Source organism: Dokdonella sp. (assembly GCF_035511235.1).
Lineage (GTDB): Bacteria > Pseudomonadota > Gammaproteobacteria > Xanthomonadales > Rhodanobacteraceae > Dokdonella.
Genome location: NZ_DATKFQ010000022.1, coordinates 1 through 54243, shown reverse-complemented (window position 1 = coordinate 54243; position 54243 = coordinate 1). Strand labels below are relative to the sequence as shown.

Here is a 54243-nt window from a genome sequence, read left to right as displayed (position 1 = left end):
AGCAGGCGACGACCAGGGCCAGGTTGACCGGCGTGGCGATCAGCGCGACCACGGCGGTCGCGCGGAAATCCTCGAAGCCCTTGCAGACGCCGATGTTGAACATGTACTGCGAACGCAGCGTCACCGCGAGCACGAGAAAGCCGAACAGCACCGCATGGTTGAAGCCGGGCGCCAGCTTGCCGCCGGCGAACGCGAACACCGCGGCGCCGGCCAGCAGCACGACCAGCAGGAACAGGCGCTGTGCGCGGCGCAGGAAGCGCAGCACCGGCACGATCAGCTCGGGCTGGCCGCCGCCGCGCATCTGCGCGACGAAGCGGATCGCCGCGCTGGCGGTGCCGGAATTGGTGATCGCCACGCCCATCGCGACCAGCCAGACCACCATGCTGTAGGCGCCGAAGTCGTCGGGCCCGAGGTAGCGGGCGATGACGATCGAGGTCAGCATGCCGAGCACGTACTCGGTGTAGATGCCCACCGACGAGAACAGCGTGTTGCGCAGCGTGCCCGATCGCGCGTTCATGCCGTCGCCAGCAGGACTTTGACCAGCACGTACAGGAACACGATCGAGGCCACCGAGAACAGCGGCCACAGGATCAGGTCCTTGCGCAGGTCGAACACCGGCAGGTCCGGATAGCGCTGCCGCGCGCCGGCGTAGTAGCCCACGACCAGGGCCGCCAGCAGGTACAGCAGGATGATGTAGCTGCGGCTCAGGAAGAACGCCGCCGCGAAGAAGCCGCACAGGCTCAGGAACAGCGTCGAGGCCATGCGCCGCTCCGCGGCCCAGGCCGCGTCGGTGGCCGGATCGACCGGCGCGCGGCGCATCCGGAGCACCGCCAGCGGCATGCGGAAGCAGTAGCCGACGAAGGCCAGCCAGATCGTGTAGCCGATGATGCCGGTCTCGGCCAGCACCAGCACGAACGAGTTGTGCGCGGTCAGGTAGTGCAGGTCCGAGAAGCCGTCCGCGCCGATGCCGAACAGCGGATCGGACAGGAACATCTGGATGCCCTCGTACCACGAGTCGACGCGGCCCATCGCCGAGGACTCGTCGATGTCCAGCTCGGACAGGCGCGAGGGCATCAGCATCAGGCCGACCAGGCCGGCACCGCCGAACAGCGCCGCGCTGACCAAACCGCGACGCTGCCAGACGTGAATGCCGACCAGGGCGACCAGCGCGAGCAGGGCGCCGCGCGAATTGGTCAGATAGATGCCGAACAGCAGCACCGCGGCCGCCGCCCACCAGAACAGCCGGCGCAGGCCGAGCGCGCCGCCGCGGCTGGACAGGTACAGCGCCATCGGCAGGCACATGACGAACAGCAGGCCCAGGTCGTTGGGATCGTTGAAGATGCCCACGTACTGGATGCGCGTGCCCTGCGACAGGCCCTCGCCGGTCCAGCCGATGCCGGTCTGCGCCTGCTCGATGCCATGGATCGCCAGCACCGTCGCGCAGACCACGAATACCCACATCGTCGTGCGCACGCGCTGCGGCGTGGTCGCCGCGTTGGCGAGGATCGTGAACGCCGCGACGATCGGACCGAATTTCAGCAGCTGCACCAGCGCGCCGCCGGGCCAGCCGTTGACGATCTTGGACACCATCAGCACCAGCAGGAACACGCCGAGCAGCAGATACTGCGGCGCCGCGAACGACTTGGCGCGCGAGGCCAGCCAGCCGATCAGCGCCAGGCCGAGCACCACCTGCAGGATCGGCACGCCGATCGCATCGGCCAGCGCCGGATAGTCCTGGGGCCGGATCAGCACCAGCACCAGGTACAGCATCATGAGCAGAAACATGAAGGCGGGCGGGCGTCAGCCTGAGCGTAGGCGTGAAGGGTAGCCGAAGACCTCGGGCCAGGTGACCATCGCCGAGAACCACGGCGCGTCCATCTCGCGCTCGACCGGCAGCCGGCGCAGCGCATGGCGCGGCGGCGCCGGCAACGGATTGGTGCCGGCCACGTAGCTGCAGGCGATGCGGTAGCCGCTGTGCCGGACCGCGGCGATCACGGCCGCGTCGTAGGCGTCCGGGCCGCCGACCGGATAGGAGATCACGCTGACCGGCAGCGGCAGATGGTGATCGAGCGCCTGTTTGGACTCGGCCACCTCGCGTTCCATCTGCTCCGGCGGCAGCTTGGCCAGCATGCGGTGATGCACGCCGTGCGATCCGATCTCCATGCCGTCGGCCTGCATCTGGCGCAGCTGGTCCCAGCTCATCGGCCGGCAGTCCGGATGCGGCCTGCGCGGCAGGTTCCATTCCGCTTCGAGGCCGGCGATCAGCGCGGTCTGGGCATCGTCGTCGAGCGTCTTGAGGCGGTCGAGCAGGGCGCTGGCGAGCGCGCGCCGCTCGGCCAGCGCGGGCGGCAGCGCGCGGTCGACGCCGAGCGCCGGCAGCGCGATCCGCCGTGCCGGCGTGCTGCAGATCATGTGCACCAGCCAGTCGTAGGCATACGGCAAGCCGTCGTCGATATGGCCGGTCGAGACGAAGAACGTCGCCGGCACGCCGAGCTCGCGCAGGATCGGGAACGCGACGCGGTAGTTGTCCTCGTAGCCGTCGTCGAACGTCACGACGACCGGATCGCGCGGCAGCGGCGGGCCGCCGTCGAGCGCCGCGGCGACGTCCTCGAAGCTCACCGGGCTGAAGCGCCTGCGCACCAGCTCCATCTGGCGCCGGAACTGCGCCGCCGAGGCGCTGACCAGGGCCAGATCGAACGAGAAGCGGTCCGGATCGGGCAGGTCGAGCACGCGGTGGTAGGCCAGCACGCGCAGGTCGCGCCGCAGCAGGCCGCGCATGCGCTGCAGCCCCGGCAGCAGGCCGCCGGCGTGGAACCAGCGGGCGAGCCGCTGACGCTTGCCGCCGCCGTCGCCGAGTGCCACCGTCGCTGCCATGTCCATGTCCGTGCGCGCGGGCCGTCGCCCGGGAGAGGAAAGAGCGATGCGGCGGCCCGATCCGCCACGCCGCGAACGCCGCGTCCGCCCGTCGGGTCGACTCCCGGCCGATCCGTCCCCGGATACTGCGCGGACGAGCGCGCAAGCATGCACTCGGCCCGCCCGCCGTGTCCATCGCGCGCCGCGGAAAGCGGGCGGCGGCGCGTTAGAATCGGCGCCAAGGGGATTCTCAGAAGATGGCGCGCGATACCGACTTTCTCGAGCTCTACGAGGCGCTGGGCCTGGCCCCGGACTGCTCGCCCGAGGCGTTCCGCCAGGCCTACCGGCGGCGCGTGGCCGAGCTGCATCCGGATCGCGGCGACGCCGGCGCCGCCGATCTGGAGCGGTTGCAGCGGCTCAACGCGACCTATGCCAGCGCGCTCGATTTCCAGCGCCGCCACGGCCGGCTGCCGGGTGCGCCGGCGCCGGGCTTCGCGCGCACGGCACCGGCTGCCGAGACCAGCGCACCGGCACCGCCGCCCGCCGCGGTCGCGCCGCCGGCGGCGGCTGCGCCGCGCTCGGGCGCGCTGTTCGGCGCGCTCGGCCTGGCCGTCGTGCTGGCGGCGATCGCGCTCGGCGCATTCGACGATGCGCCGGCGCCGGCGCCGCAACCCCCGGCCGAGGCGCATCGCACCGCGGTGCCGCCGCCGGCCGCCGGACGGCGCATCGAGCTCGGCACCTCCAAGGCCGTCGTGCGCGCCGTGCTCGGCGCGCCGCTGCTCGAGACCGAAAACCGCTGGGACTACGGGCCGTCCTGGGTCACGTTCCGCTGCGAAGTCGTCAATGGCTGGTACAGTTCGCCCCTGCGGCCGCTGGGGACGTCCAGTTCGCATCCGGGAGAAAGCACGCTGCCGCCGCCGCGCTGCTGAGCATCCGGCCGCCCCGGCGGCACGGCGCCGGCACGGACGGCGGCACCAACGGGAGGACACCAGCGATGATCGGCCGGGCCAAGGCGCTGTTGCAGAAAATCAGTCGGCGCTCGTGGATGAAGTACGCGATGCGCGGCGTCGGCGGCGCCGACAACTACGAGCGGCTCGATCTCGCCTACACGGTCAGCGACCCGTGGAACCTCGATTCGCCGATGGAGCGCGCGCGCTTCGACGGCACCGACCGCATCGTCGAGAGCGCATTCGGCCGGCTCGGCTCGATCCTCGAGCTCGGCTGCGGCGAGGGCCACCAGACCGAGCACTTCGCCGCGCTGGCCGACCAGGTCTACGGCCTGGACGTCAGCGACAACGCGATCGCGCGGGCGCGATCGCGTCTGCCGCAGGCGCAGTTCGCGGTAGCCGACGTCACCACCCAGCCCTGGGGCGACGAGAAGGGCCGCTTCGACCTGGTCACCGCCTGCGAGATGCTCTACTACGTGCGCGACATCGACGCCACGCTCGAGCGCATGAGCCATCTCGGCCGCGCCTGCCTGGTCACGGTGTTCTCGCCGGCGCTGCGCCGGGTCGGGCCGCATCTGGCGCGCATGCCGAATCTGCACAAGGACTGGATCTGGCACGGCGGTACCGTCTGGCTGGTCGCCTGGTGGCGCAATGACTGATCCGCAGGCGGCGCTGGCCGGACGCGGCGTGGTCTATTTCGGCAACGACTGGCACGCCGAGAACCGCACCAGCAGCCATCACGTCGCACGCCGCCTGGCACGCACGATGCCGGTGCTGTACGTGTCCTCGCCGGGCATGCGCGCGCCGCAGGCCAGCGGCCGCGACCTGCGCCGCGCACTGCGCAAGCTGGCCGCCGCGCTGCGGCCGCCGGAGCGCATCGACGACCGGCTCTGGCACTGCACGATCCCGCAGCTGCCGTTCCGGCGCATCCCCGGCGTCGAGGCGTTCAATCGCGCATTCGGCGCCTGGGCCGTGCGGCGCGCGCTCGCCGCCGCCGGCATCGGCCGCCGCATCGCCTGGTTCGTCGTGCCGCATCCGGGCTTCCTGGCCGGGCGGCTCGGCGAGGATCTGTGCGTGTACTACTGCATCGACGACTACGCCGCGCATCCGGGCGTCGATGCCGAGCGCATCGCCGCCTGCGATCTGGCGCTGACGCAGGCGGCCGATCGCGTCTTCGTCGCGCCGCCGGCCCTGGTCGCGATCAAGACCGCGCAGAACCCGCATACGGTGTTCTCGCCGCACGGCGTGGACGTGGACCTGTTCGCGCAGGCGGCGGACCCGGCCACGCCGCTGGCCGAGGGCGCGCGCGATCTGGCCCATCCGGTGATCGGTTACTTCGGCTCGATCCACGAGTGGATCGACCTGGAGCTGATCGAATGGCTGGCGCGGCAGCGGCCGGCCTGGACGTTCCTGCTGGTCGGCCACGCCGCGGTCGACGTCGCCCGTCTGGCCGCGCTGCCGAACGTGCGCCTGGCCGGCGCGCAGCCGTACGCGACGCTGCCGCAGTGGGCCAAGGCCTTCGACGCGGCGATCATCCCGTACCGGCTGAACCGCCAGGTCGCCAACGCCAATCCGCTGAAGCTGCGCGAGTACCTGGCGACCGGCAAGCCGGTCGTCAGCGTGCGCAATCCGGAGATCGAGAAGTTCGCCGGCGTCGTGCGCCTGGCCGACGACCGCGCCGGCTTCCTCGCCGCGCTCGACGCGGTGGTGCGCGACGGCCCGGAGGCCGGCGCCGCCGAGCGCCGTGCGGCGGTCGCCGACCAGACCTGGGACCGCCGCGTCGAGGCGGTGCTGGCCGAGGTCGCCGCCGCATTGGCGGCGCGTGCGCGGCTGCCGGACAATCCCCCCCTTAGACGATGACCCAAGGATTTTCTCGATGAGTGCGGAAGCCTCCCGGCTGCGCGTCGCCCTGATCGGCGCCGGCTACGTCGCCAGCCACCATCTCGCCGCGCTCAAGCGGCTCGATTTCGTCGACGTCGTCGGCCTGTGCGATCCCAACCTCGAGGCCGCGCACGCGCTGGCGCAGCGCTACGGCATCGAGCGCGTCGTCGCCGACCTGGACGAGCTCGCATCGGCGCGGCCGCAGGTCGTCTACATCCTGACGCCGCCGGCCTCGCACGCGGCGCTGGCGATCCGCGCGATGGACCGGCTCGGCTGCGGCGTGCTGGTCGAGAAGCCGATGGCCGATACCGTCGCCGAATGCGAGGCGATGATCGCCAAGGCCGAGGAGAAGGGCCTGATCCTCGGCGTCAATCATTCGGACCTGCTCGATCCGGTCGTGATCAAGACGCTCCAGACCGTGCGCGCCGGCAAGATCGGTGACGTGGTCTCGGTCGACGTGCTGCGCAGCTCCGAGTACCCGGCCTATGCCGGCGGTCCGCTGCCGGGCCAGGTCGCGCAGGGTTCCTATCCGTTCCGCGATCTGGGCGTGCACGGCCTGTACACGCTCGAGGCGTTCCTCGGTCCGCTGCGCGACATCGACGTGCGCTACCAGTCCTCCGGCCGCGATCCGAACCTGCGCTTCGACGAGTGGCAGCTCGCCGCCGCCGGCGACGGCGCGGTCGGCCGTCTGCTGCTGTCGTGGAACGCGCGGCCGATGGAGAGCCGGCTGGTCGTGCGCGGCACGCGCGGCACGATCGAGGCCGACCGCTTCCTGCAGGTGTGCCGCATCCACCGCGTGCTGCCGGGACCCAAGTTCATCGGCATCGTCGTCAACACCTGGCTCAGCGCGATCGCCGACGTCGTGCGCGTGCCGTGGAACGTGGTCCGTTTCGCGACCGGCCTGCTGCGGCCCTCGCCGGGCATCCAGAAGGGCGCCGCCGATTTCGCGTACGCCGCGCGCGACAACGCGCGCCCGCCGTTCACCGGCGAGGACGCGCTGCGCGTGATCCGCCTGCTCGAGCCGATCTGCGCCGAGCCGGACCGGCTGCGCCGCGACGAGCTGCAGGCGCGCCTGGACACGCCGCCGGCGCCGGCCGATGCGCTGGTCACCGGCGCCGCCGGCTTCCTCGGCCGCGCCGTCGTCAAGGCGCTGCGAGCGCGCGGCCAGCGCGTGCGCGTGCTGGTGCGCCGCCCGGTCGCGGCCTACCGCGACGACGCCGGCATCGAGCAGATCGTCGGCGACCTCGGCGATCCGCGCATCGTCGACCACGCCGTCGCCGGCGTGCCGCTGGTCTACCACGTCGGCGCCGCGATGCGCGGCAGCGCGCGCGACTTCGAGGCCGGTACGGTCTGGGGCACGCGCAACGTCGTCGACGCCTGTCTGCGTCACGGCACCGGCCGGCTGGTCTACGTCAGCTCGATGAGCGTGTTCGACCACGCCGGCCGCGACCCGGCCGTGCCGATGACCGAAACCTCGGCACTGGAACCGGCGCCGCAGGCGCGCGGCGCCTATACCCAGACCAAGCTGGTCGCGGAGCGCTACGTCGCCGAGGCGATCGACCATCGCGGCCTGCCGGCGGTGATCGTGCGGCCCGGCCAGATCTTCGGACCCGGCGCCGAGACGGTCACGCCGAACGCGGTCGTCGCGCTGGCCGGCCGCTGGCTCGCGATCGGCGAGGGCGAGCAGACGATTCCGCTGGTCTACCTCGACGACGTCGTCGACGCGCTGCTGCTGGCCGGCGAGCGGCCCGAGGCGGCCGGCCGTACGTTCAACGTCGTCGATCCCGAGCCGGTCACGCAGGCGGCCTACCTGGCGCGCGCGCAGCGCAAGCTCGGCGCCGAGCTGCGTGTCACGCGCGTGCCGGTCAAGGTCTTCATGGGCCTGGCCTGGGGCGTCGAGCTGCTCGGCAAGCTGCTGCGCCGCGACGTGCCGCTGACGCGCTATCGCGTGCGCTCGCTGCGGCCGCTGGCGAACTTCGATACCGCCGCCGCGCGCGACGCGCTCGGCTGGACGCCGCGCACCGGCGTGCGCCAGGGCCTGGACGAGACGTTCGGACCGGGCTGAGCGGGCTGGTTCGGCGGTGGCGGGCGGGGCGAGCCGGCCCAGCCGCAGCGCCCGCGCCGGCGCATCGCGGAGTCTTGCGACTGCGCGGCGTGCGGCGCAGCGCGGTGTGCTCGGCCGGGCGGGCCGATCGTCCGGACGGTCTCCTCGCGGCTCTGAGGACCGACGGCCGGGCCTGCAATCGCGCCGCCGCGGCGCGCCTCAGGCGATCGCGCGCCGGCGCTTCCAGGTCTGACGGATCAGCCGCATCGCCGGCCGTTCGACCAGGAAGGTCAGGCCGGTCGCCAGTGCGGTGACCAGGGCCGCCGCGATCAGCGCGGCGCGGCCGGCCGGCAGGCCGGCCTGCTCGAAGTGCCAGATCAGGCTGAAGCCGATCGCCTGATGCAGCAGGTACAGCGAATAGGAGATCGTGCCGAAGAACGCGAACGGCGCCGCGCGCAGCCAGCGCAGGCGGCCGGTCACGAACAGCGTGAAGATCGCGGTGCAGACCAGCGCCGTGACCGCGAACACCGGCGGATAGGCGATCGCGATCGCGATCAGGCACAGCGCGATCAGCGCGGCGTCCAGGCGCCATTCCGCCGGCTGCGTGCGCAGGCGGTAGAACAGGATGCCGATCGCGAAGAACGGGATGTGATGGGCGATCGTCAGTTCGCGCAGCGTATAGGACAGGTGCACGCCGTGCCGCTCGGCGACGCCGTAGACGACCGCCAGCACCAGCCAGCCGACGATGATCCAGCGGATCCGTCCGAGCAGGCCGAGCACGAACCAGCCGAGCATCTGCGCGTAGAAGAACAGCTCCACCTCCAGCGTCCAGTACGAGCCGTCCAGGTGCTCGGCGCCGAGCACCTGCTGGATCATCGTGAAGTCGATCACCACGTCGCGCCACGGCAGCCGCTGCGACGGCATGCCGATCGTGTAGACGACCAGCGCGCTCAGCACGATCGCGGTCCAGTACGCCGGAAACAACCGCGAGAAGCGCGAGACCACGAAGTCCATCGCCGAGCGCGTGCGCTCGAGCGTCATGAAGATCACGAAGCCGCTGATCAGGAAGAACAGCTGCACGCCGTAGTTGCCGAACGCGAACGACGGCGGCGGCGTGCCGAGATGGCCGTAGAGCTCGCCGTACTGGGTCGTGTAGTGGTAGGCCACGACCGCGAGCGCAGCCAGGCCGCGCAGCGCATCGAGTTCGACGACGCGGGATTCGGGCGGCGAAGCGGTCGGCACGGTGCCACTCCGGGCGCCCGGGGGGCGCGGCTCGCGCGCATCATACGCGCGTGCCGGCGATGCGCCAGGAGCCGCCGCGCGCCGGGCGGCTGGGCCCGGCCGGGCAGCACACTCGCTACAATCGCCGGCCGTGCCCCCGCCGCCGCCGACCGCATGCGCCTACTCGTCGTGACCTCGCAGTTTCCGCTGGCCGGCGAGCCGACACGCGGACGGCCGGTCCACCAGACCCTGCGCGAGCTGGCCCGGCTGGCGACGGTGCGCGTGCTCAGTCCGGTCGCGCGCTATCCGCGCTGGGCGCAGCCGGGCAGCTATCTGTACCGCGCGCCGGACCCGCGCCAGCCGGTCACCGAGCTCGACGCCGCCTGGCCGACCTATCCGGCCCTGCCGGCGCTGACGCGGCCGTTCAACGGCTGGCTCTGCGCGCGCGCGATCGCCGCCGAGGCGCGCGCGTTCGCACCGGACCTGATCCTGTCGTACTGGCTGTATCCCGACGCGTTCGGCGCGCAGCGCGTCGCGCGCCGGCTCGGCGTGCCGTTCGTGGCCGGCGCGCGCGGCTCGGACATCCGCGTGCGCGACGCGATCAGCCGCCGGCTGACCGTGCCGGTCGTGCGCGGCGCCGAGCGCCTGCTCGTGGTCAGCGCCGATCTGGGCCGCCTCGCGGTCGCCGACTACGGCGCCGACCCGGCCCGCATCCGCGTCGTCGCCAACGGCTGCGACGCGGCGATCTTCCACCGTCGCGACCGCGGCGAGGCGCGCCGGGCGCTCGGTGTCGCCGCCGATGCCGAGCTGGTGCTCTACGTCGGCCGCCTGGTCGCCGAGAAGGGCCTGCGCGAGCTGGCCGAGGCGATGCGCGAGCTGCGCCGTTCGCGGCCGCGCGCCGAGTGGGTGCTGGTCGGCGACGGCCCGCTGCAGGCCGAGTTCGCGGCGCTCGCGGCCGACCCGTCCAGCGGCCTGCGTCTGGCCGGCGTGCAGGCCGCGCCGCAGGTCGCCGAATGGATGGCGGCCTGCGACCTGCTCGCGCTGCCGAGCTATTCGGAAGGCCATCCGAACGTGCTGGTCGAGGCGCTGGCCTGCGGCCGCCCGGTGGTCTCGACGCCGGTCGGCGGCGTGCCCGAGGTCGTCGATGCGAGCTGCGCGGTACTGGTGCCGCCGCGCGACGCCGCCGCGCTGGCCGGGGCGCTCGCCGCCGTGCTCGACCGCGACTGGGACGAGGGCGCCTTGTCGCAGCGGTTCTCGCGCGGCTGGGACGAGGTCGCCGCCGATACCTTTGCCGCCTGCCGCGAAGCGCTCGACGCGCGCGGCCTCACCGCCCGATCGAAGGAGTAAGCGCCCGTGTGCGGAATCGCCGGATTCGTCGGGAACCCGCAGCGCGCCGAGCCGGCGCGCGCGACGCTGGAGACGATGATCCACACGCTGCATCATCGCGGCCCGGACGGCTACGGCTTCCACGTCGGCGACGGCGTCGGCCTGGCTCATGCGCGGCTGTCGATCATCGACCTGACCACCGGCGATCAGCCGATCCACAATCCGTCGCGCACGGTCTGGACCGTGTTCAACGGCGAGATCTTCAACTACGTCGAGCTGCGCGCCGACCTGGAGGCGCGCGGCCACCGCTTCTACACGCAGTCGGACACCGAAGTGATCGTGCATCTGTACGATCGCTACGGCGACGCCTTCGTCGATCACCTGAACGGCCAGTTCGCGATCGCGCTGTGGGATCAGGCACGGCGCCGCCTGGTGCTGGCGCGCGATCGCGCCGGCATCCGTCCGCTGTACTACACGCAGGCGCGCGGCGCGATCTGGTTCGCGTCCGAGGTCAAGGCGCTGCGCGCCGCATTGCCCGAACGCGCGCGGCTCGATCCGGCCGGCCTCGTGCAGGCCTTCAGCTTCTGGGCGCCGCTCGATCCGGACACCGTGCACGCCGGCGTCGCCAGCCTGCCGCCGGGCCATCGGCTGGCGATCGAGGACGACGGCCGGCAGACGCTGACGCAGTACTGGGACTGGACGTTCCCCGACGCCGCCGACACCGCGCCGTCGCGCTTCGCCGGCGTCGACGCGGCCGCCGCCGAGCTGCGCGAACGCCTGGTCGACGCGGTGCGCCTGCAGCTGCGCGCCGACGTGCCGGTCGGCGCGTACCTGAGCGGCGGGCTCGACTCCTCCGGCATCGTCGCGCTGATCCGCAGCTTCACCTCGACGCCGGTGCGCACGTTCTCGGTCGCGTTCGAGGAGCCGGAGTTCGACGAGAGCGCGCATCAGCTGGCGATGGTGCGCCACCTCGGCACCGAGCACACGATGCTGAAGATCGACCGGCGCCGCATCGGCGAGGCGTTTCCGCGGCTGATCACACACACCGAGACGCCGGTGCTGCGCACCGCCGCGGTGCCGCTGATGCTGCTGGCCGGCGCGGTCCGCGCGGCCGGCTACACGGTCGTGCTGACCGGCGAGGGCGCCGACGAGGTGTTCGCCGGCTACGACCTGTTCAAGGAGGCCAAGGTGCGCCGGTTCTGGGCGCGCCAGCCCGAGTCGCGCTGGCGGCCGGCCCTGCTCGGCCGTCTCTACGGCTATCTGGAGCATTCGCCGGTCGGCAATCCGGCCTTCGCGGCCGCGTTCTTCAGCCAGGGCCGCGAGTACCTCGGCCGGCCGGTGTTCGCGCATCTGCCGCGCTGGACCACCTCGCGCCGCGCGCTGACGTTCCTGTCGCCGGACCTGCGTGCCGCGGCCGCCGAGCGCGATCCGCTGGCCCTGGTCGAGTCGCGGCTGCCGGCCGGCATCGGCCGCTGGTCGCCGCTCGCGCAGGACCAGTACGTCGAGGCCAAGACGCTGCTGGCCGGCTATCTGCTGTCCTCGCAGGGCGATCGCGTCGCGATGGCGGCCTCGATCGAGGGCCGCTTCCCGTATCTGGACCACACGCTGATCGAGTTCGCGAACCGGCTGCCGCCCTCGTACAAGATCCGCGGCCTCACCGAGAAATACCTGCTGCGCAAGGCGCTGGCCGACCTGCTGCCGGCCGACATCGCGCAGCGCACCAAGCAGCCGTATCGCGCGCCGGACAGCGCCAGTTTCGTCGTCGACGGCCGCCCGCTCGACTACGTCGAGGCGCTGCTCGACGAGGCCAGCCTGCGCGCCAGCGGCCTGTTCGACGCCGATGCGGTGGGCCGCCTCTACGCCAAGGTCCGTGCCGGCCGTGCGACCGGCTTCGCCGACAACCAGGCCTTCGTCGGCATTGTGTCGACGCTGCTGCTCGAGCGCGAGCTGCGCGGCGGCTGAGCGGGCGGCCCGGTCGCGCCGGAGCGGCGCCGATGCGGGATCGCGGGCCTGCGTTCTTGCGCCGTGCCGGGACCGGTCGCCGCGTGAGGTATCGGCGACCGCTCCGTCTGGCCGGCTGTGCCGCCGGCCGGTCCGCGCGATTCGGGCAGGGCCGGTCCGGCGGATGCCGTCGGGCCTGCCGGTATCGGGCATAATCGCGCCCGTTCGCAACGATACGTGGGGAAGGCATGGATCACCGGCAGCAGGTCAGGCAGTTTGTGCTGAAGAACTTCCTGTTCACGGATGACGCGAGCGCGCTGGCCGACGGCGATTCGCTGATCGGCAACGGCATCGTCGACTCGACCGGCATCCTCGAGCTGATCGGCTTCCTCGAAGAGACCCACGGCATCCGCATCGCGCCGGAGGAGATGGTGCCGGCGAACTTCGATTCGATCGACGCGATCAGCGCGTTCCTGGCGCGCCGGCTCGGCGCCTGAGCCGCCGGCGATGATCGCGCTCGCCGATCGGGTCGCGGCGATCGCCCTGTCCGAGCCGCAGCGCATCGCGCTCGTGCAGGGCGCGCAGCGCGTCGATTACGGCAGCTTCATCGACGCGGCGCGGCGCTTCGCCGGTTTCCTGCGCGCGGCCGGCTGCCGGCGCGGCGATCGCGTCGCGCTGATCGTGCCCAATCGCATCGAGGCCGCGATCGCCTGGTATGGCGCCTGGATCGCCGGCGCCGCCGTGGTGCCGCTCAACGCACAGGCGCGTGCGCGCGACTTCGCGCCGTGGCTGCGCCACGCCGGCGTGCGCGTGCTCGTGCACGAGGCGGCCGGACGCGAGGCGATCGCGGCCGCCGCCGAACTCGCCGCGGCGCCGCTGCGCATCGTGCTCGACGCGGCGAGCGCCGGCGCCGATGCGACCGGCTGGACCCAGGCGCTCGCGTCCGAACCGCTCGCGTCCGAGCCGGTCGAGCCGTCCGCGCTGGCCGCGATCCTCTACACCTCCGGCACCACCGGCGCGCCGAAAGGCGTGATGCTGAGCCACGCCAATTTCGCCGCCAACGTCGAGGCGATCGTCGCGTATCTGGGTTTGACGGCCGAGGACAGCATCGTCTCGATCCTGCCGTTCTACTACTCCTACGGCGCCTCGGTGCTGCATACGCATCTGGCGTTCGGCGCGCGCCTGGTGATCGAGCCGAACCTGGTGTTTCCGCATCTGATCGTCGAGACGCTCGCGCGCGAGCGCGCCAGCGGCTTCTCCGGCGTGCCGTCGACCTACGCCCTGCTGCTCGACCGCGTGCCGCTGGCCGACTACGACCTCGGCGCGCTGCGCTATCTGACCCAGGCCGGCGGCGCGATGGCGCCGGCGCTGGCTGCGCGGCTGCGCGCCGCGCTGCCCGGCACGGCGCTGTACGTGATGTACGGCCAGACCGAGGCGACCGCGCGCCTGACCTATCTGCCGCCCGACCGGCTCGACGACAAGCCCGGCTCGGCCGGCATCGCGATTCCCGGCGTGCGCCTTACGATCCGCGACGAGGCCGGCCGCGACCTGCCGCCCGGCGCCGACGGCGAGGTCTGGGCGCAGGGCCCCGGCGTCATGAGCGGCTACTGGAACGATCCCGAGGCCAGCGCCGCGGTATTGCACGAGGGCTGGCTGCGCACCGGCGATCTGGGCCGGCTCGACGAGGACGGCTTCCTGTTCCTCGCCGGCCGCCGCAGCGACATGATCAAGACCGGCGCCCATCGCGTGCATCCGCTCGACGTCGAGGAAGCGATCGCCGAGCTGGCCGAGGTCGCCGAGGTCGCCGTCGTCGGCATCGACGACGCCACGCTCGGCCAGGCGATCAAGGCGGTGATCGTGCCGGCCGCCGGTGCCGCGCCCGACGCCGATCGCATCAAGGCGCATTGCCGCGCGCGCCTGGCCGCCTACAAGATTCCCAAGCAGGTCCAGTTCGTCGCGGCCCTGCCCAAAACCGCGTCCGGCAAGATCCGGCGTGCCCTGTTGACCGAACCCGCCGCCGCGCAGGAGGCCTCGTGAGCGCTTTGAGCTTCGACGTACTGGATCTGGACTACGGCCAAGAGGCCGATCGCATCGCCGCGCGCCTGCGCGAGGTCACCGCGCGCGTGCTGCACAAGCGCGGCCTGGTCGTGGCGATCTCCGGCGGCATCGACTCCTCGTGCAGCATCGCGCTGGCGGTGCGCGCGCTCGGGTCCGAGCGCGTGTTCGCGCTGATCCTGCCCGAGCGCGATTCGTCCGACGACAGCGCGGTGCGCGCGCGCATCCTGGCCGAGCACCTGGGCGTGCGCGTGGAGACCGTCGACATCGCGCCGGCGCTGGCCGCGATCGGCTGCTACGAGGCGCGCGACGCCGCGGTGCGCCGTGCGCTGCCCGAGTACGGCGAGGGCTGGCGCTTCAAGATCGTCATCGACGGCGGCATCGAAGGCCGCATCAACGTCTTCAAGCTGATCGCCGAAGCGCCCGACGGCACGCCGCACGAGCGCGTGCTCGGCCTCTCGGAGTATCTGCAGATCGTCGCCGCGACCAATTTCAAGCAGCGCATCCGCAAGACGCTCGAGTACTACCATGCCGATCGCCTCAACTACGGCGTGGTCGGCACGCCGAACCGGCTCGAGTACGACCAGGGCTTCTTCGTCAAGAACGGCGACGGCTCGGCCGACGTCAAGCCGATCGCGCATCTGTACAAGACCCAGGTCTACGCGATGGCGCGCCACCTCGGCCTGCCCGAGCGCGTCTGCGCGGCGATCCCGACCACCGACACCTACAGCCTCGCGCAGGGCCAGGACGAGTTCTACTTCGCGCTGCCGTACCGGTCGATGGATCTCGCGCTGTGGGCGCTCAATCACGGCCGTCCGGCCGCCGAGCTCGCAGCCGCGCTCGGCATCGGCGTCGACCAGGCCGAGGCCGTCTACGCCGACATCCGCAACAAGCGGCGCACCACGCAGTACCTGCATCGTCCGCCGGTGCTGGTCGGCGAGGTCGCGGAGCTGGACCTGCACGCGTGAACGCGCCGGCCTATGCCGGCAGCGCCGGCGACGTCGCGCGCGACCGCGACGTCGTGCTCGGCATCTGGCGCGGCAATCTCGGCCAGGACGCGCGCATGCAGGCCAAGTACGACTGGTTCTATGCCCAGTGTCCGTTCGGCGCGCCGCTGCTGCGGCTGCTGCGGCACGGCGCCGACGCGGCACCGGTCGGCGCGGCCGCGGCCGGTCCGCGCCGCATGCTGCGCGACGGCCGGCCGATCGAGGCCGGCGTGCTGGTCGATCTGGCCGTGCTGCCCGAGCACCGCTCGCTCGGCCCGGCGCTGATGCTGCAGGGCGAGCTCGCACGCGCCGGCGCCGAACGCTTCAATCTGCTCTACGGCTTCCCGAATCCGAAGGCCGCCGCGGTGTTCAAGCGCGTCGGCTACGACCGCCTCGGCGACATCGTGCGGCGCGCGCGCGTGCTGCGCCATGCCGGCTACCTCGCGCGGCGGATGCCGCGGCCGCTGGCCGCGCTCGCCGGCTTCGTGCTCGACCGTGCGCGCGCAATCGCCGACGCCGTGCGGTCACCGCATGAACGCCTCGTCGCGAACTGGACCGATCGCGCCGATACGCGCTTCGACGCGCTGTGGTCGGCCTCGCCGAAAGGCGAGGGCGTGGTCGGCGTGCGCGACGCCGCGTTCGCGCGCTGGCGCTTCGATGCCTCGCCGCTGGCCAGTACGCGCTACCTGCTGCTGGTCGGCGCCGACGGCGCCCTGCGCGCCTGGTTCGCCTGCCAGATCGAGGACGCCGTGCTGCACGTGCGCGACTTCTGGTCCGACGACGCCGCCACCGGCATCGGCCAGGCCCGCATCGCCGCGCTGCTGCGCGCTGCGCGCAAGGCCGGCCACGCCGCCGTCTCGGTCGAATACGCCGGCCCCGACGCGCGACTCGCCGGCTGGGCCGCCGCCGGTTTCGTCGAGCGCGGCCGGCGGCCGGTGTTCGGCCGCTGGTCCGAAGGCAGCGCGGCTGAGGCGGTGCCGATCCATCTGACTTCGGCGGACGAGGACGAGTAGCGGCAGCCGTCTCGCGAGGTTCCGTCAACCGGCCGCGAGCGTGCGAATCGGCCGCCGGAACAGATGCAGCGCGAGCTTGTCGGGCCGGAAGCGTCCTTCGCGGTCGACGATGCCGGATTGCTCGAAGCCGAGCCGGCCGAGCAGCCAGCCGGGGCGGTCGCCGATCGGGTTGATCGTCGGATCGCTGGTGAAGACCAGCTCGAAGCCGGCCTGGTGCGCGCGTTCGGCGATCGCCGCGTCGTAGCGGCCGTGCGGGAACGACATCGTCGCCGGCGCCCGGCCGCCGTCGAGATGGGCGGCGACCTCGCGCCGCGCGCCGGAGAGCTCGGCATCGAGGTCGGCGGCACGCGGCATCGGCGTATGCGTCTTGCCGTGGGTGCCGATCGCGATGCCGCCGCGTTCGAGCGCGGCGACTTCGCCGGCCGTGACCATGTGGCGCAGGCCGTCGTCGAGTGCGTCGTCGAGTGCGTCGGCGAACGGCGCGAGCGCGCGCTCGCGCTCGGCCTCGTCGAGCCGCTCGATCGCCGCGATCACGCGGCGCAGGCTGTCGATGCTCTCGTCGCCGGCGGTGCAGCCGGCCGCGGCGGCGAGGTCGGCGACGCGCAGCCGGCCGAGCCGCCAGCCGCCGACGATGCGCTCTTGATAGAACGCCAGGCGCCGGCCGATCACGTCGGCGACGACGAACAGCAGGCCCGGCACGCCGGCGCGCGCGAGCCGCGGCAGCGCGTAGTCGTGGTTGTCGGACCAGCCGTCGTCGAACGTGATCAGCAGGGCGTGCGGCGGCAGCGGCGTGCCGCCGCGGCGCGCGGCGAGCACGTCCTCGACCGAGACGATGCGGTAGTGGCGGCGGAAGAACGCGATGCAGGCGTCGAGCAGGTCGGCTTCCAGCGTGTAGTCCGGGTCGCAGGAGCGCCAGCGCGGATCGGTCCGCTCGAGCACGCGGTGGAACATGATCACCGTCAGCGTGCGGCGGTTGCGCAGGCGGTGGTAGAGGCCGAGCAGGCCGCTACCATAGAGCCACTTCTTGGCGAGGTCGGACAGCATGGAAACGGGCCCGGTGGTTTCGGCCATCATACCGACATACAACCGGCGCGAACTCGTCGTGCACGCGGTCGGCACGGTGCTCGCGCAGACGATGCCGGTCGATGAGATCATCGTCGTCGACGACGGCTCGAGCGACGGCACCGAGGCCGCCCTGCGCAGCGCGTTCGGCGATCGCATCGTCTACGTGCGGCAGGCCAATGCCGGCGTATCGGCCGCGCGCAATCGCGGGCTTGCGCTGGCACGCGGCCGCTATCTGGCGCTGCTCGACAGCGACGACGAATGGCTGCCCGAGAAGACCGCACGCCAGGTCGAATGGCTGGACGCGCATCCGGATTTCGGCATGGTGCTGTGCGACGTCGCGCGCACCGATGCCGAGCGGCGTCCGGTCGATCGCCTCGAGCGGCGCCGGCTGACGCCCGAAGACGGCTGGGTACTGAAGTGGGTGCTGCTCGAGCCGGCGCTGGCGCCGGTCTCGGCCCTGTTCCGCCGCGAGGTGTTCGAGCGGACCGGCGGCTTCGACGAGTCGCTGCGCACGGCCGAGGATCTGGACTTCCATCTGCGCGTCGCGCGCGACTGGCAGATCGGCGTCGTCGACGCGGTGCTGGCGACCGCGATGCGCGGCCACGACGGCCTGTCGGCGCTGGCGCAGACCTATCGGGACTATGCGACCGTCATCGAGCGCGCGGCCGAGGCGGCCGGCGATCGCGTCCCGTCCGACATCCGCGGGCGCGCGCTCGCCGCGGCCTACCTGCGCAGCGCACGCGGCACGCTCTATGCGGGACGCTGGGGCGAGACCTGGGACTACGCGCGGCGCGCCTGGCGGGCCAGCGACGATCCGCTGCTGCGCCGGCAGGCGCTGGCCCTGCTGCCGCTGGCGGCGCGGCGGCAGGCCGCACGGCTGCTCGGACGCGCGCGCTGACGGCGGCCGGGCCGGCATTCGTGGAGGGCGCCGCAGCGCCCGCGCGGATCGCCGCGCTCAGCCGCCGATCGGCGCAGGCGAGAATTGCGGTGCGGCGCGGAGATGCGCCTGGAGGCGGGCCGTGTGGCCCGCCCCGGCCTGCGATCAGTAGCCGTACAGACCGGCCGCCTTGGCATGCTCGGCGATGCGGTCGATCGACAGCGCCTGGCCGTAGAACAGCGCGACGTGGCCGAGCGTCGAATAGACGAACGGCCGATCGGCGTTCGGCTCGGACGCGACGTAGATGTTCGGCGCGGTCAGCGTGCCGGCGTAGCCGAACAGCGTCTGGATCTGCAGCAGATGGCCGTTGATGTAGATGCGCACCTGCGCGGTGGTCGCGTCGAGCACGGCGGCCAGATGGTAGGTGCGGCCGGCGTTGAGGCCGGACAGGTCCACGCGCGCGCCGCTGCCGACCTGGATGCGCGGCTGCAGGCCGATCACGCCGAAGCTCAGGAACGGATCGACGCCGGCGTCGCCGATGTAGAGGATCGGCTGATGGCCCGAGCCCATCGTGTGGACGCTGACCACGGCCTCGACCGTCAGCGAGCCGCTCGGCGTCGGCGTGCCGGTCGGATTGCCGCTGGCGATCGCCTTGCCGTTGCCTTCGCCGAGGCGCACGTGGCTGGCGTCGCTGGTCGGCATCAGCCGGCTCCAGCCCGGCGCGATCGTGATCGCGGCGCCGGAGATCGTCGCATCGTGATGGCCCGGGCCGTGGTCGGCGAACGACGTGCTGCCGGCGGCCTCGTCGAGCGGGTAGTACAGCGTCGGCGTGTCGGCCATGATCGCGTCGTACAGGCTCGGCACGCCGCCGCCGGTCACGGCGGCCCAGGCGTTGTTGCGGCGCGCGTAGAGCGTGCCGTCGGCCGGCGCATCGGCGAAGCTGCCGCCGGCCGGACCGGCGGGGCCGGCCGGACCCTGTGCGCCAGTCGCGCCGGCCGGGCCTGCGGGACCTTCCGGACCTTGTGCGCCGGCCGGACCAGCCGGGCCTTGCGGGCCGGCATCGCCGGTGGCACCCGTCGCGCCGGTGGCGCCGGCCGGTCCCTGCGGACCTTGCGGGCCGGTCGCACCCGCCGGACCTGCGGGTCCTTGCGCGCCCGTGGCACCGGTGGCGCCAGCCGGCCCGGTGGGGCCGGCCGGACCTTGCGGACCCTGCGGACCAGCCGGGCCGGGATTGCCGCTCAGCGCGTACTGCGCGACCGGCGTCGTCGCGACGGCCTGGCGCGGCAGCAGCGGCTGGCCGTTGACACGCACCTCCAGCCACAGCTGGGTGCCGGTGAACGCGCCCGGGAACGCCAGGCTCACCGTGAAGACGCCGTTGGCGACCGGGAACTGCGGCTCGGTCTGCGTCGTGCCGATCTGCTGGCCGCCGGTCTGCGCGTCGTACAGCGCGAACGCAAGGTCGTAGGGGCCGTTGGCCGGCTGGCCTTCGCGCATCAGCAGGCCCTGGTACGTGAAGTCGGGGAGCTGGGCGACCTGGGCCGCGGCCGAGCCGGCGACGAGCAGCAGCAGGCCGATCAGGAAATGCCGGAAGATCTTCATGGATCGCAGTCCTCGAAACTGGTGCGTAGGATGGAATCGTCGAGACGCACGCCGGTCCAGAAGCCCGACGTCACGATGAAGTCGCCGCCGCTCGAGACGCCGGTGACCGGCTGACCGATCGTGCCGGCCAGATCGAAGCAGGCGCTGTGCGCGCGGGCGGTGCCGCCGCCGGCGATCGCGTGGCGCGTCACCTGGTAGGTGTCGGCGCCGGCCGGCGCGGCATGACCGGCATCGTCGGCCGCCAGCGCCAGCGCGGCCGCCAGCGCGAGGCCGGTCGCGCCAGCCAGGCGCAGCGCGCGGCCCGCCACCGGTGCGCGCCGCCGCGCCGCGGGTCCGCCGGACCGCCCGGGCATCGGTAGGATGTGCATGGACTACCCCTTGCGATGAAATCGAATCGAGCCGTCGCCGGCCGCCGTCTCGCGGCCGGAACGGGTTCCCTTCACATACCGGCTCAGCGCGCCCCGCGGCCGAACAGCACCACCTCCAGCGTCTGCAGCAGGATTGCCGCATCGAGCAGGAGGTTGTGATTCTTGACGTAGAACAGGTCGTACTTGAGCTTCTCGGCAGCGTCCTCTTCGGTCGCGCCGTACGGAAAGTTCAGCTGCGCCCAGCCGGCCAGGCCGGGCTTCACGCAATGGCGCAGCTGGTAGTAGCGGATCTTCTTGGCCAGCTCGTCGACGAACTGCGGCCGTTCCGGCCGCGGACCGATCAGGCTCATGTCGCCGCGCAGGATGTTCCACAGCTGCGGCAGCTCGTCCAGGCGCGTCTTGCGGATGAAACGGCCGACCCGGGTCACGCGGTCGTCGTTCTTGGCGGCCCATACCGCCACGCCGTTCTTCTCGGCGTCCGGACGCATGCTGCGGAATTTGGCCAGCGAGAACACCTGGCCGCGCTCGCCGACGCGCTCCTGCCGGTACAGCACCGGCGCGCGCCAGCCCGACTCGATGCGGATCGCCAGCGCCGTCAGCAGCATGAACGGCGACATCGGGATCAGCACCATCAGCGCTGCGACGACGTCGAACACGCGCTTGGAGAAGCGGCGCAGCGGCGAGGCGTTGAAGCCGTCGGAGAACACCAGCCAGGACGGGTCGACCAGGTCGAGCTGGACCTTGCCCAGTTCGCGCTCGAAGAAGGTCGGCAGGTCGGTGATCATGATGCCGTTCTGCTTGCACTCGAGCAGCTCGGCCATCGGCAGCGAGCCGCGGCGGTCGTCCGAGCCGACGACGATCTCGGCGATCTGGCGCTGCCGCACGAAGTCCGACAGCGGCGTGCCGGGACGCAGCAGGGTGTCGGCCGGCACGCTCGGCGTCTCGCCTTCCATCGGCAGGAAGCCGACCACCGCGAAGCCGCGCCGGTCGACGCGGCGGCGCATGCGCGAGGAAATCATCGAGGCGCGCCGGCCGCTGCCGAGGACCAGCACGCGGCGCTTGAGCGCCTCCACGTCGATCAGGCGCATGAACGCGGCGCGGAACGTGGCGACCGCGACGAAGCCGATCAGCATGCCGATACCGGCGACGCCGCGGCCGATGTACAGGTGCGGCACCACGTAGTAGAGCAGGGCCAGCCCGATGCCGCCGAGCAGGAAGCCGATCGCCTGGCGCGCGAGCACGCCGAACAGGCGTTCGCGCATGCGCGGCTGGTACAGGCCGAGCGCCGCCATCGCTAGCACGATCACGGCGCCGAACACCAGCGAGCGCAGCATGAAGCCGCCCGAGTACTCGCTGAGCCATTCGTGGTCGTACCAGTAGCGGATCCGCATCGCCAGCCACAGCGAGCCGGCCAGCAGCAGGCCCTCGCCGGTGGCGAGCGCGATCAGCCAGCGATTGGCCTGGTCACGCAGGAAGCGCAGCATCCAGCGTCCTCTGCCGGATTCGGCGTACGGGGCATCCTGCCCCGCCGGCAGGCCGACCGGGTGCGGAAACCGCGGGTTGTCGATGTGCATCTGCGAGCACCGGTAGGGGGCCGGGCTCGGTGCCTAGCGAATCGCGTGCCATATCCGCTGAATGATACCTATCCCGCGCCGTTGCTGCGCGATCGGGCAGGTGGCCGGCTAGCATTTCCCGATCGGCGGATGTCGTGAACCTGATCACATTGTCAGAACGCGACGCTCCGCGCGCAAACCCGCCATCGCGCGGAACCGCCCGATCACGGCGCCGGACCGGCCGGATGCGCGCTCGGCATCTGCCAGGCGGTAACGGTCGGGATCGGGATTGGCTGGGGAGACCGGCCGCGACTCGGCCGGGTGAAGGCCGGCTTCCGCTGCCGGAAGCCGAGCGGCCGGCAATCGCCGCCGGCGGGGCCGCTTGCGCGCGGCCGCTCAGGACTTGCGCGTGGTTTCGTGCAGGACCCGGAACTCGCCCTCGATCACGCCGGGCTTGGCTGCGGCGGGACGTGCCGCGCGGGCCACCGGGCGCGACCGGAACGCGTTGACCGCGAGCATGATCACCGCGCCGACCGCCAGCACCGCGATCACCGCCAGGCCCAGCGTCAGCAGCGCCGCCATGATCACCAGGCCCGCCGCCATCGCCAGGATGCGCAGCAGCGGATTGTGCATGCGCGGGAGTTTCCAGTAGAACATCGTGCCGTTCGCCTGTGACAGAATGGACGCGCCTGCCGAGGCAGGCGTTCCTGGCGATTTTGGGACACCCGGCGGCCCGCGCAAGTGCCGGCCGTCCCGGTCGGCGCGTTCGGACGCGCGCGGCCGCGCCGAATGCGCACTCCCGGACGCCCCATGCCGACGCCACCGCCCCGCCGCCTCTGCGCGATCGACGACGTTCCCGACGGCGGCGCGATCGGCGCGGCGACGCGCCCCGATGCCCCGTTCTTCGACCTGATCGTGCTGCGCCGTGGCCGCGAGGTGTACGCGTACTACAACGAATGCCCGCATGCCGGCCGCAACCTCGACTGGTCGCCGGGCCGTTTCCTGGTCAAGGACGGCCTGCTGGTCTGCGCGGCCCACGGCGCGACGTTCGCGGTCGAGGACGGACGCTGCCGCGCCGGCCCCGGCGGCGGTGGCCTGGTCGCTGCGCCGATCCGCGTCGACGGCGAGGACGTGCTGCTGCTGGCCGAGACCGGCGACGCGGCCTGATCCGCGCCGCGCATGCGGCAACGCGACACGCTTGGCCGTCCAAATCGATGCCGACATATGCTGCGGCGCAGCAGGGTTTGCCGTATCCTTGCGCGCCCGCCGACGACGGCGGTGCATCGACGAAAACGCAGCACGAGGAGAGTCCCGCATGGCGCTCGAACTGGTCCCGGCCGGTCGCGACGTACCGAATGAAATCAACGTGGTCATCGAAATCCCGAAGGATTCCGAGCCGGTCAAGTACGAGGTCGACAAGTCCACCGGCGCGATCTTCGTCGATCGCGTGCTGTCCACGCCGATGCGCTATCCGTGCAACTACGGCTACATCCCGGGCACGCTCGGCGGCGACGGCGATCCGCTCGACGTGCTGGTGATCCTGCCGCTGCCGCTGGTGCCGGGCTCGGTGATCCGCTGCAAGCCGGTCGGCATGCTGAAGATGACCGACGAGGCCGGCGGCGACGAGAAGCTGATCGCGGTGCCGGTGTCGAAGGTCTTCGCCGGCTATGCCCACGTCGACACGATCGACCAGGTCTCGGGCCACTGGCTGGAGCGGATCGGCCACTTCTTCGAGCACTACAAGGATCTGGAGAAGGGCAAGTGGGTCAAGGTCGAGGGCTGGGTCGGCGCCGAGGAAGCGCGCCGCGAGATCCTGGCCGGCGTCGAGCGCGCACGCGCCGACGCCTGATCGCAGGCCGGCGGTAGCGGGCGGCCCGGCGCGATCGCGGCGGGATCGTGCGAAGACGCCGGCCGCTCGCCGAGGGCATCGAGCTGCGCGCTTGGTGCGGCCGGGCCGAAGCAGGGGGCGCTTCGCTTGCACATGCGCTGGACATCCCCGAACCTTGCCGGTCGACGAGCGACCGGCGAGCCTGCGTATGTCCACTCATGATCTGATCGTGCTCGGCGCCGGTTCCGGCGGCCTCGCCTCGGCGATACGCGCCGCGCGCTACGGTGCGCGCGTGGCCCTGGTCGAGCCGGGCGTGCTCGGCGGCACCTGCGTCAACGTCGGCTGCGTGCCGAAGAAGGCGATGTGGCTGGCGTCCAATCTCGCCGAGTCCGGCCGCATCGCCGCGCGCCTCGGCTTCGAGCGCTGCGCGGTCGGCTTCGACTGGGCCGCCTTCGTCGCTCATCGCCAGCGCTACATCGAGGCGATCCATGCCGGCTACCGTGAGCGCATCGACGCGCTCGGCATCGACTGGGTGCCGGCTGCCGGCCGCTTCGTCGATGCCGGCCGCATCGCCGCCGGCGATCGCACGCTGGAGGCGCCGCAGATCGTCGTCGCGACCGGTTCTCGGCCGCTGCGGCCCGCGTTCGCGGACGGCGTCGGCATCGACTCCGACGGTTTCTTCGCGCTGCGGCAGCAGCCGCGCCGCGTCGCGATCGTCGGCAACGGCTACGTCGCCGTCGAACTCGCCGGCGTCCTGCATGCGCTCGGTTCCGAGGTCCATCTGCTGATCCGCGGCAATCGCCTGCTCGGATCGTTCGACGAGGAGGTCGCGCGCCGGCTGGCCGGTCTGTACCAGGCCGACGGCATCGCCATCGAGGCCGGCTTCGATACGGTCGGCGCGTCGATGCAGGAAGGCGAGGCGCGCATCGCCGCCGCCGACGGCCGCGAGCTGCGCACGGACACGCTGATCTGGGCGATCGGCCGGCGTCCCGATACGCGATCGTTGAATCTCGCCACCGCCGGCGTCGCCTGCGACGCGCAAGGCCGCATCATCGTCGACGATCGCCAGCGCACCGGCGTGCCGGGCATCCATGCGGTCGGCGACGTCACCACCGCACCGGCGCTGACGCCAGTCGCGATCGCGGCCGGCCGCGCGCTGGCCGACCGCCTGTTCGGGGGGCGGCCCGAATGCCGGCTCGACGCAGCCGACGTGCCGACCGTGATCTTCTCGCACCCGCCGCTCGGCTCGGTCGGCCTGACCGAGGCCGCCGCGCGCGAGCGCCACGGCGACGCGGCCGTGAAGGTCTACAGCACCGCGTTCCGCCCGATGCTGACGGCGCTGGCCGGCGACGAGGCGCGCAGCTTCGTCAAGCTGGTTTGCGTCGGCGAGGACGAGCGCATCGTCGGCCTGCACGTGCTCGGCCTCGGTGCCGACGAGCTGCTGCAAGGCTTCGCCGTCGCCGTGAAGATGGGCGCGCGCAAGGCCGACTTCGACGCGACGATCGCGATCCATCCGACCTCGGCCGAAGAGGTCGTGCTGATCGAGTGACCGGCGTGTCGCCGGTCTTTCTAGTCCGGATTTCGCCTGGTGTTTTGGGCTGTCGTTGCTCCAACCCCGCTCTTGCCGTCGCTTTCAGCTTTTGACGTTGTGCGCCTAAAGCGAGCCGAGCATCGCAGGTCGGCCAGGCCGAAGAGCTGCCCCGTGTCTGAGCGCCAGCGAGTTGGGGCAGCGTGCCTGGGCGACCGAGAAGCGCAGGGCACCGATGCGGCGCAGCCGCATCGGCTCGCGTCAGCGCAGGCGGTTTTGGTGACTTTTTCCAAGAAAGAATGTCCGGGAGAACATTCTTGACGTCGCGATAGCGACGGCCCGGAGGGCGGACGCCAGGGATGGCGGTCCGCAAAAAAGTCACCCGCTCGCGCAGCGAGCGGAAGCTCTTGATCTAGTTTTTCTTGTACTTCAGATGCCTCTTTGATCGCAGTTCAGATCGGCGCAGGCACGAATGGACGCCGAAGTAGCACAACATTGAGTCGAAGTGAAAACGAAAAACGCCGGGGCCCGAAGGCCCCGGCGTCGTTTGGTGGTCGGACGTCCGTGTCCTGCTGCAAGACGTAACGCGGACCGAGCAGCCGGTGCCGCGATCGGGTTCGATCAGTCGGCGCCGCCGACCGCGATCTGGCCGATCTTGAAGAACACGTCGGTGTTGTCGAACACGCCGTTGAAGTGGTGCGCGCCGCGGCCATAGGCCGACAGCGGAATGTCGGTCGCGGTGTGCGCGGCCTGGTCGCCCGGGACCTGGCCGGTGACCAGATAGCCGGCGCCTTCGTTGCGGACGCTGGGGTTGGCCGGCGACTGCGACGGCGGGAACGGCTGCTGCGTGTCGCGCGTCGGGAAGCGGCTCGGCAGCCAGGTCTCGTAGCGGTCGGCGTTGGCGCCGTAGCCGATCAGCATCTTGCCGTCGACGTGCGTGGTTTCCGGATAGCCGTCCTCTGCCATCGTGTACTTCGGGAACCTGGCCGCCTCGTAGATGCCGACCACGCCCTTGCCGGCGTCCGGATCGGCCTCGAGCGTGGCCGCGCTGACCGTCGCCGCGCCGATGATCGCGGCGCCCGAGCACTCATGGTCGGCCGTGACCAGGACCAGGGTGTCGGGGTTGCGCTCGGCGAAGCGCTTGGCGACCGCGATCGCGCGGTCCAGCTCGATGACCTCGAGCGTCCAGCGGTCGGTGTCCATCAGATGCGCCTGCTTGTCGATCGAGGCGCCTTCGATCAGCGCGACGAAGCCGTTCGGGTTCTTCGAGAGCACCTTCAGCGCGGCGTCGGTCATTTCGTCGAGCATCGGCTGGTCCGGAAACCCGAACGCGTCGACCACGGCGGTGTCGCCGCGGCGGCCGGCGATCTTGTCGTAGGCCACGTTCATGTTCGAGTACGAGAACAGGCCGAGCAGCTTGTCCGGCGTGCCGGCGTTGAATGCGGCATCCAGCCCGGACTTGTCGGCCGCGTAGCGGAAGCCGGCGTCGCGGAACTCGGCGATCAGGTCGCGCTCCGGATCGAGCGCACCGCGCGCGACGCCCCAGCCGTTGACGATGTCGTCGCCGAGCACGTAGTCGTTGGACTTGCGGCGCTGCGAGCCGTTGACCGGCTGCGGGCTGGTGCTGTCGGACGGGTTCGGCAGGAACCACTTGCGGCCGCCGCCGAGCAGCACGGCCAGGCCGCTCTGGTCGCGGTCGTCGAAGAACTGGTCGACGATGCCGGTGCCGTTGCCGCGCGCCGAGGTGTGGATCGCCATCGAGGCCGGCGTCGCGTCGAACACGTCGGCGGTGGTGACCACGCCGAGCGACTTGCCCTGCAGGTTGTGCAGGTACTCGGACAGGTATTCGTAGCGCGGATTGTCGAACGCGTCGCGGGTGTCGTCCGGCCAGACGCCTTCCTCGTTGTTGTTGGCCTTGTTGCCGGTCACGTAGTTCTGCATGCCGGGCGCCGAGTCGGTGACGATCGAGTTCAGCGATGCGGTCATGACCATGCCGGTGTTCGGGAACGTGTCCATCGCGAGCAGGCCCTTGGCCTTGCCCTGCGCATAGCCGCGCGACACGATGCGGGCGGCGGTGCGGTGCGCGGCGCCCATGCCGTCGCCGAGGAAGATCACGATGTTCTTGGCGACCTGGCCCGATTCGGCGTCGATGCCGACGATCTCGAAGTTGCCGGTCGCGGTGATCGTGGTGCCGTCGTCCTGACGTGCGATCGCACGCAGCGTGTGCACGCCGGCGCGGCTGTTGGAGTAGGCGCGGCGCGAGATCACGGTCGCATTGCCGGCCAGGCCGGCGACCAGCGTGCAGCCCGAGGCGCCGGTCGTGCGGCCCGAGGCGGCGATGCAGGTCGCGGCCGGGCCGGTCTCGGTGATCGTGCTGGTCAGCGTCGCGCGCGGATCGTGGATCAGCTCGCCGTCGACCCAGAACGGGCGCAGCGTGCTCTGGTCGTCGACGATGAAGTCGAACGAGACGATCGTGCGGCCCGGATCGGGCTCGATCGTCATCTGCAGGTCGAAGCGCTGGCCGGGCAGGAAGCGCGCGATGACCGGACTTTCTTCGCCGCTCGCGAACAGCTCGCTCGGCGGCGTCAGCCGCGAAATGCGCGCGGCGAACGCGTCGCCGGCGAGAAGGCCGAGAACCGCGGCGGTCAGCAGCGGCAGGCCGCGACCGGATCGGGACACGAAGGACATGGGGCTACTCCTGGGTGGGAAGAGGGCAGGCGGCCGCGCTCCGTCGCAGCCGGTTCGTCAGTGGCGATGAGGCGGCGTCTGCGCGCTGCGTGCCGCTTCGCGGCTGAGGCGGCGCAGGGCGCGCGTGACCGGCGCGTCGAGCGTCAGTTGCACCGAGGACACCCGGCCGCTGGCCGCGTCCTCGCGGCTGCCGACGCTGAGCGTGCCGGTGAGCTGGACCAGGCCGGGAATGCGCGGAATCGTCGCGCCGGCCGATTCGGGCAGACGGACCATGACCGCCGACGGCGGAATATTGTCGGCCAGGCTCTCGTCCTCGTGGCCGATGTCGACGGCCAGCGGCGACAGCAGGAAACGATCCTCGGCCGGCGGATACAGCGGCACGACGTAGCCGACCATGCGCACGCGCCGGCCGTCGAGCGCGGCGAGCTTGTCGCTCGGCTCGAGTCCGAGCGGGCCGACCGGCATGCGGAACAGCTCGCCGAACTTGAGCTCGACTACGCCGCGCGGCGGTGCGCCGAGCTCGCCGCGCACGGCCAGCGCGCGCGGCACGTCGCGCGCGGCGACGCTGGGGATCGAGACGGCTTCGCCGTGGGCATGGACGAATACGGGCAGTGCGGCCAGGATCAGGCCCGGCAGCAGGCGGCGGAGAAGGGACAAGGCGGGCATCCTCGGCTGGGTGCCGCGACGCGAAGCGGCGTCGCGTTGGCGATGCGCGCAGCCTAGGTCGCGCCGATGAAGAAGCCGTGACGGCGCGGTGACCGAGCGATGTCGGCCGGCGCTGTGGCGCATACGGCCGATCGCGCGGACCTGTGCCCCGCGCTGCGATCGCTGCGCAGCAGGCAATCGGCGCCTGCCCGCCAGCCGCGGCCGGCGGCACGGCCGTCGGGCCGCGCCGCGCAGGGTCTACATCCGGAACACGCCGAAGCGGCCGCGCTCGACCGGCGCATTGAACGCGGCCGACAGCGCCAGGCCGAGCACGCGGCGGGTGTCGGCGGGGTCGATGATGCCGTCGTCCCAGAGCCGTGCGCTGGCGTAGTACGGATGGCCCTGGCGCTCGTACTGGGCGCGGATCGGCGCCTTGAACGCGTCTTCCTCTTCCTGCGGCCAGGTCTTGCCGGCCGCCTCGAGGCCGTCGCGGCGCACGGTCGCCAGCACCGAGGCGGCCTGTTCGCCGCCCATCACGCTGATGCGCGCGTTCGGCCACATCCACAGGAAGCGCGCCCCGTAGGCGCGGCCGCACATCGCGTAGTTGCCGGCGCCGAAGCTGCCGCCGGTGACGACGGTGAACTTGGGCACGTGCGAACAGGCCACCGCGGTGACCATCTTCGCGCCGTCCTTGGCGATGCCGGCGTTCTCGTACTTGCGGCCGACCATGAAGCCGGTGATGTTCTGCAGGAACACCAGCGGGATGTCGCGCTGGTTGCACAGCTCGATGAAGTGCGCACCCTTCAGCGCACACTCGGAGAACAGGATGCCGTTGTTGGCGACGATGCCGACCGGATAGCCGTGGATGTGCGCGAAGCCGGTGACCAGGGTCTTGCCGTAGCGTGCCTTGAACTCGTCGAGCACCGAGCCGTCGACGACGCGCGCGATGATCTCGCGGATGTCGAACGGGATGCGCACGTCGCGCGGCACGACGCCGTAGAGCTCCTCGGACGCGTACAGCGGCTCAAGCGGCGTAGCGAGCGCGGCCGGCACGCGCTTGACGCGGTTGAGATGGCGCAGGATGTCGCGGGTGATCGCCAGCGCGTGCGCGTCGTTCTCGGCGTAGTGGTCGGCGACGCCGGAGACCGCGGTGTGCACGTCGGCGCCGCCGAGCGATTCGGCGTCGACGATCTCGCCGGTGGCGGCCTTCACCAGTGGCGGACCGCCGAGGAAGATCGTGCCCTGCTCGCGCACGATCACGGTCTCGTCGCTCATCGCCGGCACGTAGGCGCCGCCGGCCGTGCACGAGCCCATCACGACCGCGATCTGCGCGATGCCGAGGCTGCTCATGCGCGCCTGGTTGTAGAAGATCCGGCCGAAGTGCTCGCGGTCCGGGAAGACCTCATCCTGCAGCGGCAGGAACGCGCCGCCGGAATCGACCAGATACACGCAGGGCAGGCGGTTCTCGAGCGCGATCTCCTGCGCGCGCAGATGCTTCTTGACCGTCATCGGGAAGTAGGTGCCGCCCTTGACGGTCGCGTCGTTGGCGACGACCAGCACTTCCTGGCCGTGCACCCGGCCGATGCCGGTGACCAGGCCGGCGCCGGGCGCGGCGTCCTCGTACAGGCCGTGGCCGGCCAGTGCCGAGAGCTCGAGGAACGGCGAGCCCGGATCGAGCAGGGCGCGGATGCGCTCGCGCGGCAGCAGCTTGCCGCGCGCGGTGTGCTTGGCGCGGGCGGCCTCGCCGCCGCCGAGCGCGATGCGCGCGGTGGTCGCCTCCAGATCCTCGACCAGGCCGCGCATCTGCGCGGCGTTGGCGAGGAAGTCCTCGCTGCGCGTGTCGATCTGGCTCTTGATGGCCGGCATGGCGAGACCCGTGCGTGAAGTGGTGCGCATGAAAGCACAGCCATCCGGCGGTGCCAACGGCGCGGCGCGTATCGCGAGGCCCCTGAACGCGAACGGCCCGGCAAGGCCGGGCCGTCGCGGGCGATCGCAGCGGTGACGCGCGGCGCGCGGCCGCCGCGCCGCGCATCCGATCAGTCGTGACCGTCCTTCTTGACGGCGTCGGAGGCGGCGTCCTTGGCGTCCTTGGCGGTGTCCTTGATGTCATGGCCGACTTCCTTGGCGCCGGCCTTGACCTCGCGTCCGGCGGCCTTGGTCGCGTCCCAGGCTTCCTTGGCGCCTTCCTTCACGGCTTCGCCGGTGGCCGATGCGGCCTCCTTGGTCGCGTCGGCGGCATGGCCCGCGGCGTCCTTGGTGGCATCGGCGGCGGCCGCGGCGGCCTCCTTGGTCTTGTCCCAGGCGCTGTCGGCCTTCTCGCCGGCCTTGTCGGCGGCGTCGGACATGGCGGCACCGGCCGAGGCGGCGGCCTCGCGGGTGGCGACGGCGGCCTTGTCAGCGGCTTCCTTGGTCGCCTGCGCGGCTTCGTGGGCGGCCTTCTTGGCGTCCTCGGCGGCCTGCTGGGCCTGCTTCTGGGCGTCGTCGCCACAGGCGGCGAGCGTCAGCATCAACAGCGAAACGGACAACAGCTTGGTCAGCGACATGATCGAATCCTCCCTCGGATGATGGATGCAACGGGGCTTGCCGCACGCGACGCCGGCCACGCCGGCGTCGCGCCTACAACCGGTCTTCACACCAGTTCGATCGCGATGGCGGTCGCTTCGCCGCCGCCAATGCACAGCGAGGCGATGCCGCGCTTGCCGCCGCGCGCGCGCAGCGCGTGCAGCAGCGTGACGATCAGACGCGCGCCGGACGCGCCGATCGGGTGGCCGAGGGCGCAGGCGCCGCCGTTGACGTTGAGCTTCTCGTGCGCAATGCCGAACTCGCGCATCGGCGCCATCGCGACCACCGCGAACGCTTCGTTGACCTCGAACAGGTCGACGTCGGCGACGCTCCAGCCGGTCTGGTCGAGCAGCTTCTTGATCGCGCCGATCGGCGCGGTCGTGAACCATTCGGGCTGCTGCGAAGAGGTCGCGTGACCGACGATGCGCGCCAGCGGCGTGGCGCCGGCGGCCTGCGCCGCCTCGGCACCGGCCACGATCAGCGCCGCGGCGCCGTCGGAGATGCTCGAGGAACTGGCGGCGGTCACCGTGCCGTCCTTGCGGAACGCCGGCTTGAGGGTCGGGATCTTGGCGATGTCGGACTTGCCGGGCTGCTCGTCGGTATCGACCGAGACCTCGCCCTTGCGCGTGGCGACCTTGACCGGAACGATCTCGTCGCCGAACGCGCCGCCGGCGATCGCCGCCTGCGCGCGCCTGACCGACTCGATCGCGTAGGCGTCCTGCTCCTCGCGCGTGAAGCCGTACTTGTCGGCGGTGGCCTCGGCGAACACGCCCATCGCCTGACCGTCGTAGGGATTGGTCAGGCCGTCCCAGGCCATGTGGTCGACCAGCTTGGCGTCGCCGTAGCGCAGGCCGCCGCGCGCGCCGACCATGTGCGGCGCATTGGTCATCGACTCCATGCCGCCGGCGACGACGATGCTGGCCGAGCCGGCCTTGATCAGGTCGTGGGCGAGCATCACCGCCTTCATGCCCGAGCCGCAGACCTTGTTGATCGTGGTGCAGCCGGTGGCGGTCGGCAGGCCGGCGGCCAGGGCGGCCTGGCGGGCCGGCGCCTGGCCGAGGTTGGCCGGCAGCACGCAGCCCATGATGACCTCGGAGACCTGGTCGGCGGCGACGCCGGACTGCTCGAGCGCGGCGCGGATCGCGGCGGCGCCCAGGGTCGGCGTCGGCACGCCGGTGAACTGGCCGAGCATGGAACCGATGGCGGTGCGCTTGGCGCCGACGATGAAGACATCAGACATGGGATCTACTCCTGGTGCGGGCGGGCCGGACGTGGGGCGCCGGCCGGGCGCGCATTCTAGCAGGCCCTCGCCACCCGGCCGGATTCGGGACGAGTCGACGCCGCACCGTCGCGGCCGGCAGCGCGGACGTCGTCGCCGACCAGATGGGGTGCCGCCCCGGCCTGCGCAAGCGCCGGTGCGCCGCGCGGCGCGGCCGGCTTCAGCTCTTGCCGTGGAACAGCTCGCGGCCGATCAGCATGCGGCGGATCTCGTTGGTGCCGGCGCCGATCTCGTAGAGCTTGGCGTCGCGCAGCAGGCGACCGGTCGGGAACTCGTTGATGTAGCCGTTGCCGCCGAGCGCCTGGATCGCCTCCAAGGCGACGCTGACCGCGTTGCGCGAGGCGTTGAGCAGGCAGGCGGCCGGATCGATGCGCGACTTGACGCCGCGGTCGAAGTCGGCGGCGACCTGGTAGGCGAACGCGCGCGAGGACTGCAGCGCGGTGTACATGTCGGCGATCTTGGCCTGCATGATGCCGAAGGTGCCGATCGGCGCATTGAACTGCTTGCGCTCGCGCACGTACGGCAGCGCGATGTCGAGCGCGGCCTGCATCAGGCCGATCGGACCGCCCGACAGCACCAGGCGTTCGGTGTCCAGGCCGCTCATCAGCACGCGCACGCCCTCGTTGACCTCGCCGACGCGGTTCTCGTCGGGGATCTCGCAGTCCTCGAACACCAGCTCGCAGGTGTTGGAGCCGCGCATGCCGAGCTTGTCGAGCTTCTGCGCGGTCGAGAAGCCCTTCATGCCCTTCTCGACGATGAAGGCGGTCATGCAGCGCGAGCCGGCCGGCTTCGGCGCGGTGCGCATGTAGACCAGCAGCACGTCGGCGTCCGGGCCGTTGGTGATCCACATCTTGCTGCCGTTGGCGATCCAGACCTCGCCGCGCTGCTCGGCGCGGCAGGTCATCGAGCCGACCACGTCCGAGCCCGCCCCCGGCTCGCTCATCGCCAGCGCGCCGACCCATTCGCCGCTGCACAGCTTCGGCAGGTACTTGCGGCGCTGCGCCTCGCTGCCGTTGTGGTTGAGGTTCTGCACGCACAGGTTCGAATGCGCGCCGTAGGACAGGCCGACCGAGCCGGACGCGCGCGAGATCTCCTCCAGCGCGACCACGTGCGCGAGATAGCCGAGTTCCGAGCCGCCGTACTCGCCCGGCACGGTGACGCCGAGCAGGCCGAGTTCGCCGAACTTGCGCCACAGGTCGGCCGGGAACTGGTTCTCCTGGTCGATGCGGTCGGCGCGCGGCGCGATTTCCTTCTCGGCGAAGGCATGCACGGTCTCGCGCAGCAGATCGAGGTCTTCACCGAGTTGGAAAGGGCGCATGGCGGACGGCTCCGTTGGGATCGAAGGGCAGACGCATGCGACGGCGACCGGCGGTCCGTCGCGACGAAGCGCGCACTCTGCCACATTCGGCGCCTAGGCGACCACGCGGCGGATCTTGGTCCGATCGCTCGCGCCGCGGGCGTTGCGCGGCGGCAGGCTGCGGCCCGGGAATGCGCGGGTCGGGTCTGCTGCGGCGCGACACGCATCGGCCTGCCGGCGCGCGGATGCGTCGGCGACGGCGGATGGCATCGGCAGACCTCCGGCGCGCGCTCGATCGCTGGCGTCGGAGGCGCGGGCGGCGTGACCGCCGTCGCGAGCGATGGCGCCGGCCGCACATGCGCGGCCGGCGCGAGGGTCGAATGGAGCGTGGCGCAGCCGGCGGCGGGATGCGGCTGCGCCGGGCGTCACTGGCCGCGCATGCGCCCTTCGAAACGCGGCGCGTTGCTGCCCATGTGCGGCAGGCGCAGCTTGCCGATCGTCTGGATGCGCTCCTCGGCCATGCGGTCGGCGGCGCGGAACGTCGGGATGCCGTCCTGCGCGGCGATCTGGAAGATGCGCGTGAGGTTGTGATAGATCGTGCGCATCATGCGCATCGCACGCTCGCGGTTGTAGCCGTCGATCTCCAGCGAGATGTTCATGACGCCGCCGGCGTTGACCGCGTAGTCCGGTGCATAGAGAATGCCGCGGCGCTCGACTTCCTCGCCGATCGCGTCGGTCGCCAGCTGGTTGTTGGCGGCGCCGCAGATGACCTTGCACTTGAGCCGCGGCAGGGTCTGCTCGTTGATCGTGCCGCCGAGCGCGCACGGGCTGAACACGTCGGCGTCGACGTCGTAGATCTCGTCGATGCCGACCGCCTCGCAGCCGAACTCGTCGACGCAGCGCTGCACCGCTTCGCGGTTGATGTCGGTCACGAACACCTTGGCATCGTGCTCGCGCAGCAGCTTGACGAATTCGAGGCCGACGTGGCCCACGCCCTGCACGGCGTAGACGTGGCGGCCGACCTCCTCGCTGCCGAACTTGGCGTTGAGCGAGGCGAGCAGGCCCTGCAGCGTGCCGTAGGCGGTGAACGGCGACGGGTCGCCCGAGCCGCCGTGCACCTGGTGCACGCCGGTCACGAACTGCGTCTCGCGGAACACCCATTCCATGTCGTTGACGTCGATGCCGACGTCCTCGGCGGTGATGTAGCGGCCGTTGAGCGAGTTGACGAAGCGGCCGAACGCGCGGAACAGCGCCTCGGACTTGTCCTTGGACGGATCGCCGATGATGACGGCCTTGCCGCCGCCGAGGTTGAGTCCGGCGACCGCGTTCTTGTAGGTCATGCCGCGCGACAGCCGCAGCACGTCGTTGACCGCTTCCTGCTCGCTCTTGTACGGCCACATGCGCAGGCCGCCGAGGGCGGGGCCGAGCACGCTGTTGTGGACCGCGATGATGGCCTTCAGACCCACGTCCGGGTTGTGGCAGAACACCACTTCCTCGTGGCCGGTGCGGGCGATCGTTTCGAAAATCATCAAGGACTCCGGGCGTGACGGTCCGGGCTCGCGAACGTGCGGGCGCTGGGGCTGCGGCACGGCGCGGGCGACGGACGGCTGGGTGGGATTCGGGCGGGCGGTGCCGCGTCGGGATGGTCGGAAAAGCGACATTGTAGCCCGCCCCGGCGGAGGCGGGTATCGGGCCGGCCGAGGGTTACGTGCCGCGGCGGCGTCGCGCACAATGCGCCCCACCTTCCGCGGGAGCGCTGCCCGATGAGTCCGACGATCCGCTGTGCGCTGTCGTTCCTGGCCCTGGCGGCCGTCGCGTTCGCCGCGCCGGCGCGTGCCGACGCCCGCGATGCGGTGCTCGCCGCGCATCGCGCGACGATGGACGCGCGCGTGCGCGTGGAGACCGTCTCGAGCGCCGGCGGCCAGCAGGCGCGCTCGACCGTGCGCTACGACACCAGCCGGCGCGTGCACCTCAAGACCGACCGGATGGAGATGATCGTGCTGCCCGAAGGGATCTGGATGCGCAATGGCGACGGCGGCTGGACGAAGCCGCCGTTCGACGCCAGCGCGCTGGTCCGCCAGCTGGTGCCCGAGACCGTCGAACAGATGCAGAAGGGCCTGTCCAACGTCGTCGACGAAGGCCCGGCGACGTTCGGCGGCCAGCCGGCGCGGGCCTACTCGTTCGACGTGGCGATGACGATGATGGGCATCTCGGTGAACTCGCGCAGCCGCATCCTGGTCGGCGCCGACGGGCGGATCGTGCAGGCGGTCACCGACGGCGAGGCGCTCGGCAAGAAGAGCCGCAGCGAGCAGACCTATCACTACGACGACGCGATCCGCGTCGTCGCGCCGAACTGAGCGTCGCGATCCGGCGCGGCCTCAGCCGCGCTTGATGACCGGCAGCAGCTTCCACCAGTTGGAGTGGTACTGCGGCCACTTGCCGGCGAACGAGGCGTGCTCGGGGTAGTTGAGCTTGAGCACGCGCTCGGCGTCGGCGGCGAGCTGTTCCTGGCCGAGCGCGCGGTACGAATCGACCATGATCGCCAGGCCGTCGCCGACCTGCACGGTCTGCGGATAGGTCTCCACGACGTACTTGGCGCGGTTCGCCGCGGCGACGTAGGCGCCCTTGCGCAGATAGAACAGCGCGATGTTGATCTCGGCCTTGGCCATCGAGTCGCGCAGGTAGATCAGGCGCTGGCGGCCGTCCGGCGCGTAGCGGCTCTGCGGATAGCGCTTGAGCAGCTCGGAGAAGTCCTCGAAGGACTGGTTCAGGAACGCCTGGTCGCGCCGCGTCGTGTCGAGGCCGACCATGCGGCTCAGGAAGTCGGTCTGGCGGTCGAAGTTGATCAGGCCGCGCAGGTAGTACGCGTAGTCGATGTTCTTGTGCGTGGGATAGGTGCGGATGAAGCGATTGATCGTCGAGTACGCGTCGTCGTTCTTGTAGCTCTTGTACTGCGCGTAGGCCAGGTTGATCTGCGACTGCTCCGAGTACGCGCCGAACGGGAAGCGTCCGATCAGCCGCGAGAAGGTCTCGGCCGCTTGGCCGTAGTTGCCGGCGTCGATCGCCGTCACGCCGCGCTGGTAGAGCTGCTCGACCGGCAGCGTCTCCAGCTCGTTGCCGCGCTTGCCGAAGGTCTTGCAGCCGGCCATCGCCACGGCCAGCACGAGCAGCAGGAGAACGCGCCAGGCGACGCGGAAGGACGGAAGGATTGGCATGCGCGGGTGGGGGTTTGCGATGATTGACGGCCGATCATAACCCGAACGTCCCGACGGTCGGAAACTCGCGAAGGACCATGAACGACACCGAATCGACGCTGAACGTACGCATTCCCGAGGCGCTGGCCGGCCGCCGCCTGGACCAGGCCCTGGCCGAACTGCTGCCCGACTACTCGCGCTCGCGTCTGACCGGGTGGATCAAGGAAGGCGCGGTGCGCGTCGACGGCGCGGCCGCGGTGCCGCGCCAGATCGTCGTCGGCGGCGAAACGGTCGCGCTGCAGGTCCGGCTCGAGCGCGAGATCGACGCCGAGGCCGAGCCGATCGACCTGGACATCCGCTACGAGGACGCCGACATCCTGGTGGTCAACAAGCCGGCGGGCCTGGTCGTGCATCCCGGTGCCGGCAATCCGGCCGGCACGCTGCAGAACGCGCTGCTGCATCACGATCCGGCGCTGGCGGCGATCCCGCGAGGCGGCATCGTGCACCGGCTCGACAAGGACACCTCGGGCCTGATGGTCGTGGCGCGCACGCTGCGCGCGCATACGGCGCTGGTCGCGCAGCTGTCCGACCGCGACGTGCACCGCCAGTACGAGGCCATCGTCTACGGGCCGATGATCGCCGGCGGCACCGTCGACGCGCCGATCGACCGCCACCCGCGCGACCGCATCAAGCAGGCCGTGCGCGAGGACGGCCGCGAGGCGGTCACCCACTACCGCGTGCGCGAGCGCTACCGCGCGATGACGCGCATCGAATGCCGCCTGGAGACCGGCCGCACCCACCAGATCCGCGTGCACATGGCGCATATCCGCCATCCGCTGGTCGGCGACGCCACCTACGGCAACGGCCTGAAGTTTCCGAAAGGCGCCACGCCGGAGCTGGTCGAGGCGCTGCGCAGCTTCCGCCGCCAGGCGCTGCACGCCGAACAGCTGGCATTCGTGCATCCGGCCAGCGGCGAGACCGTGACCGTCAAGGCCGAGCGTCCGGCCGACCTGGAGCGGCTGATCGCCGCGCTGCGCGCCGATACGGCCGAAGCCGGCCTCGATGACTGAGGCGGCCGCGGGCGCGTTGCGGCCGGACTGGCCGGCGCCGCCGGGCGTGCACGCGATCGTCACGACGCGCGATCTGCCGGGCCGCTCGGCCGCGCCGTTCGATCGCTGCAATCTCGGCGACCGCTGCGGCGACGCGCCCGAGGCGGTCGCCGCCAACCGCGCGGACCTGATCGAACGGCTCGCGCTGCCGGCGCCGCCGCACTGGCTGCGCCAGGTGCACGGCACCGCGGTCGCGATGTTCGATGCACCGGCCGCCGTGCAGCACGCGCCGCGCGAGGCCGATGCCGCACTGACGCGGCAGCGCGGGGTCGTGCTCGCGGTGCTGACCGCCGACTGCCTGCCGGTCCTGCTGTGCCGCGACGACGGCGCCGCGGTCGCGGCCGTCCACGCCGGCTGGCGCGGCCTGGCCGCCGGCGTCGTCGAGGCCGCGCTCGCGGCGCTCGGCGAGCCGCCGCGCCTGCTCGCGTGGATCGGTCCGGCGATCGGCGCGGCGTCCTACGAGGTCGGCGCCGAGGTCCGCGACGCGTTCGTCGGCGCCGATGCGGGCGCCGCCGCGGCGTTCACGCCGACGCGCCCGGGCCATTGGCGCTGCGATCTGGCGGCACTGGCGCGGCGGCGGCTGCACACAGCCGGCGTATCGCGCGTCCACGGCGGCGGCTTCGACACCTATGCCGATCCGCGTTTCTATTCGTATCGGCGCCAGGCGCAGACCGGCCGCTTCGCGAGCCTGATCTGGCGCAGCTGAGGTCGCGCGCTCGTCAGTGCGGCGCGGACGGCCGTGCCGCGGACCGCGTGAGCGGCGGCGCCGCGCCGGGCGCCTGGGAGGCGAGCCGGCCGTCGGCCGTGCCGCAGTCGGGCGCGAGCAGGCGCGAGCCGGCCAGCCAGGCCGGGTCCGGGTAGTACGCGAACACGAAGGCGCCGTCGCGGATCGTGTCGATCAATGCGCGTGCGATCGCCGGGCGCACCGCCGGGCAGCCGAGGCTGCGGCCGAGCCGGCCCTGGCTGCGGATCAGGTCCTGGCTCACGTACGGCGCGCCGTGGATCACGATCGCGCGCTCGCGGGCGCGGTCGTTGAAGCCCGGCTCCAGGCCGCGCAGGCGCAGCGAGTAGCCGTTGTGGCCGACGTAGGGTTCCTCGGTCACGAAGCCGCCGAGGCTCGACATGTAGCTGCCGGCCTCGTTCGAGAACTGCGTCGCGCGGTCCTGGCCGGTGTTGCGGCCGTGCGCGACCCATTCCTCGAACAGCAGGCGCTGCGCGTCGAGGTCGAACACCCACAGCCGCGGCCGCGTCGAGGGCTGCGAGTAGTCGATCACGCCGAGCGTGCGCGGCGCGGCATCGGCACCGCGCGCGGCGCAGGCCAGCGCTTGGGTCGCCAGCGCCAGGACTTGCCGGTCGAGCGCCGGCGCGGCGGCGGCCAGCGTATCGGTCAGGGACGGCGCCGGCGCGGCAGCCTGCGCGAAGCCGGAACCGAGGATGGCGCAGAGCGCGGCCAGCGCCGCGCGGCGGAGACGAAGCAGCATCGGCACGCCGCCGGATCGGCGGCTCGCAGCGGAACGAGGCGCCGATCTATCCACATCGGCGCCGCGAAGTCCAGCTGGAGTGCGGTTCAGGGTGCCGGCGCGGGCGGCGGCGGGGCGGACTCCAGCACCGGCTGCAGCGCCTGGCCGGTCGGCGTCGCGCGCACCGCCGGCAGGTCGGTCAGCAGCACGGTCGCGCCCGGCGCCAGCGCGGCGTACAGGCGGCGCGCGAACGGCGGCGGCAGGTCGAGTGGGCGCGCCTGCTGCAGGCGCAGCTGCAACAGCGCGATCGAGGCCGCGTCGTCGCCGAGGATCGGGTAGATCGTCCACTGGTGCCGCGGCCGCTCCGGATCGAGCACGCTCGGCGCGTCCTCGGTGCGATCGCCCATCACCAGCAGCACCGAGCCGCGCAGCGCGATGTCCGGATCGGCGCCGAGCCGGGCCTCGCCGATGCCGATGCCGTTGCGCAGCACGAACACGCGCCGCTCGCGCAGGCTGACCAGGACGCTGAGCGGACCGTCCGGCGCGGGCGCATCGTCCCAGGCCCAGTCGGCGCCGGCCGCGGTCGCGGCCGCCTCCTCGCGCGCCGCGGCCTCGGCCGGGCCGGCCGGTGCGCCGCCGGCCGCGACCGGCGCCAGCATCGCCGGATGCACCACGGCGGCCGCCGAGGCCTTGCCGTCGGCGACGACCACGGTGTCGCCGCGCTGGGTGACCGCGAACAGCTTCTCGGCGAAGGCCTTGGGCAGGCGCACGCAGCCGTGCGAGGCCGGATAGCCGGGCAGGGTGCCGCCGTGCAGCGCGATACCGTCCCAGGTCAGCCGCTGCATGTACGGCATCGGTGCGCCGTCGTAGAGATTGGAGCGGTGATCCTTGCTCTTCTGCAGGATCGTGAACACGCCGGTCGGCGTGTCCTTGCCGGGCTTGCCGGAGCTGATCGTCGACACGCCGATCGCGATGCCGTTGCGGTACGCGTAGGCGCGCTGCTCGTCGAGGCTGACCACCAGGACCAGCGGGCCGGCCGGGGCGATCTCCGGATGCCACAGGAACTGGCCTGGTTTCAGCGCCGCCGGATCGGGCTCGGCCGCCGAATCTGCGGCCGTCGCCGCCTTGCCGCGCGTCGGCGAGGCGCCGTCATGTCCGTCGGCCGCCGCGCTGCCGGCCATGGCCGTGACGGATGGGGCCGGTTTCTTCTGCGCCGCCGCGCGCGCCGGTTCGCCGGCAGCGCTCGACGCGGCGGTTGCCGGCAGCGGATTCAGCGCCACGGCCGCCGCAACGGCGAGCGCGCTTGACAGTAGGGACGGCAGTCGGGACATGGCGGCCTCCGCTCAGGGTCGGTCGGCCGCCATTGTGCGCGATCAGGGCTCGAAGTCGTCGGCGAACAGGCGATCGCCCAGGCGCAGGCACGGCGAATACTCCGAGGTCGGGCCGCTGCCGACGCTGACCTGCAGCGTCGCGGTCGCCGTGGCGAATCCCTCCGCCGGCAGATCCGCGAACGCGCCCTGGAACGTCGCCGTGCCGTCCGCGCCGGTGACGACCGTCAGATAGCTCAGATAGCTGGAGCTGCCCGGATGCGCGTCCGGTCCGCAGGCGGTCATCGTGTAGAAGTCGATGTAGTAGGTCGTGTTCGGCTGTGCCTCGAGGCGTCCGCGCAGGCGGCCTTCGCCGAGATCCACGCCGGTCAGCCGCGGCGCGTTCTGCAGGCCGTTGGGTCCTTCGTCGGCGTCGAGCGGATCGTTCGGCGTGGAGCCTTCGGCATTGTTGACGGCCAGATCGATCGCCAGGCCCTCGTTGCCGAAGATCGCATTGCCGAAGATCGACACCCGTTGCGGCGCAGTGCTGTCGCCGGGGCCGGTCACCAGCACGCCGGGGCCGGCATTGCCGGCGATGCCGTTGTTGACCTCGCCCGGAAAGCCGCTGCCGATCAGGATGCGCTCGCCGCCGCGCACCGCGATGCCCGGCCCGCCGTTGGGCACCGTCGCCAGCGGGAACGCGGCCAGTCCGATCAGATTCCGTACCAGGCGATGATCGCTGCCCGAGACGATCTCGATGCCGCAGCGCGTATTGCCGGACACGACGTTGCCGGGCGTCGCGCCCGGTGCCGCGTCGCCGCCGATGGTCGTTTTGCGGGTGACCTCGGCGCCGACGCCGGTGGTGCCGATCGAGATGCCGCAGCTGTTGCCGCGCGCGGCCGCGCCGCTGCGGTCGGTGCCGACCAGATTGCCTTGCACCGAGGCGTTGCTGCCGCCGACGTAGATGCCGCTATGGCTGTTGCCGGAGACCAGGTTGCGCTGCGCGCGCGCGGTGCCGCCGATCTGCGCGAAGTCGCCGCTCACGCTGAGGCCCACGCGCGTGCCCGGACTGCTCGGATAGACCGTCGTGCCGTCCGGGGCGATGCCGATGAAGTTGCCGGTAACGGTCGGGCGGTCGCCGAGCAGGGTGATCTGGCTGCCGCCGAAACGGTTGATCGACAGGCCGCGGATCGTACTGTCGACGGCGCCGACCAGCAGGATCAGGCCGTTCGCGCTGAAATCGCCGGGGCCGCGGATCTCAACGCGGATCTGTGCATTGGTGCCGATGGCCAGCGTGTTGGGCGCCGCGCCGGACTGAGTGTAGCCGTCGATCGTGACCGGCCCGGTGATGCCGGGCAGGCTGGAGGTGATCGCGATGCTGTGCGGTCCGGCGCCGGAGATCGCGAACGCGATCGTGTCGGCGCCGGCCGCCGCGTTGGCGTCGAGGATCGCCTGGCGCAGCGAGCCGGCGCCACTGTTGGCGGTGCTGGTGACGGTGAAGGTGGCGCCGGCCGCCGCGACCGGGGCGAGCAGGGCGGCGGCGAGCAGCAGGCGTGAACGGTGGCGCATGGACGGCATCTCCGCAGGGATCGACCGCTTGCCAAGCGCAGAACGGCCGGCGCCCAGGACATCGCCGCACCGATGCCGCATGTGGGCCGGGCCGCACGCCGCCCCCGATCGCGCGGCCGCCGCCGCTCAGGCGCTCGCCGTGGCTTCCTCCAGCGCGGCCTGGCCGGCCAGCCAGGCGTCCTCGAGCGTCGCGATCTCGCTGCCAATGCGGCCGCGCCGCGCGGTCAGCTCGGCGATGCGGCCGGCCTGGGCGCCGTCGTAGAGCGCCGGGTCGGCCAGGGCGGTCTCGACCTCGCTGCGTTCGCGTTCGAGCGCGGCCAGCCGCTTCTCGATGCGTTCGGCCTCGCGCCGCAGCGGCGCCAGCTTGGCGCGCTGCTCGGCGCGCTCGCGGCGATCGTCGCGGCGCGAGGCGCCGGCCGCGGCCGCCTCGCTGCCGGGCGGCGGCGTCTTGCGCAGCACCAGGGCCGCGTAGTCGTCGAGGTCGCCGTCGAACACGCCGGCGCGGCCGTCGCGGACCAGCCGGTACTCGTCGCAGGTGGCGCGCAGCAGCGCACGGTCATGCGCGACCAGCACGATCGCGCCGGCGAAATCCTGCAGCGCCTCGGCCAGCGCCTCGCGCGTGTCGGCGTCCAAATGATTGGTCGGCTCGTCGAGCAGCAGCAGGTTCGGCTTGCGGAACACGACCAGCGCCAGCGCCAGGCGCGCCTTCTCGCCGCCCGAGAAGCCGCCGACCTCCGACAGCGCGCGCTCGCCCGAGAAGCCGAAGCCGCCGAGGAAGTCGCGCGCCGCCTGCTCGCCGAGGTCGGCCTGCAGCCGCAGCAGATGCGCGACCGGCGTTGCCTGCGGGTCGAGCTGTTCGAGCTGGTGCTGCGCGAAGTAGCCGACGACCAGGCCCTTGCCCTCGCGCCGTTCGCCGGCCAGCGGTGCCAGCGTGCCGGCGATCAGCTTGACCAGGGTCGACTTGCCGGCGCCGTTGGCGCCGAGCAGGCCGATGCGGTCGCCGGCGCGCAGCGTCCAGCCGATGTGCTCGACGATGTGCCGCCCGGCGTAGCCGACGGCGGCCTGGTCGAGCACCAGCAGCGGTGCCGGCACGGCGGCCGGCTCGGCGAACGAGAACGTGATGCCGGACTCCACGCGCACCGGCGCGACCAGGGCCATCCGTTCCAGTGCCTTGAGCCGACTCTGCGCCTGGCGCGCCTTGGACGCCTTGGCCTTGAAGCGGTCGACGAACGATTGCATGTGCGCGCGCTGGCGCTGCTGGCGTTCGGCCAGCGCCTGCTGCTGGATCAGCCGCTCGGCGCGCTTGCGCTCGAAATGGCTGACGTCGCCGCTGAAGATCTCGGCGTTGGCGTCGGCCAGATGCAGCACGTGGGTGACCACCGCGTCGAGGAACTCGCGGTCGTGCGAGACCACGATCAGCGTGCCCGGATAGCGGCGCAGCCAGTCCTCGAGCCAGAGCACGGCGTCCAGATCCAGATGGTTGGTCGGCTCGTCGAGCAGCAGCAGGTCCGAGCGGCACATCAGCGCCTGGGCGAGGTTCAGCCGCATCCGCCAGCCGCCCGAGAACGCCGAGACCGGCCGCGTCTCGTCGCCGGGTGCGAAGCCCAGGCCGTTCAGCAGTTCGGCTGCGCGCGCCTTGGCCGCATAGCCGCCGATCGCCTGCATGCGCTCGTGCAGGCGGCCCTGCGCCAGCGCGTCGTGCGCGGCCTCGGCCGCGGCGAGCTCGGCCTCGAGCCGGCGGAACTCGGCGTCGCCGTCGAGCGCGTAGTCGAGCGCGCTGCGCGCCAGCGCCGGCGTCTCCTGCCGCACATGGGCCAGCGTCCACTCGCGCGGACGCGAGAAATCGCCGGCATCGGGCGTCAGCTCGCCGCCGATCAGCGCGAGCAGGCTCGATTTGCCGGTGCCGTTGCGGCCGGTCAGGCCGACGCGCCAGCCGGCATGAATGAAAAAGGTCGTGTCGTTCAGCAGCAGCCGGAAACCCCGGCGCAGGCTCAGATGGTCAAAGCGCAACATGGCCGGCAGTTTAACCGGCGGTTTGCCAAGAAACCCGGCCGCAGGGACAATACGCGGCCCGGCGCAGCGGCCGTTGCGGTCTTCTCGGTGTCCGCGAGTAATCGAAGGCCGGCCATTACCCCCCTATTCCAGGAGCATTCGATGACCCGTTTCACCCGCAAGTCCCTGCTCGCCGTGGCCGTGCTGTCGGCGTTCGGCGCAGGCGCAGCGTTCGCCGCCGACGCCTCGCTCAAGACCGAGAAGGACAAGGTCAGCTACATGGTCGGCATGCAGATCGGCCGCAGCCTCGGCCAGATCAAGGACGACATCGACCTCGCCACCGTCTACAAGGCGATGCAGGACTCGGTCGGCGGCGGCAAGACGCTGCTGACCGACGAGGAGGCCAACAAGGTCGGCCAGGAGTTCCAGCAGAAGCTGCAGACCAAGCATCTGGCCGAGCAGAAGGCTGCCGCCGAGAAGAACAAGTCCGAGGGCGAGGCCTTCCTGGCCGCCAACAAGTCCAAGCCGGGCGTCAAGACCACCGCCAGCGGCCTGCAGTACCAGGTCGTCAAGGAAGGCAGCGCCAAGAAGCCCAAGGCCACCGATACGGTCAAGGTCGACTACACCGGCACCAAGATCGACGGCACCAAGTTCGACAGCTCGATCGACCGCGGCACCCCGGCCACGTTCCCGCTCAACGGCGTGATCAAGGGCTGGACCGAAGGTCTGCAGCTGATGGGCGAGGGCGCCGAGTACAAGCTGTTCATCCCGGCCGACCTCGCCTACGGCGAGAACGCGCCGCCGAACATCGGCCCGAACGCGACGCTGATCTTCGACGTCAAGCTGATCTCGATCGAGAACGCAGCCGCCGCCGAGCCGGCCAAGAAGTAAGCACCGCACCAGCGGTATCCGCGCCGAGGGCGTGCCGCGAACCGGCGCGCCCTCGTCGTTTCCGCCTCCGCGCGACGCGGTGGCGGACGTCATCGATTCTGGAGTAGGGCATGCGCGTCACGATTTTCGGCACTGGTTACGTGGGTCTGGTCACCGGCGCCTGCCTGGCCGAGGTCGGCAACGAGGTGACCTGCGTCGACGTCGACGCGGCCAAGGTCGCGCGGCTCGAGGCCGGCGAGATCCCGATCTTCGAGCCGGGCCTGGACGTGCTGGTGCGCGACAACCATGCCGCCGGCCGCCTGCGCTTCACGACCTCGGCGGCCGCCGGCGTCGCCGGCGCGCAGCTGATCTTCATCGCGGTCGGCACGCCGCCCGACGAGGACGGCAGCGCCGACCTCTCGCATGTGCTGGCGGTCGCGCGCACGATCGGCGCCGAGCTCGCCGAGCCGGTCGTCGTCGTCAACAAGTCGACCGTGCCGGTCGGCACCGCCGACCGCGTCCGCGCGACGATCGCCGCGGCGCTGGCCGAGCGCGGCGCCTCGATCGCGTTCGACGTCGTCTCCAATCCGGAATTCCTCAAGGAGGGCGATGCGGTCCAGGACTGCATGCGGCCCGACCGCATCATCATCGGCTCCGACAGCGCCGCCGCGGTCGCGCGCCTGCGCATGCTGTACGCGCCGTTCAACCGCAACCACGACCGCATCGTCATCATGGACGTGCGCTCGGCCGAGCTGACCAAGTACGCCGCCAACGCGATGCTGGCGACCAAGATCAGCTTCATGAACGAGATCGCGGCGATCGCCGAGCAGGTCGGCGCCGACGTCGAGCAGGTGCGCCTGGGGATCGGCTCGGACCCGCGCATCGGCTATCACTTCATCTATCCGGGCGCCGGCTACGGCGGCTCGTGCTTTCCGAAGGACGTCAAGGCGCTCGAGCACACCGCGCGCAGCCACGGTGCCGAGCCGCGCCTGCTGAGCGCGGTCGAGGCCGTCAACGAGGCGCAGAAGCGGCGCCTGTTCGCGCTGCTCGGCCGCCATTTCGGCGAGCTGGCCGGCTGCACGATCGCGGTCTGGGGCCTGGCGTTCAAGCCGAACACCGACGACATGCGCGAGGCGCCGAGCCGCACGCTGATCGAGCAGCTGTGGGCCGCCGGCGCGCGCGTGCGCGCCTACGATCCTGAGGCCGCCGCCGAGACGCAGCGCCTCTACGGCGAGCGTGACGATCTGGCACTGTGTCCGGACGCCTACGCCGCGCTCGAGGGCGCCGATGCGCTGGTCGTGGTCACCGAATGGAAGATGTTCCGCAGTCCGGACTTCGAGCGCATCGCGCGTATGCTGAGGACGCCGGTGGTGTTCGACGGCCGCAACATCTTCGACCCGGCGACGGTCGAGGCCGCGGGCCTGGCCTACTACGGCATCGGCCGCGGCCGCAGCGTGCGCCGCCCGGACTGAGAAAACGCCGCGAAAACCGCGCCTTGCCGGCGCCAATCAGCGCCGGCCGTCACGTTTCGACCGCTGCAGGCCGTTTACTCTGTCGCCGGGCGATGCATCGGGGTGGCACATATGGATGGGCAGCTTTTGGGCCGCGAGGGTCTCTCGCGGCGCAGTTTTCTGGCCGGCGACATCGGTGAGGGCGGCCCGCGCGGCGCCAGCCTCTCCAGCGCGCTGGTGACGCCGCCGTTCGCGGCCTACGTATTGGGCCGGCTCGGCTTCGGACCGCGCCGCGGCACGGCCTTCAGCGTGCAGCAGTTCAACGCGCTCGGCGCCACCGACGACGCGCGCCTGACCGCCTTCGTCGACCAGCAGCTCAGTCCGACGCTCGACGGCGGCGGCCACGTCACCGATCCGGACGTCGCCGCGCGCCTGGCGCACGAGAACTTCGTCACGCTCGACAAGAGCTTCGACCAGCTCTGGCTCGACCACGAGGTCAACGGCTCGCTGTCCGGGCAGCCGTACACGCGCGACTGGCCGATCCGCGAGATCGAGCGCGCGGTGTTCGTGCGCGCGTTCTATTCGCGCTGGGGCCTGTTCGAGCAGCTCGCCGATTTCTGGCACAACCATTTCAACGTCTACGGCTACGACCGCTACGCCGCGCCGACCTTCGTGTCCTGGGACCGCGACGTGATCCGCAAGAACGCGCTCGGCAACTTCCGCACGATGCTGCAGAAGACCTTCGAAGCGCCGGCGATGCTGTACTTCCTCGACAACTACATCAACCGCGCGCCGAGCTTCAACGAGAACTACGCGCGCGAGATCATCGAGCTGCACACGCTGGGCTCGATCAACTATCTGGGCCCCGATCTGCAGCAGAACCAGGTGCCGCTGATCCCTGCCGGCCAGCCCGGCGCCGGCTGGCCGGTCGGCTACGTCGACGCCGACGTCTACGAGCTGGCGCGCTCGTTCACCGGCTGGACGTTCTATCGCGGCGGCGGCTCCAACCCGAACACCGGCCTGCCGTACCTGGTCACCGACCAGCACGACATCGGCCAGAAGACCGTGCTCGGCGAGTTCGCCGCGGCCAATACGCCGTACGCGGCCGAGCACCAGCGCTTCCTCGACCGGCTCGCCTACCACCCGGGCACCGCGCGCCACATCGCACTGAAGCTGGCCAGGCGCTTCCTCGGCGACGATCCGCCCGAGTCGGTCGTGGCGGCGGCGGCGCTGGAGTTCTGGAACAACCGCGCCGCGCCCGACCAGATCAAGAAGACCCTGCGCGTGGTGCTGCTGCACGACGGCGGTCCCGGCTCGTTCCGCGACCTCGGCAATTTCGGCAACAAGACCAAGAAGCCGTTCGAGGCCGTCGTCTCGGCGCTGCGCGCGGTCAATGTCGACTTCACCGTGCGCCGCAACGACAGCGCCAGCGACGGCTTCATGGACCGCTTCCGCCGCAGCGGCCACCGGCCGTTCGACTGGCGCGCGCCCGACGGCTTTCCGGACCACACCTCGTACTGGATGGGCGGCGGCGCCTACGTGCATGCCTGGCGTACCGTCGACTGGGTGCTCGACCAGAACCTCGGCGCCGACCAGACGCCGCTGGCGCCGGTGCTGGCGCTGACTCTCGGGGAATTCAGCGCCGCGCCGGCCGACCACACGCCGAACAACCTCGCCAACTTCTGGCTCACGCGCGCATTCGACTGGGCGCCGAGCGGCACGACCGGCTGGCGCGGCACCGAGCTGCATTATCAGGTCGCCTCGTTCATGTGCCGCAACACCGACACGGTGACCTATTTCGGCGCCGACGTCGGCATCGGCAACGGGCCGGCCGGCAATACCGCCGGCATCGGCACCGATTCGGGCCCCAACTACTGGCACAGCCGCCTGCGCGGCATGGTCGACTGCGCGCTGTTCAGTCCGCAGTTCATGGTCCGCTGAGGAGCGACGACATGGGCAATCTGACGCGACGCGCGTTCCTCAAGGGCTCCACGCTGTGCCTGACCGCGCTCGGCGGGCTCAAGCTCGGCCTGCACGCCAACCCGGCACGCGCCGCCTGGAGCGGCGAGCGCTTCCTGGTCTACGTCTATCTGCGCGGCGGCATCGACGGGCTCAACCTGGTCTGCCCGATCGCCGGCCCGGACCGCGCGCCGTACGAGCAGCGCCGCCCGAACATCCATCTGCGCACGACCGGCTCCACCGCCGCGCTGCCGCTCGGCTCCACCAACTTCGGCCTCAACTTCGCCGCGACCGGCCTGCACGAGCTGTACGGCCAGGGCAAGCTCGCGATCGTGCACGGCACCGGCTTTCCGATCGGCCAGATCACGCGCTCGCATTTCGATGCGCAGGACTACATGGAGCACGGCACGCCCGGCAGCTCGTCGATCGGCAGCGGCTGGCTGGCGCGGCACCTCGCCGGCAGCGGCCAGGTGCCCGACGGCGCGGTGATCCCGGCGTTCAGCGCCGGCAGCAGCGCGCCGGCGAGCCTGCTCGGCCGCCGCGACGCGATGGTGCTGGACGACCCGAACAGCTACCACCCCAACGCGAACAACGGCACCGTCGACGGCGTGCCGCGCTACAAGCTCTCGACGCTGATGACGCTGCGCTACCTCTACCAGGGCAGCGGCGACCTCGACCTCGCCGGCACCGGCGCGATCGAGACCGTCGAACTGGTCGATACGCTCAACATCGCCAACTACACGCCGTCGCCGGGCGCGAACTACCCGAGCAGCGGCGTCGCCGCCACGCTCGGCAACCAGGCCAAGCTGATCGCCAACATCGCCAAGCGCGGCCTCGGCCTGCAGGTCGCCACGCTCGACTACGGCGGCTGGGACACGCACGAGAACCAGGGCGACGGCACCCAGGGCGACCTCAACCAGAACCAGTACGCCAACCGCGTCGCCGGCCTGTCGCAGACGCTGCATGCGCTCTACACCGACCTGGCCGGCGCCGGCATGGCCGGGCGCATGGTCGTGGTCGTGCACAGCGAGTTCGGCCGGCGCGTGCGCGAGAACGCCAACCGCGGCACCGACCACGGCAGCGCCAACCCGATGCTGGTGCTCGGCGGCCGCGTCCGCGGCGGTCAGCTCTACGGCACGTTCGGCGGCCTGCAGGACGGCCAGCTGTTCCAGAACGAGGACGTCATGACGACGACCGACTTCCGCCAGGTGCTGGCCGAGGTCGCGGCCGGCCACCTCGGTAGCACCGAGCTCGGCACGGTGTTCCCGGGCTATGCCTATCCGGGGCCGCTCGGCCTGCTGCCGGGCGACCCGATCTTCGCGTCCTCGTTCGACTGAGAATCCGGCGGCGCCGGACCCGGGCCGCCGCCAAGCCTGTACCTCGGCGCCGCCGCCGTTTACCATCACCGCCCCTTTCCGGCGGGCCGCCCCAGGCCGTCCGCCGCCGCGATCGAGGAACGGATCGCTCGCGGGTCGGCGTGAAGACGCCGGCGGAAGGAACGGACGGCGCGGTGCTGCCGCGCTGCTGCGATGCGGGCCGGGACACAGGCGTCCCGACCCGGCCAATCTGAGGGGCCGCCCGGCGCGCCGTCGCGCCCGGCCGACAGCGTGGGAGCCGATGAAGAAACGAGCCCTGATCACCGGCGTCACCGGCCAGGATGGCGCGTACCTGGCCGAGCTGCTGCTGGCCAAGGGCTACGAGGTGCACGGCATCAAGCGCCGCGCGTCCTCGTTCAACACCGAGCGCATCGACCATCTCCATCACGAGCTCGACGAGTCCGGTCCGGCGCTGACGCTGCACTACGGCGACATGACCGACTCGCTGAGCCTGCTGCGGATCGTGCAGCAGGTCGAGCCCGACGAGATCTACAACCTCGCCGCGCAGAGTCACGTCGCGGTGTCGTTCGAGGAGCCCGAGTACACCGCCAATGCCGACGGCCTCGGCACGCTGCGCCTGCTCGAGGCGATGCGCACGCTCGGCCTCACCGACCGCTGCCGCATCTACCAGGCGTCCACGTCCGAGCTGTACGGCCTGGTCCGCGAGACGCCGCAGCGCGAGACCACGCCGTTCCATCCGCGCTCGCCGTACGGCGTCGCCAAGCTCTATGCGTACTGGATCACCGTCAACTACCGCGAGGCCTACGGCCTCTACGGCTGCAACGGCATCCTGTTCAATCACGAGTCGCCGATCCGCGGCGAGACCTTCGTGACGCGCAAGATCACGCGTGCGCTCGCGCGCATCGTGCATGGCCTGCAGAAGACGCTGCACCTGGGCAACCTCGACGCGCGGCGCGACTGGGGCCACGCGCGCGACTACGTCGAGGCGCAGTGGCTGATCCTGCAGCAGGACGAACCCTGCGACTACGTGATCGCGACCGGCGTGCAGCACTCGGTGCGCGACTTCGTCGTGCTTGCCGCGCGCGCGATGGGCGTGGAGATCGTGTTCCGCGGCAGCGGCGACGACGAGCAGGGCATCGTCGACAGCGTCCACGCACCCGATTGCGCACTGGTGTCGGGCCAGGTCGTCGTGCGCGTGCACCCGCAGTACCAGCGACCGGCCGAGGTCGGCACCCTGCTCGGCGACGCCGCGCTCGCGCGCGAGAAGCTCGGCTGGACGCCGCGCACCTCGTTCGATGAACTGGTCCGCGAGATGGCGCTGGCCGATCTGGCGCTCGCCGCCGAAGAAGCCAAAGGCGTGGTCGGCCCGCGCCACGGCCGCCACCTGATCGAGACGCTGCCGGAGCCCGGCCGGTGAGCGCCAGCATCGAGGAGCGCCTGACCGAGCTGGAGGTCCGGCTCGCCTTCATCGACGACACCGTCAATGCGCTCAACGGCGTCGTCGCCGACCAGGACCGCCGCGTGCAGCAGCTCTCGGCCGAGCTCGAACGGCTGCGCGGCGAGCTGCTCGGCGTACGCCTGGCGCTGTCCCACGACATCCGGGACGAACCTCCGCCTCCGCACTACTGAACCGCCATGTCCGAATCCCTGCGCGATCAGCTGCTGAAAGCCGGTCTGGTCAAGAAACCCGTCCCCGAGAACAAGCCGCAAGGCAGATCCGGCCGTCCGTCCGGCCCGCAGCAGCGGCCGCCCGGCAAGGGTGGCGGTGGCAAGGGCGGCCCGCACGGCGGCAACGCCCGGAGCGGTGCTGCGCCCGGTCAGGCGCAGAAAGGCGGCGGCAAGAGCCAGGACGAGATCGATCTGGCCAAGGCCTACGCGCTGCGCCAGCGCGCCGAGAACCAGGAGCGCCAGCGCGTCGAGCGCGAGGCCGCCGAGCGCGCCCGTCTCAAGAAGGAGCGCAGGCAGAAGCTCGGCACGCTGTTCACCGGCAAGGCGCTCAACGCGGCCGACGCCGACGTCGCGCGCCATTTCCCGCACGGCAGCAAGATCCGCCGCGTCTACGTGACCGCCGACCAGCTGTCGCGCCTCAACGCCGGCGAACTCGCGGTCGTCCAGCACAACGGCCGCTACCTGCTGGTCGAGCGCGAGATCGCGCTGGCCGCGCAGGCGATCGACGAGGAAGCCCTGGTGCTGCTGTGCGATCCGGATGCGCCGGCCGAGGACGACGTGCCGGCCGATCTGGTCTGGTAGCGGGTTTTGGAGCTGCTCGCTACTCTCCGTACTCATCCGTCGAGCGTGGATGTCGTTCCCGGTTCGTGAAGCCCATATTCGCGATCAGGTGCGATCAGTATCCGCATGGGGCGATCGTGAAAAGATTGAGGACGACGAGCGGTGCTTGCTACGCGATTGCGATGGCGTCCTCGGTCGCGTTCTTTCTCTTCCATGTCGGGATCGAAGACTCTTCCTTCGTTGCGGCTAGCGTGGTCGCGGTGTTGGCTGCGGCTCTCATCGGCTATTGGTTGGGTTCCTGGTATCTTCCGGTCGAAGGTGAGCGCCCCGGCTTCGAGTTGATCACCTGCCCATTGCTCGTCCTGTTCCTGGCCGCGAGTGCAGGCTCAGCTACTGTGGCCTTATGGGATCTATGGGAGCGTCCTTCCGGTAGCCTGGGCGGTGCGATGCTTCTGGTCATCCCCATCAGCTTCAGTGGCGCAATTTTCTTCATGCTCATGGTGTGGCCGGCCATTCTTGTTTCTTTTTCGTTGGCAGGCATTGCGCTGGCCCTGATGAGTCGCTCGGTGTCCGGCCAGCCGATCGACTAGCTGCGCAAACGTTTCGGCACGCGGCAAGGGGCTCGTCGGACAGTTGCGCTCTACGCGAGGACTCCGCGTCGGTCGACATGCGATCGGGGTGCGGCCGCGGCATGACGTGCAGGTCGGACAGTTTGGTGATCCGCCCTCGCTTGGATGTCATTCGAAGCCGCTGACGAATATCCGGTCCGATACCAGCACGACATCGGCGCATTGGTAGTGTACGTCCGAGCTATCGGGCCCAATCGTGTAGGGCGGCGCATCGTATCGGACTTGAATGAGCTGCAGCGTGCATTCGTCGCACGCCACATTCGGCAACGTCACCTCGACACTCTTGGAGGCGCCGGGCTCCGGATCGGCGATGTCGTCGAGAAGCACCGCCGGTCCGTTGTAGAAATCATCATAAGCAAGCGGAACGGTGAAGGCGTCCTGGCCATCGGCATCGAAACTGATGCGATAGTGGCTTGGATGATTGATGGTTTCGGTCCATTGCACACTGATCGTGGTGCCCGAGCTCAGGACCGTTCTCGTTTCGGCCGGGCCGGGATCGGGGTTGTCGCCGCAAGGCGACATGTAGTGCGCTGCCCCGGGAGCGTTGGGCGTGCGCGCGGGCGGATAGCTCAACATGATATGCGCGTGGGCGAGCGAGCATGCGCACGCCGAACATAATGCGATGCAAACCCACTTCATGATGCCTCCCCGGCTCCTGGCCAACATGCGCCACGCTGCGGATCAGTCTACGGCACTTGGCGGTCTCAAGATTCAAGCGCAACACGTTGTGAGTGAGCAGCGATTTCCTTGTCCATCATCTCGGCCGGTGTCATCCAGCCCAGCGTTTGCCGCGGCCGCCCGTTCATCAGCTTGGCGACGTGGTTGAGTTCTTCCTGGCTGATGTTGGACAGGTCCAAGCCCTTGGGCATGAACTGACGCAGCAGGCCATTCGTGTTCTCGTTGCTGCCAGGGGGCTGCCAGGGCGCATGCGGGTCGGCGAACCAGATGTCGATGTTCAAGCGCTTGGCCAGTTCGGCGTGGCAGGCCAGTTCGCTGCCGCGGTCGTAGGTTAGGCTCTCGCGCAGGAACGCCGGCAGTTTCTTCATCTGGCGCGTGAACCCTTCCAGCGCATCCTGCGCCGTGCAGCCCTCCATCCGGCACAGCACGACGAAGCGCGTCTTGCGCTCGACCAGCGTGCCCACGCATGAGCGGTTGAAGGCGCCCTTGATGAGATCCCCCTCCCAGTGCCCAGGCAGTGTGCGCTCGGCAATCTCCTCAGGGCGGTGCACGATGCGCAGCGCTTCCGGCACGAAGCCGCCACTGGAAAGCGTCTTGCGCCGTCGGCCGCGACTGGGCTTCTCCTGACGCAGCGCATCCACCATCGCCTTCTTCAGCGATCCGCGCGGGTGGGCGTAGATCGCCGCGTAGATCGTCTCGTGGCTGACCTGTCGAGCGGGATCGTCCGGGTACATGCTCCGCAGTCTCGCCGCAATCTGCTGCGGCGACCAGCGGTCGTACACGAGGTGATCCTGGACGCGTTCGTGAAGCCAGCTGCCTTCCACCAGCTTACGCGGCCGAACACTGCGAGTCCGCCGCAGGCGATAGGCCATGCCGGCCGTCTTCGCCTCGTAGCGAACCCGC

The 54243-nt window shown here is 71.3% G+C and carries 48 protein-coding genes; 25 read left to right on the top strand and 23 right to left on the bottom strand.

Features of this window, described 5'->3' with window-relative positions:
• The 3 genes from VMR06_RS10565 to VMR06_RS10555 form a co-directional block, all read right to left on the bottom strand.
• Positions 1–517, bottom strand: a 517-nt coding sequence (locus tag VMR06_RS10565; RefSeq protein ID WP_325376009.1) for a lipopolysaccharide biosynthesis protein, incomplete at its 3' end; no start/stop codon positions are given.
• Entirely contained in the window at positions 514–1785 is a 1272-nt protein-coding gene (locus VMR06_RS10560) for an O-antigen ligase family protein (RefSeq protein ID WP_325376007.1), read from the bottom strand. The genes VMR06_RS10565 and VMR06_RS10560, both read right to left, overlap by 4 nt.
• A 15-nt stretch (positions 1786–1800) precedes the next feature.
• Positions 1801–2874 (bottom strand): polysaccharide deacetylase family protein, encoded by a 1074-nt coding sequence (locus tag VMR06_RS10555; protein WP_325376005.1) that lies wholly within the window; start codon positions 2872–2874, stop codon positions 1801–1803.
• A gap of 236 nt (positions 2875–3110) precedes the next feature.
• Here VMR06_RS10555 and VMR06_RS10550 point away from each other — a divergent pair, with 236 nt between their 5' ends.
• The 4 genes from VMR06_RS10550 to VMR06_RS10535 all read left to right on the top strand — a co-directional run bounded on the left by VMR06_RS10550 (position 3111) and on the right by VMR06_RS10535 (position 7746).
• Complete coding sequence (locus VMR06_RS10550) at positions 3111–3782, top strand: DnaJ domain-containing protein (protein WP_325376003.1); 672 nt, start codon at positions 3111–3113, stop codon at positions 3780–3782.
• A 65-nt stretch (positions 3783–3847) separates the two neighbouring features.
• Positions 3848–4459, top strand: a complete 612-nt coding sequence (locus VMR06_RS10545) for a class I SAM-dependent methyltransferase (RefSeq protein ID WP_325376001.1) — start codon at positions 3848–3850, stop codon at positions 4457–4459.
• The gene (locus VMR06_RS10540) at positions 4452–5660 is read left to right on the top strand and encodes a glycosyltransferase (RefSeq protein WP_325375999.1); all 1209 of its coding nucleotides are present in this window, start codon (positions 4452–4454) and stop codon (positions 5658–5660) included. Before VMR06_RS10545 ends, VMR06_RS10540 begins: the two co-directional genes overlap by 8 nt.
• Positions 5661–5676: 16 nt before the next feature.
• A complete protein-coding gene (locus tag VMR06_RS10535; RefSeq protein WP_325375995.1) occupies positions 5677–7746 on the top strand; it encodes an NAD-dependent epimerase/dehydratase family protein in 2070 nt (689 codons plus the stop codon).
• Between the two features lie 198 nt (positions 7747–7944).
• On the opposite strand, the gene VMR06_RS10530 is transcribed toward VMR06_RS10535, so the two are convergent.
• Positions 7945–8967 (bottom strand): acyltransferase, encoded by a 1023-nt coding sequence (locus VMR06_RS10530; protein WP_325375992.1) that lies wholly within the window; start codon positions 8965–8967, stop codon positions 7945–7947.
• A gap of 153 nt (positions 8968–9120) precedes the next feature.
• Here VMR06_RS10530 and VMR06_RS10525 point away from each other — a divergent pair, with 153 nt between their 5' ends.
• The 6 genes from VMR06_RS10525 to VMR06_RS10500 all read left to right on the top strand — a co-directional run bounded on the left by VMR06_RS10525 (position 9121) and on the right by VMR06_RS10500 (position 16267).
• Positions 9121–10293 carry a glycosyltransferase gene (locus tag VMR06_RS10525; protein ID WP_325375990.1) on the top strand — a complete coding sequence of 391 codons (1173 nt, stop codon included), beginning with the start codon at positions 9121–9123 and terminating at the stop codon, positions 10291–10293.
• Between the two features lie 6 nt (positions 10294–10299).
• The gene (gene asnB / locus VMR06_RS10520) at positions 10300–12234 is read left to right on the top strand and encodes an asparagine synthase (glutamine-hydrolyzing) (RefSeq protein WP_325375988.1); all 1935 of its coding nucleotides are present in this window, start codon (positions 10300–10302) and stop codon (positions 12232–12234) included.
• 227 nt (positions 12235–12461) lie between these two features.
• Positions 12462–12710, top strand: coding sequence for an acyl carrier protein (locus VMR06_RS10515; RefSeq protein WP_325375986.1), 249 nt, complete (start codon positions 12462–12464; stop codon positions 12708–12710).
• A 10-nt stretch (positions 12711–12720) separates the two neighbouring features.
• On the top strand, positions 12721–14250 hold the full coding sequence (locus tag VMR06_RS10510) for a class I adenylate-forming enzyme family protein (protein ID WP_325375984.1): 1530 nt from the start codon (positions 12721–12723) through the stop codon (positions 14248–14250).
• On the top strand, positions 14247–15236 hold the full coding sequence (gene nadE / locus VMR06_RS10505) for an NAD(+) synthase (protein WP_325375982.1): 990 nt from the start codon (positions 14247–14249) through the stop codon (positions 15234–15236). The genes VMR06_RS10510 and nadE overlap by 4 nt, the downstream gene beginning before the upstream one ends.
• Complete coding sequence (locus VMR06_RS10500) at positions 15233–16267, top strand: hypothetical protein (RefSeq protein WP_325375980.1); 1035 nt, start codon at positions 15233–15235, stop codon at positions 16265–16267. The genes nadE and VMR06_RS10500 overlap by 4 nt, the downstream gene beginning before the upstream one ends.
• A gap of 24 nt (positions 16268–16291) precedes the next feature.
• On the opposite strand, the gene VMR06_RS10495 is transcribed toward VMR06_RS10500, so the two are convergent.
• Positions 16292–17311 carry a polysaccharide deacetylase family protein gene (locus VMR06_RS10495; RefSeq protein WP_325375978.1) on the bottom strand — a complete coding sequence of 340 codons (1020 nt, stop codon included), beginning with the start codon at positions 17309–17311 and terminating at the stop codon, positions 16292–16294.
• A 13-nt stretch (positions 17312–17324) separates the two neighbouring features.
• On the opposite strand from VMR06_RS10495, the gene VMR06_RS10490 reads away from it, so the two are divergent.
• Complete coding sequence (locus VMR06_RS10490; RefSeq protein WP_325375976.1) at positions 17325–18230, top strand: glycosyltransferase; 906 nt, start codon at positions 17325–17327, stop codon at positions 18228–18230.
• Between the two features lie 144 nt (positions 18231–18374).
• Here VMR06_RS10490 and VMR06_RS10485 read toward each other — a convergent pair whose 3' ends face one another.
• From VMR06_RS10485 to VMR06_RS10470, 4 genes are all read right to left on the bottom strand, one after another.
• The gene (locus VMR06_RS10485) at positions 18375–19808 is read right to left on the bottom strand and encodes a LamG-like jellyroll fold domain-containing protein (protein ID WP_325375974.1); all 1434 of its coding nucleotides are present in this window, start codon (positions 19806–19808) and stop codon (positions 18375–18377) included.
• Positions 19805–20176, bottom strand: coding sequence for a hypothetical protein (locus tag VMR06_RS10480; protein ID WP_325375972.1), 372 nt, complete (start codon positions 20174–20176; stop codon positions 19805–19807). The genes VMR06_RS10485 and VMR06_RS10480 overlap by 4 nt, the downstream gene beginning before the upstream one ends.
• 83 nt (positions 20177–20259) lie before the next feature.
• Positions 20260–21750: a TIGR03013 family XrtA/PEP-CTERM system glycosyltransferase gene (locus VMR06_RS10475; RefSeq protein WP_325375970.1), complete on the bottom strand. Its 1491-nt coding sequence runs from the start codon at positions 21748–21750 to the stop codon at positions 20260–20262.
• Positions 21751–22125: 375 nt separating this feature from the next.
• Positions 22126–22362: a hypothetical protein gene (locus tag VMR06_RS10470; protein ID WP_325375968.1), complete on the bottom strand. Its 237-nt coding sequence runs from the start codon at positions 22360–22362 to the stop codon at positions 22126–22128.
• Positions 22363–22539: 177 nt separating this feature from the next.
• Here VMR06_RS10470 and VMR06_RS10465 point away from each other — a divergent pair, with 177 nt between their 5' ends.
• The 3 genes from VMR06_RS10465 (at position 22540) to gorA (ending at position 25106) form a co-directional block, all read left to right on the top strand.
• Positions 22540–22896, top strand: coding sequence for a Rieske (2Fe-2S) protein (locus VMR06_RS10465; RefSeq protein ID WP_325375966.1), 357 nt, complete (start codon positions 22540–22542; stop codon positions 22894–22896).
• 148 nt (positions 22897–23044) lie between these two features.
• A complete protein-coding gene (gene ppa, locus VMR06_RS10460; RefSeq protein ID WP_325375964.1) occupies positions 23045–23578 on the top strand; it encodes an inorganic diphosphatase in 534 nt (177 codons plus the stop codon).
• A gap of 187 nt (positions 23579–23765) precedes the next feature.
• Entirely contained in the window at positions 23766–25106 is a 1341-nt protein-coding gene (gorA, locus tag VMR06_RS10455; RefSeq protein ID WP_325375962.1) for a glutathione-disulfide reductase, read from the top strand.
• Between the two features lie 600 nt (positions 25107–25706).
• Here the strand turns inward: gorA and VMR06_RS10450 are convergent.
• The 7 genes from VMR06_RS10450 to VMR06_RS10420 form a co-directional block, all read right to left on the bottom strand.
• Positions 25707–27773, bottom strand: a complete 2067-nt coding sequence (locus VMR06_RS10450; RefSeq protein WP_325375960.1) for an alkaline phosphatase — start codon at positions 27771–27773, stop codon at positions 25707–25709.
• A 57-nt stretch (positions 27774–27830) separates the two neighbouring features.
• Positions 27831–28430: a hypothetical protein gene (locus VMR06_RS10445; protein ID WP_325375958.1), complete on the bottom strand. Its 600-nt coding sequence runs from the start codon at positions 28428–28430 to the stop codon at positions 27831–27833.
• A gap of 246 nt (positions 28431–28676) precedes the next feature.
• A complete protein-coding gene (locus tag VMR06_RS10440; RefSeq protein ID WP_325375956.1) occupies positions 28677–30284 on the bottom strand; it encodes a carboxyl transferase domain-containing protein in 1608 nt (535 codons plus the stop codon).
• A gap of 170 nt (positions 30285–30454) precedes the next feature.
• Positions 30455–31021 (bottom strand): hypothetical protein, encoded by a 567-nt coding sequence (locus VMR06_RS10435; RefSeq protein WP_325375953.1) that lies wholly within the window; start codon positions 31019–31021, stop codon positions 30455–30457.
• Positions 31022–31047: 26 nt separating this feature from the next.
• Positions 31048–32220 (bottom strand): thiolase family protein, encoded by a 1173-nt coding sequence (locus VMR06_RS10430; RefSeq protein ID WP_325375951.1) that lies wholly within the window; start codon positions 32218–32220, stop codon positions 31048–31050.
• A 199-nt stretch (positions 32221–32419) separates the two neighbouring features.
• Positions 32420–33577 (bottom strand): isovaleryl-CoA dehydrogenase, encoded by a 1158-nt coding sequence (locus tag VMR06_RS10425; RefSeq protein WP_325375949.1) that lies wholly within the window; start codon positions 33575–33577, stop codon positions 32420–32422.
• 404 nt (positions 33578–33981) lie between these two features.
• Positions 33982–35085, bottom strand: a complete 1104-nt coding sequence (locus VMR06_RS10420; RefSeq protein ID WP_325375945.1) for a Glu/Leu/Phe/Val dehydrogenase dimerization domain-containing protein — start codon at positions 35083–35085, stop codon at positions 33982–33984.
• 234 nt (positions 35086–35319) lie between these two features.
• Between VMR06_RS10420 and VMR06_RS10415 the strand changes: the two genes are divergently transcribed.
• The gene (locus tag VMR06_RS10415) at positions 35320–35913 is read left to right on the top strand and encodes a hypothetical protein (RefSeq protein WP_325375943.1); all 594 of its coding nucleotides are present in this window, start codon (positions 35320–35322) and stop codon (positions 35911–35913) included.
• A 21-nt stretch (positions 35914–35934) separates the two neighbouring features.
• Here the strand turns inward: VMR06_RS10415 and VMR06_RS10410 are convergent, their stop codons facing one another.
• The gene (locus VMR06_RS10410; RefSeq protein ID WP_325375941.1) at positions 35935–36771 is read right to left on the bottom strand and encodes an outer membrane protein assembly factor BamD; all 837 of its coding nucleotides are present in this window, start codon (positions 36769–36771) and stop codon (positions 35935–35937) included.
• 77 nt (positions 36772–36848) lie between these two features.
• On the opposite strand from VMR06_RS10410, the gene rluD reads away from it, so the two are divergent.
• Both rluD and pgeF read left to right on the top strand, forming a co-directional pair.
• Positions 36849–37820, top strand: a complete 972-nt coding sequence (gene rluD / locus VMR06_RS10405) for a 23S rRNA pseudouridine(1911/1915/1917) synthase RluD (protein WP_325375939.1) — start codon at positions 36849–36851, stop codon at positions 37818–37820.
• Entirely contained in the window at positions 37813–38565 is a 753-nt protein-coding gene (gene pgeF, locus VMR06_RS10400; protein WP_325375937.1) for a peptidoglycan editing factor PgeF, read from the top strand. The genes rluD and pgeF overlap by 8 nt, the downstream gene beginning before the upstream one ends.
• A gap of 13 nt (positions 38566–38578) precedes the next feature.
• Here the strand turns inward: pgeF and VMR06_RS10395 are convergent, their stop codons facing one another.
• From VMR06_RS10395 to VMR06_RS10380, 4 genes are all read right to left on the bottom strand, one after another.
• Positions 38579–39340 (bottom strand): murein L,D-transpeptidase catalytic domain family protein, encoded by a 762-nt coding sequence (locus tag VMR06_RS10395; RefSeq protein ID WP_325375935.1) that lies wholly within the window; start codon positions 39338–39340, stop codon positions 38579–38581.
• Between the two features lie 86 nt (positions 39341–39426).
• Positions 39427–40500 (bottom strand): L,D-transpeptidase, encoded by a 1074-nt coding sequence (locus VMR06_RS10390; RefSeq protein ID WP_414648110.1) that lies wholly within the window; start codon positions 40498–40500, stop codon positions 39427–39429.
• A 192-nt stretch (positions 40501–40692) separates the two neighbouring features.
• Complete coding sequence (locus VMR06_RS10385; RefSeq protein WP_325375931.1) at positions 40693–42195, bottom strand: hypothetical protein; 1503 nt, start codon at positions 42193–42195, stop codon at positions 40693–40695.
• Positions 42196–42321: 126 nt separating this feature from the next.
• Positions 42322–44208, bottom strand: coding sequence for an ABC-F family ATP-binding cassette domain-containing protein (locus VMR06_RS10380; protein ID WP_325375929.1), 1887 nt, complete (start codon positions 44206–44208; stop codon positions 42322–42324).
• Between the two features lie 141 nt (positions 44209–44349).
• On the opposite strand from VMR06_RS10380, the gene VMR06_RS10375 reads away from it, so the two are divergent.
• The 8 genes from VMR06_RS10375 (at position 44350) to VMR06_RS10340 (ending at position 52623) form a co-directional block, all read left to right on the top strand.
• The gene (locus tag VMR06_RS10375; protein ID WP_325375927.1) at positions 44350–45078 is read left to right on the top strand and encodes an FKBP-type peptidyl-prolyl cis-trans isomerase; all 729 of its coding nucleotides are present in this window, start codon (positions 44350–44352) and stop codon (positions 45076–45078) included.
• 110 nt (positions 45079–45188) lie between these two features.
• Positions 45189–46529 carry a UDP-glucose/GDP-mannose dehydrogenase family protein gene (locus VMR06_RS10370; protein ID WP_325375925.1) on the top strand — a complete coding sequence of 447 codons (1341 nt, stop codon included), beginning with the start codon at positions 45189–45191 and terminating at the stop codon, positions 46527–46529.
• Positions 46530–46640: 111 nt separating this feature from the next.
• Positions 46641–48449 (top strand): DUF1800 domain-containing protein, encoded by a 1809-nt coding sequence (locus tag VMR06_RS10365; RefSeq protein ID WP_325375923.1) that lies wholly within the window; start codon positions 46641–46643, stop codon positions 48447–48449.
• 11 nt (positions 48450–48460) lie between these two features.
• Positions 48461–49804, top strand: a complete 1344-nt coding sequence (locus VMR06_RS10360; protein ID WP_325375921.1) for a DUF1501 domain-containing protein — start codon at positions 48461–48463, stop codon at positions 49802–49804.
• Between the two features lie 280 nt (positions 49805–50084).
• Positions 50085–51221: a GDP-mannose 4,6-dehydratase gene (gene gmd, locus VMR06_RS10355; RefSeq protein ID WP_325375919.1), complete on the top strand. Its 1137-nt coding sequence runs from the start codon at positions 50085–50087 to the stop codon at positions 51219–51221.
• Positions 51218–51433, top strand: a complete 216-nt coding sequence (locus VMR06_RS10350) for a SlyX family protein (RefSeq protein ID WP_325375917.1) — start codon at positions 51218–51220, stop codon at positions 51431–51433. Before gmd ends, VMR06_RS10350 begins: the two co-directional genes overlap by 4 nt.
• Positions 51434–51439: 6 nt before the next feature.
• A complete protein-coding gene (locus VMR06_RS10345) occupies positions 51440–52054 on the top strand; it encodes a DUF2058 domain-containing protein (RefSeq protein WP_325375915.1) in 615 nt (204 codons plus the stop codon).
• Positions 52055–52215: 161 nt separating this feature from the next.
• Positions 52216–52623 (top strand): hypothetical protein, encoded by a 408-nt coding sequence (locus VMR06_RS10340; protein ID WP_325375913.1) that lies wholly within the window; start codon positions 52216–52218, stop codon positions 52621–52623.
• 147 nt (positions 52624–52770) lie between these two features.
• On the opposite strand, the gene VMR06_RS10335 is transcribed toward VMR06_RS10340, so the two are convergent.
• Both VMR06_RS10335 and VMR06_RS10330 read right to left on the bottom strand, forming a co-directional pair.
• Positions 52771–53301, bottom strand: a complete 531-nt coding sequence (locus tag VMR06_RS10335; RefSeq protein WP_325375911.1) for an SCE4755 family polysaccharide monooxygenase-like protein — start codon at positions 53299–53301, stop codon at positions 52771–52773.
• A gap of 65 nt (positions 53302–53366) precedes the next feature.
• Positions 53367–54243, bottom strand: an 877-nt coding sequence (locus VMR06_RS10330) for an IS30 family transposase (protein ID WP_325375909.1), incomplete at its 5' end; no start/stop codon positions are given.

Excerpts from the sequence above, each read along its gene's own strand:
- VMR06_RS10560 (WP_325376007.1), bottom strand. The coding sequence starts at position 1,785 with ATGTTTCTGCTCATGATGCTGTACCTGGTGCTGGTGCTGATCCGGCCC.
- VMR06_RS10555 (WP_325376005.1), bottom strand. The coding sequence starts at position 2,874 with ATGGCAGCGACGGTGGCACTCGGCGACGGCGGCGGCAAGCGTCAGCGG.
- VMR06_RS10550 (WP_325376003.1), top strand. The coding sequence starts at position 3,111 with ATGGCGCGCGATACCGACTTTCTCGAGCTCTACGAGGCGCTGGGCCTG.
- VMR06_RS10545 (WP_325376001.1), top strand. The coding sequence starts at position 3,848 with ATGATCGGCCGGGCCAAGGCGCTGTTGCAGAAAATCAGTCGGCGCTCG.
- VMR06_RS10540 (WP_325375999.1), top strand. The coding sequence starts at position 4,452 with ATGACTGATCCGCAGGCGGCGCTGGCCGGACGCGGCGTGGTCTATTTC.
- VMR06_RS10535 (WP_325375995.1), top strand. The coding sequence starts at position 5,677 with ATGAGTGCGGAAGCCTCCCGGCTGCGCGTCGCCCTGATCGGCGCCGGC.
- VMR06_RS10525 (WP_325375990.1), top strand. The coding sequence starts at position 9,121 with ATGCGCCTACTCGTCGTGACCTCGCAGTTTCCGCTGGCCGGCGAGCCG.
- VMR06_RS10515 (WP_325375986.1), top strand. The coding sequence starts at position 12,462 with ATGGATCACCGGCAGCAGGTCAGGCAGTTTGTGCTGAAGAACTTCCTG.
- VMR06_RS10510 (WP_325375984.1), top strand. The coding sequence starts at position 12,721 with ATGATCGCGCTCGCCGATCGGGTCGCGGCGATCGCCCTGTCCGAGCCG.
- VMR06_RS10495 (WP_325375978.1), bottom strand. The coding sequence starts at position 17,311 with ATGCTGTCCGACCTCGCCAAGAAGTGGCTCTATGGTAGCGGCCTGCTC.
- VMR06_RS10485 (WP_325375974.1), bottom strand. The coding sequence starts at position 19,808 with ATGAAGATCTTCCGGCATTTCCTGATCGGCCTGCTGCTGCTCGTCGCC.
- VMR06_RS10480 (WP_325375972.1), bottom strand. The coding sequence starts at position 20,176 with ATGCACATCCTACCGATGCCCGGGCGGTCCGGCGGACCCGCGGCGCGG.
- VMR06_RS10475 (WP_325375970.1), bottom strand. The coding sequence starts at position 21,750 with ATGCACATCGACAACCCGCGGTTTCCGCACCCGGTCGGCCTGCCGGCG.
- VMR06_RS10470 (WP_325375968.1), bottom strand. The coding sequence starts at position 22,362 with ATGCACAATCCGCTGCTGCGCATCCTGGCGATGGCGGCGGGCCTGGTG.
- VMR06_RS10465 (WP_325375966.1), top strand. The coding sequence starts at position 22,540 with ATGCCGACGCCACCGCCCCGCCGCCTCTGCGCGATCGACGACGTTCCC.
- ppa (WP_325375964.1), top strand. The coding sequence starts at position 23,045 with ATGGCGCTCGAACTGGTCCCGGCCGGTCGCGACGTACCGAATGAAATC.
- gorA (WP_325375962.1), top strand. The coding sequence starts at position 23,766 with ATGTCCACTCATGATCTGATCGTGCTCGGCGCCGGTTCCGGCGGCCTC.
- VMR06_RS10450 (WP_325375960.1), bottom strand. The coding sequence starts at position 27,773 with ATGTCCTTCGTGTCCCGATCCGGTCGCGGCCTGCCGCTGCTGACCGCC.
- VMR06_RS10440 (WP_325375956.1), bottom strand. The coding sequence starts at position 30,284 with ATGCCGGCCATCAAGAGCCAGATCGACACGCGCAGCGAGGACTTCCTC.
- VMR06_RS10430 (WP_325375951.1), bottom strand. The coding sequence starts at position 32,220 with ATGTCTGATGTCTTCATCGTCGGCGCCAAGCGCACCGCCATCGGTTCC.
- VMR06_RS10425 (WP_325375949.1), bottom strand. The coding sequence starts at position 33,577 with ATGCGCCCTTTCCAACTCGGTGAAGACCTCGATCTGCTGCGCGAGACC.
- VMR06_RS10420 (WP_325375945.1), bottom strand. The coding sequence starts at position 35,085 with ATGATTTTCGAAACGATCGCCCGCACCGGCCACGAGGAAGTGGTGTTC.
- VMR06_RS10415 (WP_325375943.1), top strand. The coding sequence starts at position 35,320 with ATGAGTCCGACGATCCGCTGTGCGCTGTCGTTCCTGGCCCTGGCGGCC.
- VMR06_RS10410 (WP_325375941.1), bottom strand. The coding sequence starts at position 36,771 with ATGCCAATCCTTCCGTCCTTCCGCGTCGCCTGGCGCGTTCTCCTGCTG.
- rluD (WP_325375939.1), top strand. The coding sequence starts at position 36,849 with ATGAACGACACCGAATCGACGCTGAACGTACGCATTCCCGAGGCGCTG.
- pgeF (WP_325375937.1), top strand. The coding sequence starts at position 37,813 with ATGACTGAGGCGGCCGCGGGCGCGTTGCGGCCGGACTGGCCGGCGCCG.
- VMR06_RS10395 (WP_325375935.1), bottom strand. The coding sequence starts at position 39,340 with ATGCTGCTTCGTCTCCGCCGCGCGGCGCTGGCCGCGCTCTGCGCCATC.
- VMR06_RS10390 (WP_414648110.1), bottom strand. The coding sequence starts at position 40,500 with ATGGCCGGCAGCGCGGCGGCCGACGGACATGACGGCGCCTCGCCGACG.
- VMR06_RS10385 (WP_325375931.1), bottom strand. The coding sequence starts at position 42,195 with ATGCGCCACCGTTCACGCCTGCTGCTCGCCGCCGCCCTGCTCGCCCCG.
- VMR06_RS10380 (WP_325375929.1), bottom strand. The coding sequence starts at position 44,208 with ATGTTGCGCTTTGACCATCTGAGCCTGCGCCGGGGTTTCCGGCTGCTG.
- VMR06_RS10375 (WP_325375927.1), top strand. The coding sequence starts at position 44,350 with ATGACCCGTTTCACCCGCAAGTCCCTGCTCGCCGTGGCCGTGCTGTCG.
- VMR06_RS10370 (WP_325375925.1), top strand. The coding sequence starts at position 45,189 with ATGCGCGTCACGATTTTCGGCACTGGTTACGTGGGTCTGGTCACCGGC.
- VMR06_RS10365 (WP_325375923.1), top strand. The coding sequence starts at position 46,641 with ATGGATGGGCAGCTTTTGGGCCGCGAGGGTCTCTCGCGGCGCAGTTTT.
- VMR06_RS10360 (WP_325375921.1), top strand. The coding sequence starts at position 48,461 with ATGGGCAATCTGACGCGACGCGCGTTCCTCAAGGGCTCCACGCTGTGC.
- gmd (WP_325375919.1), top strand. The coding sequence starts at position 50,085 with ATGAAGAAACGAGCCCTGATCACCGGCGTCACCGGCCAGGATGGCGCG.
- VMR06_RS10345 (WP_325375915.1), top strand. The coding sequence starts at position 51,440 with ATGTCCGAATCCCTGCGCGATCAGCTGCTGAAAGCCGGTCTGGTCAAG.
- VMR06_RS10340 (WP_325375913.1), top strand. The coding sequence starts at position 52,216 with ATGGCGTCCTCGGTCGCGTTCTTTCTCTTCCATGTCGGGATCGAAGAC.
- VMR06_RS10335 (WP_325375911.1), bottom strand. The coding sequence starts at position 53,301 with ATGAAGTGGGTTTGCATCGCATTATGTTCGGCGTGCGCATGCTCGCTC.